The following is a 57,671-nucleotide window of genomic DNA, read 5'->3' as shown; positions in this document are numbered from 1 at the left end:
CAAAAGCCCGGTCAGCGCGACCATCATTAGTGTGAAAGCGATCAAGGTCTCGGGCAGGCCTAGGCCGCGCTGCTGCCACACGAGCAATACTTGTGAGCGCTGAGCACGGGCATGCGTCATAGCCACCTCCATGCGTTCTCTGCGAGCCAATCAATAGGCGTGCAAAGGCCTTGTGTGGGCGATGCCGCACGCTATTTAAGCTGCGCAGCACCTACCTCATAAGGGTGGCAAAGATTTAAGCGTTTACTAGGGCGCCTGCGAAAAAAATCACACGGCTTTGACGGGAATGCGCAGTTCTTTTGGCATCGAGAACACGACATTTTCTGGGCGGCCATCAAGCTCGACCGGCACTGCACCGCCCCATTCACCTAAGCGATCAATGACTTGGCGAATCAGCACTTCAGGCGCCGAGGCCCCAGCGGTCACACCCACGGCGGCAACGCCATCGAGCCATGACTTATCGATTTGCTCGGCGTTATCAACCAGATAAGCCCGCGCACCGATACGCTCAGCTAGTTCGCGCAGGCGGTTTGAGTTCGAGGAGTTGGGCGAGCCCACTACCAATACCACTTGGCATTGTTCGGCCAAAGTTTTTACCGCGTCTTGGCGGTTTTGTGTGGCATAGCAAATATCATCTTTGCGTGGGCCTTGAATATGCGGAAAGTGCTGGCGCAGGGCATCGATGACGCGCGCAGTGTCATCCACCGATAGCGTGGTTTGTGTGACAAAAGCCAAGTTTTCAGGGTTTTTCACCTGCAACTTAGCGACATCGGCCTCATCTTCGACCAGATAAATATCGCCGCCATTACGCTTGTCGTACTGGCCCATGGTGCCTTCGACTTCAGGATGCCCAGCATGGCCGATCAAAATCGCCTCGGTGCCGGTACGCGCATATCGCGCTACTTCCATATGCACTTTAGTCACCAAAGGACAGGTAGCGTCAAAGACTTTTAAGCCGCGCGAGCTAGCCTCTTGTTGGACTTTTTTTGACACGCCATGGGCGGAAAAAATCACGATGGCATCATCAGGCACTTGCTCAAGCTCATCGACAAAGACCGCGCCGCGATCGCGCAGGTCATCGACGACAAATTTGTTATGCACGACTTCATGACGTACATAAATTGGTCGGCCAAACACTTCTAAAGCACGATTAACAATCTCAATAGCGCGATCAACTCCGGCGCAAAAACCACGCGGATTAGCAAGTTTTATGTCCATGACAGCGCTCCTAAGGGCGTTAATTCAGCGTCACTGGTCGTGCATCGGCATCGGTGACGCGCAGCACATCAACTTCAAATACCAGCTCACGACCCGCCAATGGGTGGTTGAAATCAACTTCAACGGCATTGTCTGGCAAGGCTTTAATTACGCCCGGCAACTCGGCTCCACTGGCATCGGCAAACTGCATAACCATGCCCGGCTCCAGCAGCTGCTCACCGAACTGATGACGCGGAAAATGCTGCACATTGTCTTCCTGCCAGATACCAAAACCATCCTCAGCCGAAATACTAAAGCGGCCTTGCTCGCCTGCTTGCATGCCTTCGATGGCCTTCTCGAAGCCGGGCAGCAAATTGCCATCGCCAAATTCAAACGTTGGCGGATCGCTACGATCATGCGTGCTGTCGAGCACTTCACCCGAGCTTAATGACACCGTGAAATGCATGCTGACGCGCGTACCTGGGCCAATTTTGCTCATGTTTTCGGCTCCTGAGACGTTGCTTCAGATTTTGCCAGACGCTCGCGGCGCGACTCTAAAAATACGCTATCGATGATCAACATAATAGCGCCCACAGTGATGCCACAATCGGCAATATTGAAGGCGGGAAAGCTCATACCGGCCCAATGGAAATGTATAAAGTCGACGACATAGCCTTGCACGATGCGGTCATGCAGATTGCCGATAGCGCCGCCCAAAAGCAGTGCCAATGACAATGGCAGCCAACGCGAACCGCGCGGCAGACGCGCCATCCAGATGATAAGCGCAATGCTCACCACCACCGCGATGCCGACAAAAAACCAGCGCTGCCAGCCACCGGCATCATGCAGAAAGCTAAAGGCCGCACCTGAGTTATGTGCCAGCGTCCAATTCAAAAATGGCAGTAGCTCGATGGACTGGCCATAGTGCAGGCTCGTCGACGCCCAAGCCTTGGTGTAGAAATCGGCGACATAAATTAACACCGCCAGCCAGAGCCAATTCAGTGGACGGTCGAGAATCGCGCGCATGCCGACAGCGTTTGCAGAAGGCATTTTATTAAGCCCAGTTTTAAGCCCCGATTTAAGCATAGCGACGCTCCTCGCCCTGACCACAGACATTGCTAACGCAGCGCGCACAAATCTCCGGATGCGCAGCGTCCGTGCCAATATCATCGCGGTAATGCCAGCAACGCACACACTTGATACCAGCAGACGGCGTCACCAACACGCGCAAGCCATCAAGCTCACTGGCCTCACCACTATCTCCCGACAACGGCAGCACCGTGGCGCTAGAAGTGATCAGCACAAAACGCAGCTCATCGCCCAAAGCAGTGAGCACCGGCAGTAACTCATCGTTGGCGAACAAGGCAACATCGGCAGATAAACCTGAGCCGATCTCTTTGCGATTACGTGCGGCTTCGATGTGTTTATTAACCGCTGATTTCATTGCCAAAACTTGCTGCCAATAAGCCTGCGTCAGCATCGGCTCAGTGCCGGGCAAACGTGCGAGGCCCGTATACCATTCGCTCAAAAATACCGAGCCTTCGCGCTCACCGGGTAATGCCTCCCAAATTTCTTCGGCAGTAAAGCTCAGAATTGGTGCTGCCCAACGCACAAAGGCTTCGGCAATATGCCAGAGCGCAGTTTGCGTTGAGCGGCGCGCCAATGACTGCTCTTGCGTGGTGTATTGGCGATCTTTAATGATGTCGAGGTAGAACCCCCCCAGCTCATTGACGCAGAAGTTGTGCAGCTTGTGATAGATCTGGTGGAACTGAAAGTCGTCATAAGCCGCGATGACGTCATCCTGTAAGCTCGCTGCGGCATCGACTACCCAACGATCAAGCGCGAGCATGTCATCGGCGGCGACAGCATCACGCACAGGGTCGAAACCATTGAGGTTGGAGAGCAAAAAGCGCAGCGTATTTCGGATGCGACGATAGCTATCGGACATGCGCGAGAGGATTTCATCGCTCACGGTCATCTCGCCGCGATAATCCGTCGCTGATACCCAGAGGCGAATAATATCGGCACCCAAGGTCTGCATGATTTTTTGTGGCGCGACGACATTGCCCACCGATTTCGACATTTTTCGGCCTTGGCCATCGACGGTAAAACCATGAGTCAGCACCGTCTTAAATGGCGCTGAACCATTGGCGGCAACAGCAGTCAGTAGCGATGACTGGAACCAGCCACGATGCTGGTCTGAGCCTTCCAAATACAGGTCGGCGGGATAGCGCAAATCATCGACGCGATTGAGTACACAGCTATGCGTCACGCCGGAATCGAACCAAACATCGAGCGTGTCGGTGACTTTGTCGTAATGCACGGCGTCATCACCCAAAAGCTCGGCGGACTCCAAGGCAAACCACGCCTCAATGCCCTTAGCCTCAACTCGTAGCGCAACTGTCTCAATTAGCTCAGCTGTGCGCGGGTGCAGCTCGCCAGTTTCTTTGTGCACGAATAAAGTGATCGGCACACCCCAAGTACGTTGGCGCGAAATACACCAATCGGGCCGGCCCGAAACCATACCTTCGATGCGCGCCTGACCCCATTCTGGCAGCCACTCGACTTGCTTGATGGTTGCCATGGCGTCATCGCGCAGATTATTTTGCGTCATGCTGATAAACCACTGCGGCGTGGCGCGGAAAATAATCGGCGTTTTATGACGCCAGCAGTGCGGATAGCTGTGCTGGATTTTGACAAAGCTCAATAACGCCGAGCTACCATCGGCGCGAGGCTCGCGCAGCGCATCGCAAATTGGCTCATTGGCCTTGTTCACGTGCAGGCCAGCAAAGCGCGGCGTATTCGGCAAAAACACGCCGTTGCCATCGACGGGATTATCCACCGTTAAGCCATAAACCTTGCCAATGACAAAGTCATCTTGGCCATGACCCGGCGCTGTGTGCACAGCGCCCGTACCGGCGTCGGCAGTGACATGCTCGCCAACAATGACCGGCACCACGCGCTCATACAGCGGATGCTGCAGCTGCAAGCCTTCCAGTACCTGACCGCTCACCGTCGCCAGCACTTCAACATCGGTCGCTTCATAACGCGCACAGGCATCAGCCGCTAGCGTCTCGGCCAGCACCAAATGTCGCACTTGCCCCGCCACTGTCGCACGCACAACGGCGTAGCTCAGTTCAGGGTGCAGCGACACGGCTTGGTTGGCGGGCAATGTCCATGGCGTTGTGGTCCAAATCACCACTTCCGCCGAGACCAGAGTCAGTCCCGTGCGCTTGGCAAAATCAGCCATATCGACAGCGGCAAAACCAACATCAATCGCCGCCGAGGTCTTATCTTGATACTCAACTTCGGCCTCAGCCAAAGCCGAGGCGCAATCCATACACCAATGCACCGGCTTCATGCCTTTATGCAAATGGCCATTGCCAGCGATTTTGCCGAGCACGCGAATAATGTCGGCCTCTTGGCCAAAGTTCATCGTTAAGTAAGGCTTATCCCAGTCGCCAAGCACACCTAGGCGCTGAAAATCGACCGACTGGCGAGCAACTTGCGTGGCCGCATATTCACGGCATTTTTCACGAAACTCAGCAGCACTCAGCTTGACGCCGGGCTTACCAAATTTCTTCTCAACATTGAGCTCAATGGGCAGGCCGTGACAGTCCCAGCCAGGCACATAGGGCGCGTCAAAACCGCTCAGGCCCTTCGCCTTCACAATCATATCTTTAAGAATTTTATTCACCGCATGACCGATGTGAATATCGCCGTTAGCGTACGGCGGGCCATCATGCAGGATGTATTTCGGCGCACCCGCGCGCGCTTGGCGAATGCGTTGGTAAAGCGACTCAGACTGCCACGCCGCCACTCGTGCTGGCTCGCGCGTGGCAAGACTGGCCTTCATGGCAAAATCAGTTTCGGGTAGGTTCAGCGTGGTTTTATAGTCCATAGCCTGCAATCAATTCCCAGCGTGCTTTAGGGCAGTAGCGCCTTCAGCAGAAAAATAGTGGTGGCCGGCAATAACATCTGCCTCGATAGCCGATTTCAACGCCTCTAATGAGGCAAAGCGCTGCTCATCACGCAATTTATGCGCGAAACGCACACGCAGGCGACGACCATAAAGATCGCCGCGATAATCCAATAAATGCACTTCACAACGCGCTTGAATGCCCTGCACCGTTGGTCGCGTGCCAACATTAGCCACAGCCGGCAATGGCGTGTCGCCAATGCCATCGACCCAGACCGCAAAAACACCACGCAAAGGCAGCACTTGCCGTTTCATCAAAATATTGGCGGTGGGCAGACCTAATGTACGGCCTATTTTATCGCCATGAACAACATGGCCCGCGACAAAAAAGTCACGCCCGCTAAGTGCCCGCGCTAAGGCAAAGTCGGCAGCAGCGACGGCAGCGCGAAGGCGTGTACTGCTGACACGATCGCCGTCAGACTCGAAAGTAGCGAGTTCATCGACGGCAAAGTCGTGCTCGACTCCCGCGCGTTGCAATTGGCTGTAGTCGCCGCTGCGGTCGCAACCAAAGCGGAAATCATCGCCAGCTAAAATATATTTGGTCTGTAGCTTGGCCACGAGCAAATCGTCGATAAAGCCCGACGCCGTGTAGGCGCGAAAGCGCTCATCGAAGCGCACTAGCAGTACGCGATCGACACCATACTCAGCCAAGGTCTCGACTTTATCGCGCCACGTCATTAATCGGCCAGGAGCTTGCTCACCAGAGAAGAACTCCTGCGGCTGCGGCTCAAAGCACATCACCATAGCAGGCACACCGAGCCTATCGGCGGCTTCACGCAGCTGCGCGAGCATGGCTTGATGGCCAGCGTGCACGCCATCAAAATTACCAATGGTGAGCGCGTGCGGCCCTAAAGCGGGGCGCAAATTGTGTATGCCGCGTATCAGATGCATGACGAACTTATAGCCTTAGCTGATTCAGCGCGTGAGTATACCGAAAGCGCATCAGGGATGCCGCAGCTCGCGTGGTCTAAAGCCAACCGCCAATAATGCTGCGCCATAAGTCGCCGCACCAGCAGCGCAGATCAGTAGCACCCAACCCACGCGCGCCCAACCGTGGCCCGCTAGCCACCAATCGTTACTCGGCGTGATGAACCACAGCACTGCGAACATCGCCGCATTGGCCATGGCAAAGCGCAGAAGCAGCGGTACCCAACGCGCATCAAGACGATAAATGCCAGAGCGATGCAGGCCACGATAAAGCAAACCAGCATTGACGAAAGCCGCCAAGGTGCTCGCCAAAGACAGGCCAACATGGTCTAAATGCCACACCAGCATCAGGTTAAACACCATATTCGCGACCATCGCGATGATGCCGATGCGCACGGGCGTCTTCATGTCTTGGCGCGCGTAAAACGCCGGCGCAAAAACTTTAATCAGCATAAACGCCAAGATGCCGCCCGACAGCGCCTGCAATGCCATCGCCGACTTCACCACGTCTTCTGCGTCGAATGCGCCGTGATGAAACAAGGTCGCTAGCAAGGGCTGAGCCAAAAAGCCCATCGCCAATGATGCCGGCAGGCCAACCAAAACGATGACTTTTAAGGCCCAGTCGATGGTGGCGCGAAATTCGACATCGGACTTTTCTGCATGCTTGGTCGATAGTGTCGGCAAAATCACCGTGGCCACGGCAATGCCAATTAAGCCCAATGGCAGCTCAGTTAAACGCTCAGCGGTGTAGAGCCAAGACACCGAACCGCTGACCAAAAATGACGCCAGCACAGTATCGAGCAGTAGGTTTATTTGACTCACCGAAACGCCGAACATGGCCGGCACCATCAGCGTCAGAATGCGTTTAACCTCGGGGTCTTTAAAATTCGGCTTAAACCGCGGCATCAGATTGATGCGATGCAGCGGCCAAAATTGGAAGCCCAGTTGCACCACGCCAGCAATTAATACGCCCCACGCCAACGCCATAATCGGCGTCGATAACAACGGCGCAAGCCAGACCGCGCAGCCAATCATGGTGACGTTGAGCAGCACCGGCGTGAAGCTCGATACGCCAAAACGGCCATAGGTATTGAGAATGCCGCCAGCAAAAGCGGTCAGCGAAATCAGCAGTAAATAGGGGAAAGTCACGCGCAGCATGTCGGCGGCGAGATCGAACTTCAGCTCATCACCGCGAAAGCCGGGCGCAAACAGAAAGATAATGGCCGGCGAAAATACAATGGCAAACACGCTGATTGCGCCGATGACCAGCGTCAGTGAGCCCGCAACATGACTGATCAGCACGCGCACCGCGTCATCGCCGCGCTGGCTGCGCACTTCGGTGAGCACTGGCACAAAGGCCTGCGAAAATGCACCCTCGGCAAATAAGCGGCGTAAGAAATTAGGGATCTTGAACGCCACTAAAAATGCGTCCATGAGCCGGCTAGCGCCAAACAAATTCATAAATACCATGTCGCGCACTAAACCCGCGATGCGTGACAATAGCGTCATGGCACTGACAATAAAGGTCGATCGCCACAGGCTAGGGGCGCTAGCAGCGGGCTTTTTCGGCGGAATGACGGGGGTGGCTGACATGTGAGCTCCAAGATCGCAGGCGATAGTAGCGCAGCCATGCCCTGCTTCGCTAGCAATGCGGGTTGACTTCGTGCGATCTCGGCGGCATCATTGCGCGCCTGATTTTGGAACTCTTAAACACCTCGGTGTGGAGTCGTTTCAGAACACTTTAATAGACTGAATTTTATGGGAGCCGCCTGGTGGCCAACTCTGCACAAGCCAAAAAACGCGCACGTCAAAACGACAAGCAGCGTCTGCACAATGCGAGCCTGCGCTCCATGGTGCGTACATTTATCAAGAAAGTTGTGAATGCCATTGCTAGCGGCGACAAAGCCGTTGCGCAAGCTGCCTACACAGCAGCCGTGCCTGTCATCGACCGTATGGCCGACAAAGGCATCATCCACAAAAACAAGGCTGCTCGTCATAAGAGCCGTCTGAATGCACAGGTTAAAGCGCTGGCCTAAGCCATCGTTTTGCTGTGAAAAAAAGCCGGCTATCACGCCGGCTTTTTTACGTCTACGATTACACTCAAGATTAACTAACTCTGAGTTGGCCATGACCGCCTTCCGCCCCGCCGCAACCCGCTGCCTCGATTGCGGCTTACACAAGCTGTGTTTTCCACCGAGCTTCGACGAGCACGCATTAAATCGCATCAGCCAATTAGTCGCTCAGCCCAGCGCTTTTGCCAAAAATGAAACGGTATATCGCTTAGGCGACTCAATGACTGCGCTTTATGCCGTACGTTCAGGCGCGCTTAAAACCAGCGTTTTGCTGCCTTCAGGTGAAGAGCAAATCACTGGCTTTTATTTGCCAGGGGAAGTTATCGGTCTCGATAATATGGGCCAAAGCCATTGCGCCAGCACCGCCACGGCACTAGAGAAAACCACGCTGTGTGAGTTGCCAGTGAACGGCATTAGCCAGCTATCGCAGCAGCTGCCGGAGTTGCAGGGGCATTTGTTTCAGATCATGAGTACTGAGCTGCGCCAAGATTATCAGCGCATGCATTTGATGGCGCAGGCGAGCGCCGAGGTGCGGGTGGTGAGTTTTTTATTGGGCTTATCGGCGCGCCAACAGCAGCGGCATTTGGCAACAAATGAACTACGGCTATCGATGGGTCGGGCTGATCTTGCCAACCATTTAGGCTTAGCGCTAGAAACCGTCAGCCGCGCGCTGTCTCAGCTCGCAGATGACGGTTTAATAGAGGTCAGCGGCAAGAGCATTCGCATCATCCATGCCGAACAGCTCGCTGAGCGCGTGGCGGCAGACTGCCACTCAAGCTAACGACTGATTAATTTGCGTAGCGTTGATCATGCCATGCGGAGTGCCTAGCTTTCGCTTTTCCAGCAGGCTCATGAGCAATTTCAATCTGGCCTTTCACTTGGCGCATCAAAGCGATCGCTACAGCGCCGGGGATGCCAATAGCGCAGATCAAAATCACTGCAACCGACAGAAAGCCACTCCAAGTACCCAGTAAGTCCATCCACATGATCGTATCTCCACCTTGTTTTCGATGGATTCATTAGAGCGTAATTGCTCAATGCTTGATTTGATCTGCGTCAAGTTTTACTGCGACTCCAGTTGCCGCTATGTAACGCGGCACAAGGCCGTTTAGATCAGCACCATATTGTCGCGATGAATTAATTCTGGCGCATCGACATAGCCCAAAATCGCCTCAATGCGCTCAGATGCTTGGCCGGCAATACGGCGTGCTTCATCAGCGCAATAATTCACTAAGCCAAGGGCGATTTGCTCGCCCGACTCATCCACGCAGGCAATCACCTCACCGCGCTGAAAATTACCGCTCACTGCCGTGACACCGACTGGCAATAAGCTGCGATGGCCTTGGCGTAACGCTGCCACCGCTCCGGCATCGAGCTGAACTTGCCCCGCCACTTGTAGATGCCCTGCCAGCCACTGCTTGCGTGCAGCCAAGCGATCTTGCTCAGGCAGCAATAAAGTGCCCAAGACATCACCCTGCTTGAGGCGCTGTAGGATGTTTTCACCGCGACCACTGGCAATCACCGTGGCGCAACCTGAACGCGCCGCTAGGCGAGCCGCACGCACCTTGGTGATCATGCCGCCACGACCAAGTGCACCGCCGCCGCCAGCCATTTTCAGCAAGCGCGCATCCGTTGCCTGCACTTCAGGCAAAAGTACTGCCGTTGGGTCATGGCGCGGGTCGCGATCAAACATGCCATCTTGATCGGTCAAAATGATGAGTGCATCGGCTTCGACTAAGTTAGCCACCAGCGCTGCCAAAGTGTCGTTATCGCCGAAACGAATTTCGTCGGTGGCTACCGTGTCATTTTCATTGATGACCGCAATCACGCCCCAGTTCATTAAGGTGCGCAATGTGCTGCGGGCGTTTAAATAGCGTTTGCGATCGGAGAGATCGTCGTGAGTCAGCAGAACTTGCGCTGTGCGTACTTGATGCTGACGAAAATGCGTCTCGTAAGCTTGCACCAAGCCCATTTGGCCGATGGCGGCACAGGCTTGCAGCTCAGGCACGCTATCGGGGCGAGCGCGCAAACCCATGCGCACCATACCTTCCGCAACCGCGCCTGAAGACACCAAAATCAGCTCAATGCCTTGGGCCTTTAGGGCCACCATCTGCTCAACCCAAGCAGCCATAGCCGCTTGGTCTAGGCCCTGGCCATTATCGGTCAGTAACGCTGAACCAATTTTGACTACCCAGCGCTTGGCGCGCTGCAGGCGATGACGCTGGCTACTTACGGTTGTAGAGCCAGCGTTTATAGATGTGCTGTCGGCATGAGACATGGACGATTTACCAGCGGTCATTAGTAATAGGCAGTGATGCTGCCGTCATTGTGCGGCCTTGTCGATATCGCCTCAAGGTCGATAAATGATCTCGGGCGCATCTTCCGCGTCTTCATCCCAATCATCATCTTCGTCGCCATCGAGCTCGCTAGGATCAATGCCTAGGCGAATGGCACGACGCTCAGCCGAACGGCGCACTTCCAGCTCGCGAATACGATCACGGCCTTCCTGTACCAGACGCTCACGCTTCTCTTGCTCGGCTTCAGCCAATGCTGGGTCAGCATCTTCTGCTGCACGCTGCTCTTCGATTGCATCCATCAAGCGATAACATACCGCCATGGCACCATCGCGAGTTAGGCCTGATGTGCGGAAGATGGGGCCATCCCAATTCAAGCGCGCAACGATGTCATTGCAACGCTCATCGACTTCTTCAGCTGAAGGTAGCAAATCGATTTTATTCAAAATCAACCAGCGTGGCAGTGACGCCAGCGTTGGTGAAAACTTAGCTAGCTCAGCGGCAATAACATTCACGCCATGCACAGGATCGGTTTCGTCGTAAGGTGCGATGTCCACGATATGCAGCAAGAAGCGCGTGCGCGCCAAATGCTTGAGAAAGCGAATGCCAAGGCCCGCACCATCGGATGCACCTTCGATAAGGCCAGGAATATCGGCCATAACAAAGGAGCGATGGCGATCGACATCGACCACACCAAGGTTGGGCACCAACGTGGTGAATGGATAGTCAGCGACTTTTGGCTTGGCTGCAGATACGGCGCGAATGAAAGTTGATTTGCCAGCATTAGGCAGACCTAACAAACCGACATCAGCTAAGACTTTAAGCTCTAAACGCAGCTCATGAATTTCGCCTACAGCGCCATCGGTGGTTTTGCGAGGTGAGCGGTTGGTTGAGCTTTTATAGTTGATGTTGCCTAAGCCGCCCTGACCACCACGAGCCAGCAAAACACGCTGACCGCCCTCGGTTAAATCGCCGAAAACCTCACCGGTAACTTCGTTAAGCACCGTGGTGCCCACCGGCACTTTCAGCGTGATGTCGCTACCGCTACGGCCGGTGCAGTTAGCACCACGGCCATTTACACCGCGCTCGGCACGAAATGAACGCGTGTAACGATAGTCCACCAGCGTGTTAACGCCGACATCGGCCTCGGCCCAAACTGAGCCACCGTGGCCGCCATCACCGCCATCGGGGCCGCCGAAGGGGATGAACTTCTCACGACGGAAGCTCATGCAGCCGTTGCCGCCATCACCTGCCGCTATCTTGATCACTGCCTCATCGACGAACCGCATGACATCTCTCCGAAAACAAAAAAGCCCCGCGTAGGCGGGGCTCTTGCAACGCGTACGCCCTTAGGCGTTAGCTACGACAACCACGTATTTGCGGTTGAATTCGCCTTTAGTAACAAACTTTACCACGCCGTGCGCTTTCGCGAACAAGGTATGGTCACGGCCCATGCCGACGTTTTCGCCAGCCCAGAACTGTGTGCCGCGCTGACGGATGATAATGCCGCCTGCTTGGATTTGTTGGCCGCCGTAGACTTTAACGCCTAATCGTTTGGCTTCTGAGTCGCGACCGTTACGAGTGGAACCACCGGCTTTTTTATGTGCCATGTCTGTATCTCCTGCAGATCAGCGATTAAACGCTGATACCTGTAATTTTCAATTCGGTGTAGTACTGGCGATGACCGGCTTGACGACGGTAATGCTTACGACGACGGAATTTAACGATACGGATCTTATCATGGCGACCGTGGTCCAGCACTTCTGCTGTAACTTTAGCACCGGCAACGATAGGTGTACCGATTTGAATGCTGTCGCCATCCACAACCATCAGAACGTCATCGAACGTAATGGTCTGACCTGGCTCAACATTAAGTAATTCTACTTTCAGGCGTTCGCCTTCAATCACACGGTGTTGTTTACCACCGCTTTTAATAACTGCGTACATTTGCTTGGCTCCCACCAGTCAATCGAAACAGGTCGCGAACCGGTTAAGGCCGCCGTTTTGCTCTAGGGAATGAGCACCCGCATTCGAGAATTTCGCAAGGCGCGCAATCTTAGTGAAAACCCTGCGTAAGTGCAAGCCACCGTTGCCCTTATAACGCTGCGATAATAATTTAGATCCTTAGCTTATGGCCGCGCCGCGCCGCGACTGGTAGGATTCGCATCCTTATTGCGCCCACATAAAATTGCACCATGGATTTCAACGCTATCTTACATTTGGTCCGCGACGATTTTGCCTCCGTCGACGCCTGCATTCATGAGCAACTGAAATCGCGCGTGCCTTTGGTCAGCGAAGTGGGCCGCTATATTGTGCAAAGCGGCGGCAAGCGCTTACGGCCATTAGTGACGCTACTTGCTGCGCGCGCCTGCGGTTATCGTGATGGCAATGCTCATGTAGTAATGGCCGGCGTTATTGAAATGCTGCACACCGCCACCTTGTTGCACGACGACGTTGTCGATGAGTCTGGCCTGCGTCGCGGCCGCGCTACCGTCAATGCGCATTGGGGCAACTCAACAGCTGTGCTGGTCGGTGACTATCTCGTAGCGCGCGCCTTCCAAATGATCGCCAGTCTGAAAAGCCAAGATGTTTTCGACATCATGAGCGATAGCACCTGCGTCATTGCCGAAGGCGAAGTGCTACAGCTAATAAATCAGCACGATCCTGACACCACCGAAGAGCGCTACCTCGAAGTCATTCACGGCAAAACCGCGAAGATGTTTGAAGCTGCAGCCGAATGCGCCGCAGCACTATCGAACCCTGTACATCGTGAGGCTATGGCTACTTACGCCCGCCATCTAGGTGCCGCCTTCCAAATCATCGATGACGTGCTCGACTACACTAGCTCGGCAAAAGTCATGGGCAAAAACGTTGGTGATGATCTCGCCGAAGGCAAACCTACTCTGCCGCTGATTCAGGCCATGAAAATTGCCGCTCCCGCTGAAGCCAATATGGTTCGCGAGGCGATTCGCAGCGGTGGCTTAGAGCATCTGCAAGAAATCATCCAACTTGTGCAAGATTGCGGCGCACTCGACTACAGCCTGGCGCGTGCCAAGGCCGAGTCCGATGCTGCGATTGCTGCATTAAACACGCTCGAAGAATCTATTTGGCGTGATGCGTTAGTCGATTTAGCGCGTGAGGCATTAGCACGCAACCATTAATGTACATTTTGTAACTTGCCTGCACCGAACCTTGCACTAGTGCAAGTGCTACACTTGTTGGATATGATTCGCTCTGTCAAATACGCATAGCAAGGATTCAGCATGTCCCGTCGCACCATATTACTAATCGAAGATGATGAGCTCATTGCAGGCTTAGTTCGCCTGATGGTTGAGCGCTTAGGTCATGAGTTAGTGTGGGCGCCGGATGGCGAGGCTGGCAAACAGATGCTTGAAACCGGCTCTGCCGATATCGTCATTTTAGATATTTTACTGCCCTACCTAAATGGCTTTGAAGTGCTTAAGTCGCTGCGTGCTAACCCAAGCACAGCAAAGCTCCCTGTGCTTGTACTAACAGGTAAAACAGCTCAGGCCGATATTGACCGAGTAGTAGAAGCTGGTGCTGACGACTTTCTCGCCAAACCCTTCCAGCCCAACGAGCTCAGCCAACGGCTTACTCGTTTGCTTCGCCGCCTAGGCTGAGGACGATTCATGGGTTTGTGGAATGGCTATTTCATCGCAAAATTAGGCCTGTTCTACGCAGACTATATTGACTTCAATGTCCTACTTAATCTTGCACTAGCTTTCGCAGTCATACTGCCATTGCGCCGTAAAATCTGGCGCATCGCACGATTACTCGTTGCCATCCCTGCGGCAATCGCCCTGCTCTATTACGACACCCGCCTTCCGCCTTTTTCTCGGCTATTAGCGCAGCAGCAAAATCTTGAACAATTTAGCCTTAGCTATGCCATCGAGCTCTTGGGGCGATTCATCAACCCGAGTGTCTTGCTTTATGGCCTTGGCCTGTTTTTTATTGCCTATATATTTGCTCGCAAACTTCGCTTAACGACCTTTGTCTTACTCGCTATTTGGCCAGCCATTCCGCTCTATAGCATGTGGCAAAATCAGCAAACTATCGTGCGTGCGCCTCAAAATACGGCCTTAGTGGCAGCAAGGGCTGAGCAAGCCAGCATCGCCCCGGCTGGCGCCACTGGCGAACCAAAAGACGCCAATATTGATGCCGCACTAACGCGCTTCTATGCAGAGCAAGCCAAACGCCAAGTAAGCTTTGCGCGCCCAGAGGCGACACCAGCGTTTGACATTTTAATCGTGCAGATTTGCTCATTAGCGTGGGATGACTTGCTGATGACTGAGCAAGCGCAAGCACCACTTCTGCAGCGCACGGACATCTTGCTTAAGCGCTTCAATACCGCCACCTCATACAGTGGACCTGCTGCAATTCGCCTGCTGCGCTCGGCCTGCGGCCAAACCTCGCACAAGTCTTTATATGAGCCAGCGGCAGCCAACTGCTATTTGTTCAATCAGTTTGAACAAGCCGGCTTCCGCAAACACATGCTGCTTAATCACGATGGTGTTTTCGGCAATATGCTGCAGGAAATTCAGCAGTATGGCGGCTTAAATGTTGCGCCAGATGCGAACTCGCCCGCCAGCACCGCTTGGCTAGGCTTTGATGGCTCTATCATTAAAGATGACTACGAAGTGCTCAATGGCTGGCTAACACGCCACCCGCATGATGCTAACGCGCCAGTCGCGCTCTACTACAACACCACTAGTTTGCATGATGGCAACCACCCGCCAGGCACTAGCTCATCGAATGGCTCTGCTAGCCAATATGGCACGCGCGTGAAGCGCTTATTGTCTGACTTGGACCGACTCATCACCACGCTAGAAACTCAGCAGCGACCAACTATGCTGGTGTTTATCCCTGAGCATGGTGCTGGCTCTCGTGGCGACCGCATGCAGATTCCCTTTATGCGTGAGAACCCAAGTCCGGCCATCACATTGGTGCCTGCTGCTGTGCGCTTTGTTGGCCTAGCTAAACAGCCCAGCCCCATCACGATTGATCAGCCCACCAGCTATATCGACCTTGCAGGCTTAATGCGCGATGCCATCGCGCAAGACCCATATCGCAATAATAGTGTGACGGCAGCCACGCTCGCCGCCAGCATCACCAGCACGCCTTATGTGTCCGGCAATGAAGCTGTGACCGTGGTGCGCTATAGCGATGATTATTATCTGCACTATCAGGGCGGCGCTTGGGCGAACTATCGCTACCAATAAGCGCCGCTAGCTGAACTGCCTTGCTCTAGGATCTAGAAGTCTGCGTAAGTTCTCAGCAAGCGTGGCGGATACTCAACCAAGCCGCGCTTAGGTTTTATTTCGTAGCGCAAATACAGCTGCAGCACATTGGGCGAGTAGAACTCCGCACGATCGATGCGAAAGCCTGTGCCAATAAACCAGTTCGGTGCCACGCGCTTTTCCAATGCACCTTGCAAGCTGTAACTCATGCTGACACCGCCGCCGCCACCAGCATAAATCGGGTTAGGCAAAATGGGATTCGCACTCGCATTAGCCACCGCTAGAGCCTGCAAAGCCGCATCGGTTGGGTGGTAGGGGCTGTCTTTCGATGTCGCCCAACTCAAACCAACACTAGGCTCGAGCAGATAAGCATAGTCCTTCCAACGCCCCGTCCAACGCACAGGAAAATCTAAGCTAAGGTATTGCTGCGGGCTGTAATAGCCGCCATGACCAAAGCTAAACTCACTCAGATCTTTAGTGAAATGCCAGTAGGTCAAACCTAAGCCGGCATTGACTTGAGTATCACGACGATCGATCACGTCATGACTCTGTGACACCGATAAGCGCAACTCTTCGTTGGTCGCCACCGATGTGCCTGTGAGGACTGCTGCGCGACCACCAATCGCTCGCGTGCGGCCATTGACACTATTGCTAAAGCGGAAGCTTGCACCAGTGCGCACCACCCCGCCCCACACACGTCCAGACGCCGGATCGCGCGTGCCGGCATAAGACAGCAGGCTGCTTTGCACAGGCCGGCGAAACAGCTCCATACTTTTATAATGCGTGGCATCGGCATCGCTATAGCGCAGACCGCCAACCCATGAAGTTACGGCAAAGCCTAGCGGCGTAGTGCCTAAGTCAAAGCGGTAATTATCTGTCTCAAAGCCGACGCCAAGCGCTATGCCATCGGCCGATTGGCTGACTGGCGTGATGCCCGTGGGGGACTTAGCTAAGACTTGGCCGAATTGCGCTTGATCACGTAAATTTGTCGGCAAAGTGCCGGCATCAATGCTGACCTGATCGATATGGCCAATGAAGTGGCCGCGATAACCAATAGGCCAGTAAATTTCCGTGGGAATTTCTGTCACTCGCGTGGTGGAAATACCGTCGGCACCAGATTTTTCACGATAGATGAGCCCGGTGTGAACATAGCCATCAAGGCGTTTTTGGTTGCGTGTGAGTGCGCGCTCGGTCGCGGTTTTGGCAAACTCAACCTCTACGCTTAAGGCATTGGGATTGCCGACCGGTTTGCCCTCAAACTCGCTTGCTTGAGCAAACCATTGGAAAGCCTGAGCATGATCGCCCGCGGCCTCGGCCATTTCGCCACGACCTAAAAACGAGTCGACTTGTAAGCCACCGAGTCGGCTATTTTGTGCGTTCGTTAAGCTTTGACGCGACTTTGTGTAAGGGGCAAGTGTGACCGTTGCTCCAGCTGGATCGTTGCCGGCAATTAGCACGTCGGCGAGTGCAAACTGCCAGTCGATGTTGCTAGCCTGCGGATCAGCGTTTGCTTGACGCTCACGCATCCACTCCACGCCGTTAGGCAGTTTTGCATCAGGGCGCTGGATAAGTATTTTGGCCACTTGGGCGCTGGCATCTGGATCGTCTTGGCTTAATCGCTCTGCCTGTACAAAAGCTGCTTGACGCTCACTCAGGCTTTTCGCATCTGCCAATATTTGCAGCTGGCGACGCAGGCGCAGCTCATCGGCATAACGCACGATGGACTCGTTGAGCTCAGACTCCGGTACAGCAGCGAGCGCTGCTTCGGCGTCATCAAAACGATCTTGTGAGCTAGCAAACAGCGCATAAGCATAGGCACTAGAGCCATCGTTCAAGTTCGCAAATGGTGCCATGACGGCATCACCTTCATCGCCACGCTGCTGACGCTGCAATACTTTCGCTAAATCAAAAGCAAGCCACGGGTCATTGGGGGCTTCATGCTGAGCTAAACGTAAGCGTTTTTCTGCTGCAGCAAAATCACCTTTCTCAACCAGTGCATCTGCCTCATCACGAAGCTGGCCTGCTTTCACTCGCGCCAATGTTTCACGCAGCTCTGGCCTATCACCGGCCTCAACCAATAACGCTCTGGCCTCAGCCACACGTCCTTCTTGTGCCAGCCAACTCAGATAATTACTTAAGCTGCCTTCATGGCCTGGCGTGAAGCGTAGCGCCTCTTTCCATGCAGCCTCAGCGCCAGCTTTATTACCTTGCTCCGCCAAAAGCTGGGCACGCAAATTTAAGGCATCGGCCTGATGCGGCTGCAATGCCAAAGCCTTCGAAGTAGCCTTTAAAGCCTCATCGAGGGATATCGTGTCACGCGTCTTTCTCGCGCTCGCCAAGCTAGCCCAAAATGTGGCTGTGCGTTTGAGGCTTTGCAGCTCACTACGAAGATCTGGGTTATTAGCCTTCAGAGCTTGTGAAAAAAGTTCTACCGCCTCGGCATGCCTGCCTTCCCGCATACGAATGCGACCAAGGCCGGCTAAAGTAGCTGCGTCATTGCCACGCTGCTTCTGCAAGGCCAGTAACGCCTTCTCAGCTCTACCTGTTTGGTCATTTTGCAAATCACGCAGCGCCGTCTCACGCGCAATAACAAAGGGGTCATTGCGCCGCTTTAGTTCGGCGGCCGCCTCGGCACGGCGCTCACCTTCTGGACTAGACAGCATGTCATTTAAGGCTTCTCGATAGCGCTGCTGACCAGGATTGTCTCGAACTAGCTGCGCTAAGCCATCGGTGGCAGTCGCCCAGTAAGCGGGCACGCTCGCTAGCAAACGGTAGTAACGCAGCGATAAGTCGCCGCCTGGCGGGCCTTTCGGAAAGACACGCCTAGCCATGACCACGGCAGCTTCACCGCGACCTGTGCGCGCCATAATTTCCGCTGTGGCAAAGTCGCGGCCATCGCCACTGCTTAGGCGGCGATAGGCTTGAGCTTGAGCTAACGCTGAAGAGTTTGGATGTGCTTTTACTAAGGTCGCAATCGCGGCATTAGCTTGGTTAGGCTGGTCAGCACTGTAAGCAAGCTGAACGCGCAGCAATAACGCCTGAGCATTTGTCGGCGCAATGAGCAGTGCTTTATCAAGCGCAAGCTCAGCTAAGTCGGGACGGTTTTTATCCAGCCATAACTGCACCGAAGCCAATTGCGTGTCGATCGGGGCTGCCAGAGCCAAGACACTGGCAGAACTAGTCGCAATGGCAAGTGCCAAAGATCGTAGGCGCATCACAAACACTCCGATGAGATCTGCACGCGGCCATCTCGCTGAAATTGAAAACGTTGGTCACGCCATAGCACGCTAAAGAGCGACAACACTTCGGTGTAATAGCCTTCGCGAGGCTGTTCGGCGCGCGCGCTTATGGCAGCTAAACCGGCCTTGTCGCTAAGCTCAGCTTGCGCCTGCAAATAGGGCAAAGCCGCTTGTGCAAAACCGATGGGGTGATGGTCCGAAATTACTTTTGCGCTTTGAGTCTGTACGCGATCTGAGATGAAACCCTGCTTCATTGCGCGAGTAGCCCATGGCGCAAAATGGCTGCGTAAACTGGCGCTCAAAGGGTCGTCAAACGGCATCATGCCCAGCCACAGATACACGCGGATGGCGTTGTAGGCGCTATCGCCATCTCTGTCGGGCCAGCTAATGCTGCCGGTAGCAATATTAAGCACAAACCAGTCTGGCGAAATGGCTTTCGGCGCACTCTCGCGCAAGAGCTTTTCGCTGCTTTGCACTAGCTCCTGCCAGACTGCATCTTCCGTCCACACAGCCAAGCCGCGCAGCACGCTGATCGGCCAGTAGCTTGGGTTTAAGCGCCATGTATCTTCAGTCGGATGAAACCCAGTCGGCCCAGGCAGCAAAACTCGGCCATAGCGCGGCAACACTACGGTTTCAGCTTCAATAATGCGTTTAGCCAAGGCTAGGCCGACCTCACGATAGCGTGTGTTTGGCCACAATTCGGCTGCGGCTAATAAGCTGTAGGCAATCCACACATCGGAGTCACTGGCAGCGTTGCGATCTAGCACACGCCATTGGCCATCATCGGCCTTGCCCCATGACCACGCAGGCAAATGTGTACGCAAGTCGCCAGCAGCGAGGTTGTTTTCTGTCCATTGCAGAAGCTGGTCGAAACGCGCCTGATCGCGATTCACTAGTGCAAAAAAAAGCGCGTAGCTTTGGCCTTCAGATGTAGTGATTTGCTCCGGCACGCTGGCATCAATCACTCTGCCATCGCTGCTGATAAAGTCACGTACAAAGCCAGTCCACGCTGGATGAATGGTGCAGACATCACTGGCGGCGATGGCGCTGCCAGCCGCGCTCGGCACCGTGCTTGGTGGCGAGCCGGCGCAGGCGCTAAGCGCGGCCATCAGCGAAAGTAGAAGTACGCGCCACATCAGGCGCTCACTTCACTAATCGGCGTTTGGCGAGATAGTTCAAGCCAAAGAACATCAGCATGGCAACAAACAAACCTAAAACGATGGAGGCGATTGCGAGCAAAATTGGCTGCCCCGAGAACACCAGCCACATCCGCGTCATGACTGGCAAATGGCCAACGTGATAAATCTTCTGGGTACGGAAGCTATCGACCTGCTCGCCATTAACCAAGGCCACATCGCCCTGCATACGCTCGGCGAGCTCATTTCTGTCCATGGCATCGAAGAGCTTTTGCAGGCTGTCATTGCTAGTCGCATGTAGCGCCACTAACGTATGACCTGGACTTTTTGGCGATTGATAACTGGTCAGCGCACTATGTTCGCCATTAGCAGAGAGCATCACGGTAATGTCGCGACGAGCAATCGGGTCGCCCTGCGCTGTTAGCCAACTCGACTCGGCATCTGTCTGCGCCTGCGAGCTTCTGAGCACGCGCATGACACGAGTCATATAAGACGGCAAACCAGGGATCCACTGCGTGCGTATTTCAATCGCCGCTGGGCTGCCAATAATCAGCAAGTCTTTATCGGCGACTTTATCGACCGTTGAGACCGTTGCCACGCTCAAGCGCACGCCAGGAAAACCAGTAGTGGCGCTAAATTTAGCCACACTATTGAGCATGGCGGTAATGTCGCCAGCACTAGGCTTATCCGATAGCACGACAGCGGTTTGTGCCAAATCAGCATAGCGCGTGAAAGGGAAGCCGGCCTGTGCAAACACGCTTAAATTAGGCATGGCGATATAGTGCGGATAGCGTGAAAAGTCGATGGTGGAATCTGGATCGATCGCTGCTACAAAGCTATCGCTGATCGGCGAACTACAGAGATTTTTCTTCGACACTTCGGGCTGATAGCGCAGTTGTAATTCGTTGCGCACACCAACATAAAATGGCGGTGCCGACAGCACTTTCTTGGCTTGGATGCTGGCTTCATCAAGCACGGGCAAGTTCAATTGCTTAGCATCCGTTTGCTGCCCAGGCAGCAATGGATATGCCGTCACTAGCTGGTTATTAAGATAGACACCCAAGAGCGAATTATCGTGACTAATAGGCGGTGTGTAGCGATAGCGCAAGTCGATATCGATGCCGCGCACGCGCCAGGTAAAGAGATCTGGTGGCAGACGTAGATTGAGGCGAATCGGGTCGCGATTGGCATAACTACGCTGCAGCTCGTAAGGCTCTTTAATCAACTCAGCAAAGCGAATCGGGCTGGTTGTCCGCACCCAATTAGGCGCGTCATTGGCTAGGCGTGCCTTACCTAAATCGACGGAGCGAATCTGTGCCTGCGAGCCACTCATCAAAACATTACCCAAAGCCAGCGCTTGAGCGGCCTTGCGCAAATCACCACCATCGCGGCCGCGAATAACTAAGTACTTCACTGCTGGGCGCTTGTACGCTGAAATAATATCAATCGTCGGCCCAGATACCGATGGCAAATTTAAGCCACGAATACGGTCACCATTTTTAGCAAAAATCACCGCATGGCCAGCAGGCAAACTATTGATCGTTGCCGGGAAGCGCGCGCTGCGATAATCGGCAGACTGACCAAACCACGACGCTGCAATGCCCGCAGCCGCAAGAGTGTCAGTGCTAGGTTGGGCACTAAAAACAAATGGCAGGTTCAGGCGCCTATTATCGCGTTTATCAAAAAATGGCGCCGGCAATAAAGCCAAGTCATTCGGTAATGTCACCGGAGAGACCTTCAACAATAAACGGCTATCCTTGCTGATATTGGCCCATAAACTAGTGTGTGCAGGGTCTTCGCAGCCCAAGGTGTAATGCCCGACCAAAGATAAACGCAGCTGGTTAAAGTCGCTGAAATAGCGAGGATCGATATTCAGTCGCTGCACAACCGGCTCGGGCGATGTTTGTTTTGGCAGAGGAATAATCCCAACCACTTCATTGTTTAGATAAACCTTGAAGTGCGACAAGCCTTCGAGCATGGCTGGCGAGTAGCTCATATTGAGCTCTAAAGTGGCCGACTCGACCACTTCGTCGGCGCGCACACCCACATTCAAGTAAGCATTATTATTGAGGCCGATGAGCTCGTAACTGCCCGCGCCCATCTCGCTAAAGCTTCTTGCGTAGCTGCGGGCAGTAGGAGTGAAGCCCTGCTCAGCTTGGGCCTCTTGCTCAGAAGCATCTGCCACAGATGCTGCCTGCACGCCGGTGGCGCAAAGCAGGACCGCCAGCAAAGCAGTCATGGACGTTGTTGATGAAACGAGGCGCGTAAGGTTCATGGGCGCTCCACAGCAGAAGTTATATGGCGCACTCGGCGCGAGCGCCAAAATGCAGGAATCAATTGAAACAGCTGGCCGTACGCGTGCCAGCACAATTTATTAATGCGTGTGAGACTTTGCCAAGCATTATCACCCACTACTGGTGAGGCATACCACGCACCAGGACGGGCAAATGTACAACGCACCAAATTCGCCTCATCGCGCAATGTTAGGTTTTCAAAACGCAGACCAACACGGCGGCCAGCGCGCCACATGACCTGTGCATTAAAGGCCATCTCATCTTCGTCAGAAGGTAGAAGTACTCGAATATGTTCGCCGTCATTTAGCTCAATGCCATCAGGCAAGATCACACCAAGGCCTGTCATTGAATAGTCTAAAGACTTCGCTCGAATGGCCTGATCACCAATGCGATAGAGCACTATCGACATCTCGCCATTGACCCGTGGCGACACACGTAGCTGCATGCTTTCGCGAGAAGCACCCATGGCAACGCCGAGCACGACTAAGTTGTAGAGTACCCAAAACACGTTTAGCAGCACCGTGCCGATCTCGCCGTTTTCTGGCGAAAGTATGCGTGCAATACCAAAAAATAAGCCGGCAACGTTAATCACAATCAGTAGCAAATAAGGCTTGGCGATACCCCAGTCATAAAAGCTCGAATCGACCAAGCTACCTTTCGAGGTAACGTTGAACTTGCCAAGCTTGGGGTTAATCAATGCCATTGTTGTTGGCACCGCGATATACCACGCCAGCACCGTCTCATAGACCTCAGACCAAAATGAGTGCCGATGCTGCCCCTGCGCACGCGAGTTGGCCAAGTTGGCATGTATGAGCTGAGGCAAAATATAAGCCAAGATGGCGGCGGCCGATGTGGCAATCAAATGCAGGCCAAAGAATAGATAGGCCATCGGTGCGAGCAGAAAAATAAGGCGCGGGATGCCATATAAAAAGTGCAGCATGGAGCTGGTATAGCAAAGCCGCTGCGCCCATGTCAGGCCGGGGCCACGCAAGGGGTTATCGGTGCGGAAAATTTGAATCATGCCGCGCGCCCAACGAATGCGCTGGCCGACATGACCAGCAATACTTTCCGTCGCCAAGCCCGCAGCCTGAGGCTTATTGATAAATGCTGTGTTATAGCCTAGGCGATGCAGCTTCAATGCCGTATGCGCATCTTCGGTTACCGTTTCTACCGCGATACCACCGACCTCAAGCAACGGCCCACGCTTAATGACTGCGCACGAACCGCAGAAAAAAGTCGCATTCCAAAAGTCATTACCATCCTGCAGCAAACCATGAAACAGCATGTCTTCCGCCGGCTCGCCGTCTTTCATGCCGAGGTTGCGGCGAAAGGGGTCAGGCGAGAAAAAATGGTGCGGCGTTTGCACTACGGCACACTTCGGGTCTTTCAAAAACCAGCCCATGGTTGAGCGTAAAAATGGCCGCGTAGGAATATGGTCGCAATCAAAAATAGCGATGTAGTCGCCCGTACTGTATTGCAGGGCGTGGTTTAAATTGCCGGCCTTGGCATGGAAGTTATTGGGCCGTATCAGGTAGTTAACGCCGGCCTCTTCGCAGAAGCGTCGAATATTGTCACGGCGACCATCATCCAATACCCATATCGATAATTTATCCGCCGGCCAATCCAGGCCCAAGGCCGCCAGCACAGTGGGGCGCAGCACTTTCAAGGGTTCGTTATAGGTAGGGATATAAATATCAACACTCGGCCATTCGCTGCGATCGGCCGGCAGCGGCGCTTCCTCACGATTCAATGGCCAAGCCGTTTGGAAGTAGCCCAGAAGTAAAATAGTGACCGCGTACAGCTCGGCAGCAAACAAGATAAGCGCGAAAAATAAATCGACGGGCTCGCCCACGGGCATGGTCGCAGTCACTCGCCACCAGAGGTAGCGCAGCGTGGCCACTAAAGACAAGGTGAGCAGAAACACGCGCGCCGTTTTACCCGGCATCTGTCGCGCAAACATAGCCAGACCGATCATTAAGATGGCGAACAAAGCTTGATCTAGAGGTTGCAGAGGTGTGCTGACAATTAGGCCGAGTAACGGCAAGCAAACGAAGGCAATTAACAGCCGCAAACTCAGCGTCATTGTTGGCAGCGTTAGCGCTAGGCCATCGAGACGCTTACCCAAAGCTGCGCGATCAACGCGAGCATCTAGCCACGATTGCATGGGTGCCCAGAGCTGTTGGCAGAGTCGCTTAAGGTGGCCTATACCTCGCGCCATAAACTGCAGCAGAGATTTCGTGTTTTGGTATTGATAAGCCTGTGGCAGCACGAATACGCGCCATAGCCATAAATGCATCGGCGCTGGCTGCTCAACACCTAGCTGCGACGCTACCCACGCGCGAAGTCGTAGCGCTAAACTATCAAGAATAGGGATGGCTTTGCGCTGATCTGCAGGCAGGACAAATAGCCACCACCACTTTAGGTTTGGCAGATTTCTCCAGTGATCAACCCAGCGCGGCGCCACAGCGCTATCTTGCTCACGCATCGTTGAGCCACTCACTACGCATCCAGTTTGCTAAGCCTAATAAGTCATGCGCTGCCTGACTGAAACTGGCAAACCAAACCACCGTTGTGCCCTCAAGCAGAGCATCAGAAACCAATTCGTCTTGATGTATTGGCAAAGGCAACAGCTCTTCACCAACGAGTTCGCGCCAGCTTTTAAGCAGCTCGCGCCGCGAGCTTTTACTGGCATTGATTTGGTTGAGGATATGACGATGCTGACAGCCGCTTGGCAGCACTCGAACATCGCTGCCCGTAAATGCTTTTTGCGAGGCGGCATCGCATAACCAAATCGATAATGCCGATGTCGCCACGCGCTCTGCGTGATCGCTGTAGGCATTAAAGCCACTCGGGGTATCGATAAATAAAACATCGACGCCATCAAAAACAGGCGACTGCAGCGCCTGCTCTAGCCAGTTTGGCTGCTCGTCCAAATGATGCTCAATGGCTTTACGCTGCGCTGCGGTGATTTTGCCAAAGGGGAAAACACGCAGGTTTTCACGTGGCGACCAATAGCTTTTATTGGTAATTGCAGAAGGCTCGCTAGCATCTAGCAGTGTGTGTGCCCAGCCTATTGTTTGCTCATTAAAGCCATCGAAGTGTTGCGAGACAGTATTTTGCGGATCAAGCTCTAAGACAGCGACCTTGAGACCCTGTTCAGACAAAATGGCAGCAAGATTAACCGCGAATACCGTGCGACCTACTCCGCCTTTTCGTGAAAACAACGACACGACTCGCATAAACAATCCTCAACACAACGTCGCTAATCCGACAACCGTAATAATATAGTTTCACTATATACTGGATATACGAGAGTTTTTTTGTCTTTTTGCAGGAGTTGTGATGGCCTTTGATATGTTCGGCTTATTCAGTAGCCGTGAGCAAAAAGCTGAACGCTCTATTCTTTCTACTTATGTGCCTTGCTCAATTGGTATTGAAGGCCTGCCTGCCGAAGCCGCAGAGATGCTGCAAGGCGGGCTCTATGCCGTCACGCTACCCAGCAGCCAAGCCACTACGCCATTGGCCATCGACACATTAACCAACGGTTTGCAGCAAGGCAGCCGGCTCGTGCTCTGCTCGCCGCATGCGCAATCGTTGGTTGCACCAATGTCGGCATTAGCTCGCGACCATGAGCAAGACTCTTCAGCCATCGCGCTCATGCAGATCGACTCACTAGTGCTAAGCCAGCCATCTCGTAATATTTGGGATTTCCTCGAAAGCCTAGAAGCTCAAAAGGCGCAGAGCGCTGACTGCATTATTTATCTTAATGCTGGTGGCCTGCTTGCTACCGAAGTGCGCAGCTCCAACTTGCGCCAACTCGGCATTTTGCGCGAATGGCATCGTCACCATCGTTGCACCGGCGTTTTTATCATGGCCGAAGAGACTCATATTTGGCCCGTGCTAGTGCGCCATAGCAAAGAGCTCGATGGCCTTGCCGGCCTCATGCGTGATGATAATCGCATGACCTGGCGCATCAATCATTGGCGCGCATCCAATACCGTTCTCGAGGATGCACGCTACGGCATGGGCTCTCGCCAAGATGGCAGGCTATTTACACTTGGCCTGCACCAGCAGCCCGAAAACAATCTGCGTGGCGCCGAAGATGCGCATCGAGTACTCAGCTGTTGGAACCCTGCGCGCTTTGGTCAAAGTACTCCAGTTAACTGGGAGATTTTTGATGATACCGCCGAGCTCATGGACGAAGTCACTAAGACTGCCATTGCCGCCACAGTCATCCTTGATCACTATGAAATGCAGGCATTTGAAGTGCTCGCGCGGCAAGTTCATAAGCTACGTATTGCCTGTGGCCGGCGCTTGAAAATCGTCATTCACGAAGTCGATGACACATTAAATTATCAGCAGGAAATGCAGCTTTACTATATGGGCGCCACACGCCTGCTGCGCCGCGACTTAGAAATATCCGAATGCTTTCGCGTAATTTCATCACTAAAAGGTCAGTGGTTTTGGCGCGTCATCGAGCCAGACTTCGATCAATTCTTTGCCAGTGCCCAGCCCACTGAAAGTGTTGGCTATCAAACGCCCATCGACTTCGCCATCACCGCCGAAGAGTTCATGCGCGTTAGCACCAACACCAATATCGATAGCGTTATCGTGCGACTCACCCTACGCTCGGACTGCCCGCATTTGACAGCTCTCGACGCCTTTAGGCCTGATCGCCCCGGCATCTTTATCACTAACGACAACCAGTATTTATACCTATTCCTGTTTGCCTGCCCGGCCTCAGACGTCGATACATTGATGGGCAAGCTGTTTAAAATGGAGGTCGGCTCCTTATTCGCCTTCTATGAAATCATCGTCTTAGCGAATGAGATTGGTCAAACACTAGAAAAAATTCGCTACAACGCTGAGTTTGTTGGCTACACTGATTACTCAGAACACTTATCCCAAGCACTGAACGCTCGCATCGACCCTACGACAGGATCTCTATTATGAGCTACGATTTCTTCCTGCTCTATTTGACTGCCTTTATTGGGTTCGGGCTGATACTGGGTTTTATCGTGCTCTTCCTGGCTTATAAAAATCGCATTGCGCTGCGCTCATTGCTCGCACCGATTCGCATTCGCCGCAGCCATTCACTGGTTAAATCCATTCCCTTAAGAGGGCCTTCCGCGCCCTCTTCTAAGGCATGAAACCCAATCATACTAATATGGGCTGTTAGCCATCTGATGGCCCCATGAGCGCCATCAGATGTTGACAGAGATTTTAGAAGAGATAACTCGCAACCCAGAAGTAGGCGTTTTTCGCCCATTGGGTCGACTGCTCAAACAGCTACGCCCAAGCAGCCCCGACAACCTTGATGACATCAATAAATCCTTTGGTGCTCTGCTCGAGCTGCTCAGTCGCCGCCCCGAATTACGCGCCGGCCTTCAGCGCTATATCGATACACTCTTGGCCGGTCGTCGCCAAATTAATCTTTATACCGACACCGGCATTCTGAGCAGCGAAGGCTTATCGGCGGGCTTTTGGCGGCGCATTGGCGAGCATATTTTGCCGCCCGTTAGCGACGACAAATATCTCGATGAGGCCTTCGCGCGCCTGATTCGTCGCGGTCGTGACGCCGACTGGATTGAAGCTGTGCCTGATGAGCTGTGGGCTAGCGTGTTTGAAATGCTGCTTTCTGGGTCACACCCGAAAACAGTGCTACGCCATACTCGTCTTGAGCAGCTTGATGCCTTACGCGTGCTCGCGCATCGAGTTTGCGCAATGGGTCTTGAGCCTGAACTTGTGCGTAAATATCCTGCCGTGGAGTCCTTTGAGTCGCCGTTTATGGCGCTCAGCAACGAAACCGAGCGCTTTGTTAGGCATCAGCGCGAGCTGCTACAAGAGCTTCGTGAGGACGGCATCGACCATCGCCAGATGCAAGTTTTGATGGATCAATGCCTTGAGCTCACACGCAAAGTTAAGCGCTTAACTGAACAAAATGGCGTCAGTATTAGCCTGACCTATCTTATCGTGCGCATGAAGCAAGCACTGGCTCGCATGGAGCTGCTATTAGATTTTATTGCCGGCGACACCGCATCACACCCGTTGCTCCTTGCTAAGTTTGTCAAACAAATGAGCCGCAGCGAGGCCGACAGCCACAGCCTACGAGCGCTGCTCTCGCGCAATACCGAACTGCTCGCGCGCAACGTCACCGAACACGCCAGCGAAACCGGCGACCACTACGTCACCTCTACGCGTGCAGGCTTTTTTGATATGTGGCGCTCAGCCGGTCGTGCCGGCGTGATTGTTGCGTTTATGGCGTTGCTGAAGATTTTTTCTACTCGCCTCGCTCTAGCGCCGCTAGGGCAAGCATTTATTTACAGTCTTAACTACTCGTTTGGCTTCATGCTTATTCATGTCTTGCACGGCACTATTGCTACCAAACAGCCGGCAATGACTGCTTCGCATCTGGCTTCAAGTGTTGAGCAAATCAGTACACACCGCCCAGAGAAACATCTCGGCGACCTCGCCAAACTCTGCATAGATGTGTTTCGTAGTCAGTTCATTGCCATTATTGGTAATGTCGGCGTCGCCTTTCCGATTGCGCTTGCCGTCGGCATGATGTGGCAATGGTTTGGCGACTTCCCCATCAGCCCAGCCAAAGCTGATCATTTGCTACATGACCTTAGCCCGATTGATAGCCTCGCTATTTTTCACGCAGCGATTGCCGGGTTTTTCCTATTTTTGTCGGGGATTATTTCCGGCTATTACGACAATAAAGCGGTCTACTCTCGCATCCCCGAACGCATTACGGCGCATCGTGCTTTGCGCTGGATGTCGCGACAGCGCCGCGAACGTATCACAAAGTATCTGCACCATAACCTAGGCGCTTTAGCCGGCAACTTCTACTTCGGCATCATGCTCGGCAGCATGGGCACCGTCGGCTTTTTATTCGGGCTACCCTTAGATATTCGCCATATCGCCTTCTCTACCGCCAACTTCGCCTACGCCTTAGTAGCTTTCGATTTCGCCTTGAGCTGGCAAGTAATAGTGGTTAGCAGTGTTGGCATTGCCATCATCGGCCTGGTGAACTTGGGCGTAAGCTTCAGCTTGGCGTTGATGTTGGCGCTGAAGTCTCGCGGCGTGAAGTTTCGCCTTTGGTGGCCTCTGCTAAAGGAGATTTTGCAGCAATTGAAGCAGCGGCCAATGACCTTGCTCTGGCCTGTTAAAGTCGTTGAAAACAACTAGTTTTTAAGCAGCAAAAAGCCCGCAGATGCGGGCTTTTTTCTTATCTACACCCTTTACCTACTCGGTAGTGAGGGCAAGCTAGGGATAGGAACAACAAGCGGAATCAATGGAATCCGTATGGTATTGGCATAGGCATCACCGACATTCTTCGGTTGCGCAGTCGGCACCATAATCTGCCATTGAGTGCCGTCTACTTCAGTTGTAGACAGTGGCAAGAAGGCGTTATCGCTGTCATGAGTGACGAAGTAATGAATGCCATTGGCACCATAAGCACCTTGGCGCTCATCGCATGTCACCTTGCCATCCCCATTTAAGTCTTTGTACGCATTCACCACACGTGGATCAGATGAATCCTCGCCGGGGAATGGACGTGCGACAGGATCATCGCCGGTGCCGTCATCAAGACAGGCATCATCACGATAAAATGGCACAACCAACGGATTGGCTAAGGACGTAGCCCCTGTCATCTGGAAGGTATAGACCATAGAGCCACTATCACCCTTGCCAGATATTTGCTCCCAGTTACTAAAGGCTAAAGGCAGATTAAATGTAGCATCGGCAACATCTAAAAATAGCGGGCAGCGACCATTGGCATTCGGCGGTTTAGGGCCATCAACCGTGATGCATTGGTTAACAAATGGTATCGGCGCGATAGCATCGATCTGACCGATATCATCGTTTATGCCATCAATAGGCACGCCTTGTGGGCGCAGCACCGTGTAGTAGCGACCAGCCTTCACGCCAGCTGCTCGCTCCGCCGCCGTTGGGATCATCGCACTACGATTGTAGTCCCAGCTAGTGTAGAGGCCATCGGGCGGAATCGGATGCACACGAATGAGGTAACGATAACTAATGGCATCACGATAAAACACTTCAGTTTTCGTTACGTTAGTACCTGAGTCAGCCCCCCAAACCTCACGCATACAGCGCACAGGCCCGCAACGCTCACCCAAGATCACGGAGTTAGCTTCCCAGTTCACTTGCTCATCTTCGAAGCCAACCAAAGAAATAGTTGAGTCCGGTGACTGCTGAAAAGCCCTACCTTTCCAACGATCGATAAGGTCAGGCCGTGAGTCTTTGATAGTCGTCCAGTCTGGCTTCGCTGTACCTGGCGCCTTGATACGGATATCGCGCACCATCCAACGCCCTGTAGCCTCCCAACGATAAGTATCGGTGGACACTACTACGCCATCACGAGCAAAACGGTCATCAGACTCTTTCGCCGTTTCTGGGCTGCCATTTGGGCAAACCTTACCTTTTAGGTTTTGGCCATAACTAGTATTGCTAACACCTAGAGCTTCAGGATCATCTCGATTAAAAAAGCTCTTATCGATCCACTGATCAGCATTTGCGTTGCGCTTGAACTTAACGTAATGCTGGCCCTTGAATGAAGACCCACCTTCTTTTTGCACAAGGTAAACCACACGCTCAGCAACAGGATCAGCAACATCCATCAGTCGCACCATCTGTGTCTTCTTCACGCCCGATGGCAGTGCACCTGGAGGTGCCATTTTGCCGGCATCGCTGGCCATAAAGACCACTTCATCATCCATGTCCAAACCAGGAACTGGGTCTTTTTTTGGATCTTCGTACACTGCGTTGCAGACGTTAGGATTGGTTTTTGTCGTGTTATTTTTCTCTTCACGATCATCCACAGGGTTCCAACGTTCAATATCCCAAGCATAGGTAAGCTCAGGGTCGGTGCCTGAGTAGACAGAGAATGTTGATCCCGAGTTTGCCAAGAAGAAGGTAAATTTCTCATCAACTTGTACTGGTATTTCTTCGAAACCTAAACCATTCCATTTGTAAGCAGCAATCTCTTCAACCGGCACTAATACAGGGACTTGCGCCTCTGGAATGATGGGATAAATAAACACGCCGTTATGTGCATCTCGGACCTCACCAATACGCAATGGATCGCGCAGAACATTGAGTGCCGACAATGCCTCTGTTTCTGCAGACTGCCCGGTAATATTTGCCCCTGATGGATAAGGAAAGCCTTGGCCAACGGCTGGCAATGTAGACCAACCGAGCAATTGAGCACCAGTCATCACCACCGCCTCTGTATGACGAGCTGGCTTTATGCTGGTTAGCGCCGTGATAGGGTCGTCCTGCAGACCAATAAAGCGGCCAACACCATCCATAAATCGATCGAAAATAGCGACTGGGTCGCTACCGGCACCGGCAGCGCTGCTGCCAGCGGCGATCAAGCTGTCATCGCCAGCCAACACACTAGCAAAGCTCTCTCCTAGACCCGTCATAGCGGCAATAAATTGCTCGCCTGCAGTCGCTGGATCTCCACTCAACAAAGCCATTAGCGCGTTGTTAAGAGAGGCAGTGAACTTAGCAATAGCACCGATAATACCGGTGCCGTAGTCAGGCTCGTAATCGCTTACAACAGGAGGCTCACCGCCATCTGAGCCCGGAACAAGCGCAGGTGCATCGCCAGTAAACGGTTGCTCTTGACCATCTGTCACCGGACAGTTCGCTGGCAGGCTCAGCAAATCGGTGTAAATAATACGGCCATCCGTACGCATGAATCGGGCCTTCTGGCAGCGCGCACTGATGCTGTTACGTGGGTACTCATGCGGATCCTCACCGGCAAACGGTGGCGTATTGTCAGCAGGTGGTGTCGGAGTTTTACCACCGTCATAGACAATCATGGCCGACCCCATGCCATCGCCATAGCCAGCTTTCGACGGCATGCTCAATGGCAAACCGAAGTATGGCTCGGTATCGGGGTAGCGATCAGCCAAGAAGGCATTGCGATCGATAACACAAAAGCTAACATCACCCGCAGCACACTTAGCTACGCGCTGATAATAAACATCAACGTTGTCGGCACCGATCGTTCGCGCCATGACCTCAGCAGTAGTCATGCTGACCTGATGATCACCAAATGCTGGGTGCAGCAAGACATTTTTGGGAGGCAATGGCTGACCATCAAGATCAGGCAGTGTGTGATTAGGCTCGCCCAAGGTAATGGGCTGACCATCGAGCATGACAGTACTCACGCCATCACCTAAATGCTGGGCGTAACCATTATTCTCAGCACGATCCCACAACATCTGCACCAGCCCTAAAGTCAGCTGCTGATCAATGGTGTTGGGATAGGATGGGTAATACACACGCGCATAGCCATCGAAGTCGACACTGCGCTGCAAGAGCGTGCTGTAGTTCATCCCCGGCACGCCGAGCGCGCCGCGATGGATATCAGGTGACACCGCCACAACTACGCCGCCATCGATACCACCTTGGCTATTACCATCGTAGAAAATATCGCGGTTATCGATTAATGGTCGGCCATCAGGTGCTTGGAAGGCCGAATCTGTGATCAAACCATTAGGATCTTTCAGTAAGCGTCCCATCGCGACAAAATGCAAAATGCCCTGCTGCACACGATCAGATAACGTCGGGAAATTCGACATATCTAGCAGCAGCGTGAGGGCATTGATGACATCTCCAGCACCGGACATGCCAACCCAATCAAGCGCGCAGAACGTGTAGTTATGCTCATTGCTGAAGCGTCTCAGCTGGCCTTGCCCAACTTCATTTTGACTGCCAAACAAGCCGTGACCATAGAGCGATACTCGTGAAGGCCGCACATCGTAGCTGGCATTGTCAGTGGCAGTCGTGCTGCCACTAAACGCCGCGCGCGGAATATGGCAGGTAAATGGCACATCCACAGTCGGCTGAAGCGGGAATGGCTTTGGCACGTCATATGGGCCGGGGAAGGGGTTTTCTATACCGTAATAGAAGCGCCCGCCAATTTGCCGGTCAAGCGTCCCAGAGCCTAAGTCACTAGTACTTAGCGGGCCCAAAGGTAGATCCGGCAAAGCACTTAACTGATCGGCTGGAAGTTGCGCCTTGTCGATAAAGTTAGGCACGGTAATTTTGCCTTTAATCACACGGGCAATGCAGTTATCCGTGTTGCCCGCCGTGGTGCAGTCATCTTTACCGGCATTAAAGGCATTATCTTGCACGCTATCGATAGCGAAGCTAGGCAGCTTACCTTTAAGGGTGGCATCACGTATCGCTAGCATACGTCCAGTTAGGCTACGCTCACTGGCCACTGTGAAGTCCCAAGCGCTATACAGCGTTTTACGCTCAATTGCTGCCTCGCTTTCAAGCTCAGCAAAAATAGCGTCAAGCTCACCGCAACGCTTACCCACAACAGGAATAGCACGAAGAGGGCTATCGCTAGTATCTCGGCAGAGAGAGAAGCCTGCTGTTGAAGCAATGACATCACCATTTGCGTCTCTTAAGTCACGCAGAGCCACTATGTAGCGGTGCCCTTCCTCAAAGTTAATGCCTGGGCGAATCATTAATGCTGGCCCTGGATCACTTGTTGGATCAACACCATCCACTAGTGACACTAGTGGTTTAGCCGCACCATTACAGCCATCGCGGAAGGTTTGAATTGCAGATGCCAACTCGGCAGAGTCTGCCAATTCAGCCACAGTCTGCACAGGCCCAGGCAAATCACAGGGCGTATAACGCGTACGATTATTATCTATTTCCGCCCAAACGAGATGACGTTTTTTAGCCGTCGCATCCCAAATAATGATTGCGGAGTTAGCACGCAGGCTATTTGACATCGCCTGTGCTGCAACACCAGAAGCCTGTCCTGCACCCGGCTTACCAAGGCGAGGTACTGGCCGCGCATTAGCAGTTTGATCCAAATCCAAGCCTGGCACGCGCAATATAATTGCTTGGCCTGGCGAGAAGCCGTCAGCTCGATTCTGATCACTGACATCAACAGGACGGCCAGCAATATTGCGCGGCGGCGCTAGTGGGTTGATATTGACCTGAATGCCGGTGTCGTTGCTCGCCACTGCCTTGGTGAAATGGTTGTTAGGGAATGGCAACAAGCAAGCGGCGGGATCAATAAAGTCACAGCCTGTCGCTTGAGCCTTTAAGATTTCCGGCAATAGCGTTAACTCTGCTGGCGCTGCCAATGAGGGAGCTGATGGATCGCCACCATCGCCAGGCACGCCTGGAAAAGCCGGAACATCTGGAATGACTGCAAACAGCTCAGCCAATCCATCAAAAACAATACACGCTGGGCTTAATGGGCCAGCCACTTCATGGCAGCCATCAGCAACGGTTTCTGCTAGATCACCAAAAGTACTAGAAAGGCCTAGCAGCTGCATGAATCGATCCAGACCAATACCGAGGATGCAAGAGCCGAAATCCCAAGCAATCGCACAATCTGTAAGCGCTGGAGGTAGGTTACGTGGATCGGTTGGAGCCACATCAAAGAGCGGGTTATAAGCTTGCAGGCGCAATAAAGGTGCTGTCAGTGGCCCTAAAGAAACAATTTCCTCATAGCCAACAACATCCCCCGTAGGGTCGACATAGCTAAACTCATCCTCAGGAATAATGTAGCCAAAACTATTTTGCGTCAGCCCCAGCAGCATGGTTTGCGTCTTCAGCGGCTCCCCGTCAGGAGAGTCCTCCGCCAAGCCACGAATATAACGACCAAAACTACCGGTCGCCTCACCAGGGATGGTGACAATCTCTAGGCGGTTCTGTAGTGGGTTAGCCGAATTTTTAGTACCCAGACTGACACGACTGACATAGGTACGAGCCATGGGTGCTGGCTGTGGCAGCTGGTTTTGCACACCCTCAAAGGCCTCAATAATCGCGGCTGGAATTTGATCTAGCCCCGGAATATCACTGAAAGGTAGTTGGCTAAATTGATAGTAACCGTTGAACTGACCTATCAGGCCTACGCCCAGAAACAAGGGGTTGGTGACAGGCAAGATGGCTTCAGCGCTACGCGCCTCCAGCACAGGGTCAATGGCAACAGCACTAGCAGCCAAATCATTAAGTGCTGCATCGACAAGGTTCTTGCCTCGAGCACGCACGCGATCATAAACGGTATCGCCAGTGGCACCATCAGTTGAGCCACTAGGTGAAGCGTCAGCAATTGGGCCATTAAAATATAGCGCCGTACCTTGGAAGCGCGCCTCTAACTCGCGCGTTGAACCCAACGGATAGTCTGGGTGCGGTAAACGCAGCACTTCTCCTTCGCCGCCAGGGATTTTATAGTCATTTGCACCGACACTAGTGGGGTGAGCCGAGTACTGCATCATGCTCGCCAATAGCCTACTGCTAGCCGGCTCCGCATCATCAGCCTTTGCCATCAACAAGGTGGCAATTTTGTCGGTCTGATGATGTTTGGCATCACGATATTGCGGACGACGATAGTTATTAAACTGCACTGTTTTACGCGACATAGACAGCTGCGCGGGCCGTGACTGCGCAATCGCCTCAATCGTTGAGGCAGCAGCACCGGCGAGCAACTTCTCATTAATCCACTCACGCGGCACACCACCCCACAAGCCCTGCAAGTCGGCACCGGCATGTGTATGAGTCTGACCAAACAAGACATTGCGCGGCAGAATGCAAGCACCTGCGTCACAGCTAGCTTTATTTACTGCCGCACGCATAGCATCTTGAATTAAGTTACCGGCACCAATGGCATCGACTGTGACAAAGGCCACACGCTCACTGGATTTTGGATCAAGAATAACCATGACTCGCACCGAGATTTCATCATCACAATGCAACTCGGTACGCTTCGCTGCGGTCAACTCATGACTAAAACAAGAGGCTCCCGCTGGCGCATTAGAAATGGACACTGGTGCATCACCAAAGGTGAGCTCAGGGAAAGGTCCGAAGCCTGGCACTAACTGGAATGGGCCAAAACCATAACCACCTAAATGGAAGCGCTGAAGACGCTCGCCACCTTGATAAGCCTCCATTTGACCTGCCACCTGCTCATCCGTCGGCGCTACTGAACGCGATGCTGCACCGACTTGCAGAAGCTTGGCCTCTTCATCATTTTTGATGGTAATAACTTGGCTGCTAGTGCCTAATCGCGCACCACTGACACTGTTCAAAACCACCGTCAGTGTCTCATCGCGCTCCTCATAGGCATCGCCGCGAATAGTGATTGGCAGCAAGCCTTGTGTTGCACCGGCAGGGATAGTCACTTGCGAGTTTTGCACTGGATCAAAGTCGCGGCGTTGGCCCTGGCTAGTGGCAGAGCCATCCTCAAGTGAGTACGTCAGCGTAATCGCTTGGGTACTGGCCTCACTCAGCTGTGCAATCACATTAACCACATTCAGCCCAGAGTCGCCTTCAGCTACTGGCTCTAGCGGCAGTAAACTCAGGCTTGGAAGCGCCGCATTGTCATCATCAATGATCGTGATGCGAGCTGCCGTTCGCGCCAGAGTGGCATTTGTTGGGCTACTGAGCAAAAGCGAAAATGTTTCATTCGCCTCCACAATGTCATCACCTAAAATACGCACAACAATGCTTTCGGAGCTAGCATTCGCAGGGAAATGCACGAGCTGATCTAACGCCACGTAATCAGAACCAGCTGTCGCCGTATCGTCGGCTCGTGACAACACACTCACTCGCACCGAACTAGGCAGCGATACATCACCACTACGCTGAAGCGTAAATGTTTCGTTACGCGCCGTGTCGCCCTCGGTAATCGAGCGATCAGTCAACGTAATAGTCGGTGCAACGGCTATTGGCGGCTGATCCAAAATACTAATAATTGCTTCACCAACAGCAATATCTGCATTGCTCGCCTCACTCAGACGTAGCGTAAATGTTTCCGTCGGCTCACTGATCGCATCGGCATTAATAGTGACGTTAAACGACTGCGTCAGGACACCTGCGGGGAAGCTTAATAGTTGATTGACCGCCAGATAGTCTGTGCCTGCCTCGGCGCTACCATTTTCACTTTTCACGCGCACGGTTACCGCACTATTGGCAGCACCAGAGCGAGTGACAGTCACTAGCAGAGGCGCAGTACCACTTTCGGGCTCTTGAATGCTGCCATCAGCAATACTCAATTGCGAACGACTTGTAGCCACATCATCATTGGCAATAGTCACTCGCACTGGCGAGCCGATAATTTGTGCTTGCGGGCTCACGCTGGTGATATCGATCAGGAAGGTTTCATCATTCTCAACGGCGTCATCGGCAACAATTTTCAGTGGCACTAAAATCGACGTGTCATTTGCGGGGATGATCACCTCGCGATTAATCGCCTCATAATCACTAGGGGCCAGCGCACTACCCTCATCGCGACTCACCAAACGAATGCTTACCGCTTGATCCAGTGCACCTTGGCGCTCAATCCGCAACATCGCCTGAGTAAAGCCTCCGCCACTGCCTTCATTGACCAGTAGGGGCTGCGCCGAAATACGCAAAGGTGTCGCCACCGTATCATCATCACGGAGAGTGACCCGTATTGAGTCACGAACCAGTGTTAAGCCCGTAGCTTGACTGAGCTTAACAGTGAAAAACTCATCATCCTCAGGAGCAATATCGCCCAAAATGGTGATGGCGAGTGTTTGATTACGTGTTCCTGCAGGAAACGTTATTACCCCTGCAGCATCAACAAAATCATCGCCCGCAGTAGCTGTTGCTGCTTGAGTCGTATAGGCGAATGACACAGGCACAGCCGAAGTGCTCGACAAGGTAAATGTCATGCTGATGACATGACTGCTATTACCCTCAAGAATACTGATATCGCTAGCCGATAAAGCAGGCGTATTACCGTCACAAATACCATCTGGTGTGCGGCCCTCAGCCACATCTTGCTCACTACAAGCCAAGTGCGCTTTAGCCACTTCGGCATCGACTAAAGCTCGGCCTTTCTCAGACAAATACGTAGTAATTGCAGGGTTATTAGCAGCAAAGCTATCCGGCTCTACAGCCAAATTTAGGGCAATATTTCGCTCGGCCAACGCCGCACTCGCTTCGCGAATATCCAAGCCATTCGCTGAGTTGCCATCGGCATCTAGCGACTGCAGTAAGCGTGAAAAGTTAACGACCCGATTGTCATTGCTCGATGCCAGTTCGGCCGTGGATGCGAAAATAAATCGCGGGTTCATTTGAGGCAGCGCTAGCGCCTCAGGCAAATCCACTCCAGCAAAAGAAAAGGTAATACGCTCGCCAGAACGATAAGTGAATATGCCGCCCGTATCAGTGATACCACTTTGGGTTGAGGTGCGGTAAGCAAGGCCTTCCACCGTACTGTCATACACCATGCCAGTTTGTATTTCAGAGCCGCTAGGAGGAGATGAAACGCTATTTGGTGCACTATCGCAGGCAGATAGCAGTGCTGTGACTGCCGAGAGAATAAGAAGCTGCCGAATGACCATAGCTATCACCTTTGGCGCCCTGGAAGGCCGCTCTATTTTTATTATGAGTATGAAACTTATTTCTTATATTCAAATACTGTCACTAAAGTTACACAACTGCAACAGATTATATCAGACATGTAAGCTTGCACATCTAGTACAAAATACAGGCAATAAAAAGCCCGCAGATGCGGGCTTTTTTAATCACTTCACGTTAGCGAATCAGTGCAACAGTTTATGACCACCACTGTCATCGCCAAGAAAGCTGATGCGATCATCGTCGAAAAGATTCATATCAGGCGCCAAAATACGAATATACCTATCAAAGTAAAGCATTTGCTTCAGCAACAGAGCGAAGGCACGAGGGAAGCGAATACCGTGGCGCTCACCAACAGCGACAATCTCCAGCATGAGCTTATTGATCTCGTTGTCATTAGCCATGGCACCGCCAATGCTTAAGGGGTCAACCGTGGTTGCGGCGCCGTAAATAGCCTCAAGGTCTAGCGCAAGTTGGGCGTTATCGACCTTGCGTTTGGTCATGCCAATCAATGCCATGCTCTCGGCCATTTTCTTAAAGTCGCCATCGCCTAATGACTCGATGAATGCCATCGTCGCCGTCCAGGTATCGGGCGCAATGCGACCCACGATGCCGAAGTCGATAAAGCCAAGGCGGCCATCGGTGAGCACCATGAGGTTGCCGGCGTGCAAGTCGGCGTGGAAACTTTCACAGAGCATCAGACTAGAAAACCACGTGTTGAGCGCAGCCACTAATGTGCCTGCTGGGTCACGCGTATATTTGCGAATGGTTTCAAGATCGGTCAATGGCACGCCATAGAAACGCTCCATAGTCAGCACGCGCAGGCTTGATGCCTCGGGATAAATCCGTGGCGCAGTCGCCTGCGTATTGCCCGTAGCCTCTAAGTAAGCGCGGAACTGCTCAACGTTGCGCGCCTCCTTATAAAAGTCGACCTCTTCCATCATGCAGCCTTGAATTTCACTGACGATACCCGACAGCGAAGCAAACTTCAGTTTTGGCAGCACGCGCTCTAATAGCAGCGCGGTGACGTATAAAAAGTTCAGGTCGGTGAGCAGAACCTGTTCAACACCGGGCTTCTGAATCTTGATCACCACCGACTCACCGGTAATCAATTTCGCGGCATGAACTTGGGCAATTGATGCCGATGCCAGCGGAATCTCATCGACTTCGCTGAAGACTTCGTGCATTGGGCGCTTGAGTTCGCGCTCTAACACATCACGCATAATCTCAAACGACAGCGGCTCAGTTTTATCTAAGCAATGCTGAAATTCAGTGACGTATTCGGCGGGAAACAATGACGGCGAGCTAGCAATAAACTGACCCAATTTCACGTAAGTTGCGCCCAGTCGCTCGAAGGTTAGGCGCAGCACACGCGGCGTAGGCAAGCGGTCACCGGTCGCCCAAGCAAATCCCGTTGCGGCAATAATCGAGGTCGTTTGACCAATTCGAAACACGCCTTTTAAGGCATGGCGCCAGCTCGCATAAGGGTTCATGTCACATCACTCCGAAAACAAATTACGTAGAAGAACACACGGGACAAGCCACATCACGCGGGATGCGCAGTGTGCGCATGTTCGCCTGATGGCCATCCCACAACAACAACTTACCGCAGAGATTGCTACCAACTCCTGCGATTAGCTTCAAAATTTCATTGGCTTGTAAGCTGCCCATTACCGCCACGGTGCTCGCCATAACGCCGACATCGTTGCAGGTCTGCTCGGCATCGAGGCTGTCTGGATAAAGACAGCGATAGCATGGCGACTTAGCATCGCGGGCATCAAACACGCTGAGCTGACCCTGCCAGGCAATGGCCGCTGCCGACACTACCGGCACTTGCGCCGCCCACGCGCTAGCGTTGATAAGATCTCGCGTACTGAAATTATCGCAGCAATCGGCCACCACTGCGACCTCCGGCATCCATCGTGCGAGCAGGGCGGCGTCGGCTCTCGCGGCCACAGTCACAATTTCTACCAATGGGTTTAACGCCTTTAGCGAGGCTGCGGCTGACTCGACTTTTAAGCGGCCAACATCGGCTTCACCGTGCAAGGGTTGGCGCTGCAAATTACTGATATCGACACGGTCGTCATCGAGCAAAATTAAACGACCAACGCCTGCAGCGGCAAGGTATTGCGCCACAGGGCAGCCAAGGCCGCCAAGGCCTAGCACCAATACGGTGGCGGCACGCAGCTTCTGTTGCGCGGCGATATCCCAGCTCGGCAATAGAATTTGCCGATGGTAGCGCAGCAGTTCGGCATCGCTTAGCTCATGCGTCATCATCTGATACTCCAGTCCAACGCCCGCCAGTCACGCGCTCATTACCGCCAAAATCCCGCGTCGAGCAAACATCGACAAAGCCTGCTTGCTGCAACAACTCGCGTACTGCTGCTGCTTGATCGTGGCCATGCTCGAGCAATAAATATCCATTCATGCTCAGATGCTTCGGCGCCTGCATGATGATTTCGCGTAAGTCGGCAAGGCCGAAATCGGCCGCCGCCAAGGCCTGTATTGGTTCGAACTTCAGCGCTGCCAAGTGCGGGTCATCCTCGGCAATATACGGTGGGTTACTAACAATGACATCGAAGCGATCACCAGCAAATGCGCTAAACCAATCACTCTCACGGCAACTCAGCGCCAAGCTCAATCGTGCGGCATTTGTCTGCGCCACAGCCACCGCCAAGGCACTGCGATCGGCCGCAAACACCTGCGCTTGCCGGCGCTCATGCGCAATGGCCAAAGCAATAGCGCCGGAACCAGTGCCCAGATCTAAGACACGCACAGCGCCAGCGCTAGCAATACGTAATAGCGCTTGCTCGACCAAACATTCGGTATCGGCACGCGGCACTAAAATGCCCGGTGCTACTTGAAGCGATAATGACCAAAACTCTTGCTCACCGCGCAAATAGGCCAAAGGTTCACCGGCGGCGCGCCTCGCCAACCACGCATCCGCCCGCGCTAGCTCATCAGTGCTCAAACAAGCATCAGGCCAAGTTAAAAGCCAAGCATGCGTCTTCCCGATGGCGGCCAGCAAGACCGAGCTGGCCTCGCGGCGAGCACTCACGGCATCGCCGCTAACTGGCTGCCACGCCAAGCTTTGTGCCAATGTCGCCGTCGCAGCTTTAAGCCATTGCTCGAGAGTTATAGTTGCTGCGCTATTGCTAGGCATTGCGTTGTGGAGATTCATCGACAGGTGGAAATGGCGGTAACTGAGTCAAGCCTACAATGAGTATCTTGCTCAATGATCGGATCACAAAGTCTCCGCCATCGCAGCCAACTGATCGGCTTGATGCTCAGTCGCCAATGCATTCAGCAGCTCAGTTAAATCGCCATTCATGATCTCATCGAGACGATATAGCGTGAGGTTGATGCGGTGATCGCTCATGCGGCCTTGCGGAAAATTATAGGTGCGAATGCGCTCAGAACGATCACCGCTGCCGACAAGATCACGGCGCATGGTCGACGAGGCCAACTGCGCCTCAGCCTGCTGCGCCGCATGCAGCTTTGCCGATAATAACGACAGTGCGCGGGCTTTATTTTTGTGCTGCGAGCGCTCATCTTGGCACTCAACCACCACACCCGTTGGAATGTGCGTTACGCGCACCGCCGAATCGGTTTTGTTGATGTGCTGCCCGCCAGCACCACTGGCGCGATAAGTATCGATGCGCAAGTCACCGGCATTAATCTCGATGGCTTCCAGCTCTGGCGCTTCCGGCATCACCGCCACGGTGCAAGCCGAAGTGTGCACGCGGCCTTGTGATTCAGTTGCAGGCACACGCTGCACGCGGTGCGCACCAGACTCAAACTTCAAAGAGGCATAAACGGACTCGCCAGAGACGCGCGAAATCACTTCTTTATAGCCGCCATGCTCGCCCTCGTTACTAGAGACAATCTCGATCCGCCAACCTTGGCGCTCGGCAAAGCGGCTATACATACGAAATAAGTCGCCGGCAAAAATCGCGGCCTCATCGCCACCGGTACCAGCGCGAACCTCGAGCCACACATTGCCATTGTCATTGGGATCGCGTGGCACCATCAGACGCTGTAAATCTTCGCTGATGCGGACTAATTCGGCATCCATATCGGCAATGTCCATTTCCGCTAATTCACGAAAATCTGGATCCGATAGTAATGCTTTGGCATCGGCGCGTTGCTGCTCGGCACGGCGATACGCTGCTAGTGCGGCCACCACGGGCTCAAGCTCAGCATGCTCGCGCGAGAGTTTACGAAACTGGTTTTGATCAGCAATGACACCAGCATCGGACAAGAGCGCATTCAGCTCTTCAAAGCGTTCGGCAAGCTGATCAAGACGGGAAAGTAGTGCTGCTTTCATGAGTTAGATGCAGTCTCTGACGAATTAACAGGAGTATCTTCAGGTTTCACGCCCATAGCCTGCGCTACTAGCTGCAAGCCCTCAGCGTTATTGCTAGCCGCAAGCTGGCGCAAGCTGACAGTCGGCGCGTGCAACCACTTATTCATTAGGTTGTGCTGCAAACGCGCCAATACGGCTTCAGGGTCGGCGCCTCGGCGCAGCTGCTCTAAAGCTTTTTGGCGCTCAATATCGGCCATATCGGCGGCGCGTCCGCGCACTTGGCGAATTAGCGCCACGGCTGCTTCAGCCACGCGTTGCTGCTCAGCAAACTGCTGTACATGCTGGTCAATCAAGCGCTCGGCATCGACTGCTGCCGCCTGCCGGTTACGCCAACCAGTATCGATGACCGATTGCAGGTCATCCACGGTATATAAAAAAACATCATCGAGCTCGGCCACCGATGGTTCGATATCACGCGGCACAGCGATGTCGATCAGCAGCATTGGTTGTTGGCGCCGCTCTTTCAACGCCTGCTTGACCATGGCGCGAGTAATAACCGCCTCGCTGCTACCGGTGCAGCTAATCACCACGCCAGCGCGCGCCAGAGCATCTTGTAGGCACGACCATGGCATGGCTTCGGCGTCAACGTCTTGCGCCACTACCTCGGCATTTGCCAAGGTACGATTAACAATCATCAGCTCTGCCACGCCCTGCTCGCGCAGATGCTTAGCGACTAATGAGTTCATTTCGCCAGCACCAACCAAGAGCGTGGGTGTTTGTGCCAATGACTCAAATACTTGGCGCGCTAAGGTGACAGCGGCAAAACCAATGGAAACAGGACTAGCACCAAGCGCGGTCTTACTTCGCACAGCTTTGGCGGCAGCGAATGTGCCTTGAAATAGCTTGTCTAGCGCGCCGCCAGCTGTACCAGCAGCAATCGCCTCGCTCCAGGCTGTTTTCATTTGGCCGAAAATTTGTGGCTCGCCGAGCACCATCGAGTCCAGCCCAGAGGCCACACGCATGGCGTGGCGCATCGCAGCCTCGCCCTCGTGGACATACCAAACGGCGTCAAGTTCAGCATCGCTAATGCCGCGCGACTCAGTCAGCCATTGCCGCACGGCTTGCATGCGCTCGGGATCAGCCGCGCCATAGAATTCAGTGCGATTACACGTCGACAAGATCGCGACCTCATCGAGGCCAGCGAATTGGCGGGCATCACGCAAGGCTTGACCCAACGCCTCCGGCGCAAACGCCGCGCGCTCACGTAGGGCGACCGATGCCGTCTTGTGATTAATGCCGAATGCCAACAGCGCCATGCCGAACCCTGAGCCGGATACCCCGGAAAATAGCCACAAATTGTGAGGGATAGCGCGTTTAAAGACAAATGTTACGGGCTCACCCGACGCAAAGCCTTTTTGCTACCATCGACGCCTACCTAAAGCCTTAGAGGCGTGCCGCAGATGATAGCTTTGAACTTTTCCCGCTCTGCACTATTTACGCTAATAGCGGCCGCCCTGCTTTCAGGTTGCGTTACTCGCGGCCCAGTCGTGGAGGCGCCAGAGGTAATAGAAGCAGCCGCTAGTGCCCGCGGCCTGACGCAATGGCAAGCAGAAGGCAAAGCCGGCGTGACATTTTTGGGCAATAGCATCACCGCGACATATAACTGGAAGCGCACCGGCAAAGACTTCGACGCCAGCGCCGCCGGACCGCTAAACCAGGGCTACACCACGCTCACCGGCCGCGATGGCAACTTAGTTTTAGATAATGGCTGGCTAGGCCGCCACGAATCCGATCGCCCCGACCTGCTAACGCAGGCAATTACCGGCGTACCGTTGCCAATCGATCTACTCAACGACTGGCTCAGCGGCTGGCCACAAGATCCTCTCACTACCATCACCACGCTTAGCGGCGAGGCTGGTGTGCGCGAGTTCCAAGAGCATGGCTGGAATATCCGCGTACTCAGCGAGCAAGTGCAAGATGGCTATCGCATCCCGCAACGATTGCTGCTGACTCAGGGCAAAAATCGTATTTTGCTATTTATTCAGCGCTGGCAGGCGAAAGCCTCAGCATGAGCGCGCACGAAATAACACTGCCTGCACCGGCGAAACTGAACCTATTTCTGCACATTACCGGCCGCCGTGATGATGGCTATCACACCTTACAAACAGCGTTTCAATTCATCGACAGTGCCGACATATTGCATTTTTCACTACGCCACGATGGCCAATTAACGCTATCTCCCGACATCGATGGTGTTTTAAGTGCCGATAATTTGATCATTCGCGCCGCCACTGCGCTGCGTGAAGCCACCAATTGCACCCTTGGCGCCAATATAAGGCTCGATAAACGCCTACCCATGGGCGGCGGCTTAGGTGGCGGCTCATCCGATGCAGCGACTACGCTATTGGCGCTAAACACACTTTGGGAAACTCAGCTCAACCTCAATGAATTAGCGGCTTTAGGCCTAAAACTTGGCGCCGACGTGCCAGTTTTTGTGCATGGTCATGCGGCCTGGGCAGAAGGTGTTGGCGAGCTACTCACGGCCATCGAGCCCGATGAACCGTGGTATGTCGTGCTCACGCCCGAGGCGCATGTATCAACAGCAGAAGCTTTTCGCCATCCCCTGTTGACTCGACATAGCGAGGCCATTAAACTGCGCGACCTCAACGCAGGGGTCACTCGAAACGACTTCGAAAAAGTTGTCAGAACCTTGGCTCCTGCTGTAGATGAAGCGTTACATTGGCTGACTCAGCATGGTGTGGCGAAAATGACAGGCACTGGTGCTTGTGTTTTCCTCGCCTGTTCCAGTCAAGGTCAGGCTGCTGATATACTCAGCGCCAGTCCAGTCAACGGCTTTATCTGCCGAGGCCAAAATCGATCGTCGGCGCATACAGCGCTCGATCATTGGCTTCGGATGCATCGAATATAGGGGCGTCGCCAAGCGGTAAGGCAGCGGGTTTTGATCCCGCCATGCGTTGGTTCGAATCCAGCCGCCCCTGCCATCTCTCTCAGGCTGAGTTGACTGGAATCATGCCCAATCTCGTCGTATTCACCGGCAACGCCAACCCTGAGCTTGCGCGTAAAGTCGTTAATCATCTGCATATCCCTCTGGGCCTCGCTCACGTTGGTACATTTTCCGATGGCGAAATCGCTGTTGAGATCAATGACAATGTTCGTGGCAAAGATGTGTTCATCTTGCAATCGACTTGCGCACCAACCAACGACAATCTGATGGAATTGATTGTCATGGCCGATGCTCTGCGTCGCGCCAGTGCCGGCCGCATCACCGCCGTCATCCCCTATTTCGGTTATGCCCGCCAAGATCGCCGCGTGCGTTCGGCGCGTGTACCCATCACAGCAAAAGTAGTTGCTGACATGCTCACCACTGTCGGTATCGACCGCGTGCTGACTGTCGACCTACACGCTGATCAAATTCAAGGCTTCTTCGATATCCCAGTCGACAATATCTACGGCTCACCCGTATTAGTCGCCGATATCGAACGCCAGAACTACAAAAACCTCGTCATCGTGTCTCCAGATGTTGGTGGTGTAGTTCGTGCTCGCGCCGTCGCCAAACAGCTCGACGATGCCGACTTAGCCATCATCGATAAGCGCCGCCCGAAAGCCAATGAGTCGCAAGTAATGCACATCATTGGCGAAGTTAAAGGCCGCGACTGCATAATTGTTGATGACATGGTCGACACCGCCGGCACATTGTGCAAAGCCGCTGCGGCTCTGAAAGAGAATGGCGCCAACCGCGTTGTTGCCTACAGCACCCATGCGATTTTGTCAGGCCCAGCCATCGACAATATCAATAAGTCGCAGCTAGATGAGCTAGTCGTCACCGACACCATCCCGCTGTCAGATGCTGCATTGGCTTGTGGCCGTATTCGTCAGTTGTCGTTATCCGCGCTGCTTGCAGAAACCCTGCGCCGCATCAATAACGAAGAATCCATTAGCGCCATGTTTGAGTTGTTTTAAGCACGGCAAACCCTATTTGTAGCGTGTTGCTACAAGCCCTGTGAGTTATCACAGGTTATTTGCATTGAGCTGGTCGCAAGCTCAGTGCCTTACGGAGTACAGAAAATGTCCGCAGCAACTTTTACGCTTGATGCGCAAAACCGGACTCTCGAAGGGAAAGGTGCGAGCCGCCGCCTTCGTCGTTTGGAAGCCCGCGTCCCCGCGGTTATTTATGGTGGCGAAGCTGCCGCTCAGTCGATCAGCATTGAGCTGCGTCAGCTAGTTAAAGCACTGGAAAACGAAGCGTTTTATTCGCACGTGCTAACCATCACTGTTGATGGCAAAGCCGAGAAAGTCGTGATTAAAGCTCTGCAACGCCACCCAGTGAAAAGCACACCGATGCACGCAGACTTCTTGCGCGTCGATGCGAAACAAAAACTGACCATGCGCGTTCCTCTGCACTTCACCAACCAAGATACATGCGTTGGCGTGAAGCAAGATGGTGGTGAAATCACTCACTACATCAACGACGTGGAAGTTAGCTGCTTACCAGGCAGCCTGCCTGAGTTCATCGAAGTCGATATGGCTGCCGTGGCTCTTGGTACAACTCTGCATTTGTCCAACTTGGTATTGCCAAAAGGCGTGGAAATTCTCGCTTTGGCATTGGGTCACGACCATGACCAACCAGTTGCCAACGTGCACGCGCCAAAAGTGGCTGCCGCCTCAGAAGATGACGCTGCACCTGAAGCTGCGCCCGAAGCCGAGTAATCTTTCTCCGGCTGTGATAGAAAAGCGGGGCTTTATGCCCCGTTTTTCTTTTATTGCCCTAAAGATGCTGAAACATGACTGCCTTACGCCTATTAGTTGGCCTCGCCAACCCCGGTGCACAATACGCACAAACTCGCCACAATGCTGGCGCGTGGTTTATTGAGCGTTTAGCCGAGCAACACCGCACATCATTAAGCCCCGATGCCAAAGCATTTGGGCTAACTGCGCGCGTGAGCATTGCTGGCGAAGATGTACGGCTACTCATCCCCACCACTTTCATGAATCGCTCGGGCCAAGCTGTTGCTGCGCTCGCGAATTTTTACAAACTCACGCCAGCCGAAATCTTAATCGCCCACGATGAGCTCGATATCGCTCCAGGGCAGATACGCCTGAAAACTGGCGGTGGTCATGGCGGTCACAACGGCCTGCGCGATAGCATTGCCTCGCTGGGCAACCAAGCCGGCTTTCATCGCTTGCGCGTCGGCATTGGCCATCCTGGCAATAGCAGTCAAGTCACTGGCTTTGTTTTAGGCCGCGCACCGCAATCAGAACAATCACTCATCGATCAAGCCCTCGATGAGGCCTTACGCTGCACCGAATTGATGGTTACTGGCGACATCGCCAAGGCCATGAACCGAATAAACGGCTTTAAAATCGACACTAATTGAATTGACGCGCGAGTGCGCAGAGGAAGCATCATGGGATTTAATTGCGGCATTGTTGGTCTACCCAATGTGGGCAAATCTACCCTTTTCAACGCGCTAACTAAGGCCGGCATTGCCGCGGAAAACTTTCCGTTTTGCACCATCGAGCCAAACACCGGCGTAGTGCCCATGCCCGACCCTCGCCTCGATGCCTTAGCGGAAATCGTTAAGCCTGAGCGCGTCATTCCAACTAGCATGGAGTTCGTCGACATCGCCGGCCTCGTTGCTGGCGCGTCCAAAGGTGAAGGCCTAGGCAACCAGTTTTTAGGCAATATCCGCAGCACCGATGCCATCGCTCACGTGGTGCGCTGCTTTATTGATGACAATGTCATTCACGTTTCTAACCGCGTCAGCCCTATCGATGACATCGAAGTGATTAACACCGAACTTGCTTTGGCCGACCTTGATGCTGTCGAAAAGGCCATGCTGCGTGTGACCAAGCAAGCCAAAAGCGGCGATAAAGAGTCGATTGCGCTGAAGGCCGTGCTAGAAAAAATCAAACCCGCGCTCGATGAGGGCCTGCCCGTGCGCAGCGTCGACCTCAGTGTGGAAGAGCTGTTAACCATTCGCTCATATGGCTTCTTAACGCTGAAGCCCACGATGTATATCGCCAACGTTAGCGAAGATGGTTTCGACAACAACCCCATGCTCGACCAGGTTCGCGAGTTAGCGGCTAAAGAAAATGCGGTGGTCGTGCCTATTTGCAACAAATTAGAATCCGAAATTGCCGAGCTAGACGAGGAAGATAAAATCGCTTTCTTGGCTGATTTAGGCATGGAAGAACCGGGCCTGAACCGCGTCATTCGTGCTGGTTATGGCCTGCTTAGCTTACAAACCTACTTCACCGCCGGCGTGAAAGAGGTTCGCGCGTGGACCATTCCGTTAAAATGCACGGCGCCGAAAGCCGCTAGCGCCATCCATACCGACTTCGAAAAAGGCTTTATTCGTGCCGAAGTTATTGGCTATGAAGACTTCATCGCCTATCGCGGCGAAGCTGGAGCAAAAGAGGCTGGCAAATGGCGTTTAGAAGGCAAAGAATATTTGGTTAAAGATGGCGATGTGATGCATTTCCGCTTCAACGTTTAAATGCTCTACAAGCCGTAGCAGTTCATGCGGCTCGCAATACAAAAAAGCCTCGGTTTTCACACCGAGGCTTTTTTGTTAGATCAGGCAAGCAAATACTTACTTGCTTGGTCGTGCCAACCATTCATGGCCTTTTAGCATCAAATTCCAATACACCATCGGCAGTATTGTCGCCTTCAAGAACCATTGACTGCGACGAGGCACTGCGGGATCCAATGGGAAGGTCGGCAATAGTTTTCCACCAAAACCAAACTCAGCCATCACCACTTTGCCTTTTTCCACGGTTAATGGGCAGGCGCCGTAGCCATCATAAAGTGTCGACAACGGCTTACCAGCGCGAAGAGCCAGTAGATTTTCGGCCACGATAACGATCTGCTTACGAACCGCCGCCATGGTTTTCGCGTTTGGTGCAGAGCAGGCATCACCAAGTGAGAATACGTTGGCAAATCGCTGGCTTTGCAGGGTGTGCTGATCCACTTCACACCAGCCAGCAGCATTGGCTAGAGGGCTGTTGCGCACAACATCGGGTGAGCGCTGTGGCGGCACGGCGTGGAGTATATCGAAGCGCTTCTCCACGCGTGTGACTTCGCCATCAGCCCCAGTCACATCAAACCATGCGGTTTTAGCCGGACCATCTACTTTCACTAGCTGATGATTAAATGCCAAGTCGATGCCATAGCGCTCAACATATTGCATCAAAGGCGGGACAAACGTAGCAACACCAAAAAGCACAGCGCCGGCATTACAAAACTCCACCTTGATATTCGCTAAGCGGCCTTGCTTGAGCCAATGGTCGCAGGACAAATACATGGCTTTTTGCGGAGCCCCCGCACACTTAATAGGCATCGATGGCTGGCTGAAGATCGCGGTACCGCCCTTCAACTCCTGCACCAACTCCCAAGTGTAGGGCGCTAAATCGAAGCGATAGTTTGAAGTCACACCATTAGCGCCTAGTGTTTCCTCCAGGCCTTCAATACCAGCCCAGTGCAGCTCTAGGCCTGGGCACACAACCAGCTGCTGATAGCTAACTTCGCGGCCATCCGCCAGCGCCACGCGATTGCAGTCTGGAATAAAGCGCGAGGCAGCGGCTTGTAACCACTGCACACCCTTCGGTATGACCGACGCCGTGGTGCGTTCAGTATCTGCACTGTCATATGCGCCGCCACCGACTAATGTCCATGCGGGCTGATAATAGTGTGATTCGCTAGGTTCAATAATCGCGATACTCAATGATGAGTCGCGCTTCAATAAGCTGGCGGCAACACCGATACCACCAGAGCCGCCACCGACGATGACCACATCAAAATCGGCTGAAATCGTGGCTTTTGGAGCGGCATCCGTGCTCGGCAATAGGCTTTGTGATTGCGCTAGCTGATACACCGTTTGCGAGCGATTACCTGTGCGGCAATAAGCCAATACAGGCCCCGGCATAGTGCTGATTAGCTGAGCAAATGCACGTGCTTCGTCGAGGCCAATTTGACCTGGAACTAGAGGCAAATAAGCGAATTGAAGGCCAACTGCTTGCGCTGCTTGCGCTATATCGTGCTGGCTAGGCTGGGCATCGCCACCTTCTGCATCTGGGCGATTACAAATAACGCTGCGAAAACCAGCGGCGTAAATTTCACTTAGCTCATGAGCGGCTAATTGCTCGGAAACTGCCATTTCTGCATTCAGCTGTGTCCACGTACTCATCACCTTATCTCCCTTGGCTAGGTCGCTGTTACTGGGTACCGTGCCGCTTCATATCAGCTAGCACGCGACCACAGTACAGGCTCGACATGGTGTTCATCACTAAAATAACTTCCGCGCTGGCTAGGCTATAAAAGATGTACTTACCTTCGCGGCGGGCGTTTACTAAACCCTCTTCGCGCAATACCGCGAGCTGTTGTGATAGCGTGGGTTGGCGTATGCCACATAAGGCTTCAAGCTCGCCGACATTACGCTCACCCTGCGTTAGTTGGCAGAGCAAGAGCAGGCGATCTTCATTTGCCATGACTTTGAGTAAATTGCAGGCCTTGGTGGCGGAGTCACGCAGCATCGTGAAAGCTTGCGGTGATAGATGAGTTTCCATAACAGCCTCATGAAGACACTTAACAAACACTTTATTGACAAGTAGATTGTTCGTCAATAGTATCGAAATTTGTAGAATTTAAGGAACTCAAGATGTCTACTCAAGTCGCCTCATTTTTTGATACTGCAACCAGCACCGTTAGCTACATCGTTCATGCTGGGGTAGGAAGCGCCTGCGCCATCATTGACTCCGTGCTTGACTATGATCCGAAGGCGGGTCGCACGCACACTGAATCTGCCGATAAACTTATCGCCTTCGTCCACGAGCACACATTAACGGTGCAATGGCTGCTCGAAACGCATGCTCATGCGGATCACCTGTCGGCAGCTCCGTATTTACAGACGCATCTTGGTGGCACCATCGCCATCGGGGAATCCATTCGCCAAGTGCAGGGCGTGTTTCAAAAGATTTTTAACTTAGATGCTGATTTTGCCTTAGATGGCTCACAATTTGGTCATTTATTTCATCCCGACGAAAACTTTATGATCGGCGATATTCCAGCGCAAGCCATTCATGTGCCCGGCCATACACCTGCAGACATGGCCTATGTTATTGACAATAAAATAGTTTTTGTTGGCGACACACTGTTTATGCCCGATGTTGGCTCGGCGCGTTGCGACTTCCCCGGCGGCAATGCAAAAACACTCTATAAATCAGCTCAGCGCATTCTCAGCATGCCCGACGACACCCTCCTCTATATGTGCCACGACTATCCGCCAGCATCACGCGAGGCAAGCTGGGAAACGACCGTAGCCGATCAGCGCGCGAGCAATATCCATCTTCACGATGGTGCCACCGAGGCCGAGTTTGTCGAAATGCGCAGCAAGCGCGACGCCACACTGGGCATGCCAACACTGATTTTGCCCGCCATCCAAATCAATATTCGTGCAGGTCATTTCCCACCCACTGAAAATAACGGCGTTGCCTACCTAAAACTGCCACTCAACGCACTCTAAGGCGGGCTCTATGCGCCTACTGCCAGGCTGGCTACAACACTATCGGCGCGCCGATCTACGCGATGACGCCCTCGCCGGCACCATCACGGCAATTTTGCTGGTGCCTCAAGCGCTAGCTTACGCCCTACTCGCCGGCCTACCGCCAGAAGTCGGCCTCTACGCTAGTGTGTTGCCGCCGCTAATTTATGCCCTAATGGGCAGTAGCCGCACGCTTGCTGTTGGCCCAGTCGCAGTCGCTGCGGTCATGGTCGCTAGCGCGCTACAACAATTTGCCGATGGCGATAGCAGCCGCGCGCTCGCCGGCGCGCTTTGGTTAGCGCTGCTGTCGGGCGGATTTTTGCTGCTCTTTGGTCTACTGCGCTTGGGCTGGCTGTCATACTTCGTTAGTCATCCAGTGCTTAGCGGCTTTAGTACGGCAGCAGCGATCACTATTATTGGCACGCAAATCCCCGCACTTACGGGCGTCTCCGGCGATCGTCACGCCGCCTTTTTCGGCTTTATGGTCGATATTTTCCCTCGCCTAACTGGCACAAGCGCAGTTGTCGCTATCGCGGCCTGCGCCACCCTCGGGCTCTTGCTGGTTGGGCGCTATCGCCTCAGCGCTTGGCTTAGCGCCTTAGGCCTGTCCGCCAGCCGCTCCACCTTGGCAGTACGCATGATGCCATTAGTCATCGTCGTGCTGGCCTTAGCCCTATCCGCTCATTTTGATGGCGCACAATATGTCGCCATCGTCGGTGATATCCCGCAAGGCCTGCCGCAACTATCTATCAGCTTTTTGTGGCTAGACGGCTGGACAGGATTGATCGGCTCGGCCTTGCTTATCGCCATCATTGGCTATGTTGAAAGCCTCTCTGTCGCGCGTATTTTAGCGATACGCCGGCGCGAACGTGTTGATCCTGATCAAGAGTTGCTGGCACTTGGCGCAACCAATATCGGTGCTTCGCTGTGCGGTGGCATGCCCGTTGCCGGTGGATTTTCACGCTCGATGGTCAACTTCGATGCCGGCGCACGCACTCAGCTCGCCGCCATCATCACCGCCGCTTGGGTCGCGCTCGCTGCCTTTGCCTTGACCGATGCCTTAGCGCCATTGCCGAAGCTCGTGCTCGCCGCCATCGTCGTGGTTGCCGTAACTCAGCTCATCGACTTCAAGAGTATATTCAGCACCTGGCGTTATGATCGCCGCGATGGCATTGCTCAGCTCGGCACCATCATCGGTGTATTAGCATTTGGCATCGAACCCGGCCTACTTATCGGCATGGCGCTGGCCATTGGCCTCTACCTACAAAGTACCAGCGACCCACACATTGCTGTAGTTGGGCAAGTGCCAGGCACGGAGCATTACCGCAATATTAAACGCCACCAAGTCAGTACTTGGCCTGCGTTACTGCTCATTCGCATTGATGAAAATATCTACTTTGCCAATGCGCCTGCGATCGAAAGCCACCTCATGGATTTGGTCGCTAATACCAATGAGCTGAGAAATGTTGTGCTTGTTTTATCGGGCGTGGCCAAAATCGATGCTAGCGGCCTAGAGATGCTAGAAAGTATTTCTCACGGCCTAAAGGATGCTGGTGTTGTGCTGCATTTAGCTGAAGTGAAAGGCCCCGTAATGGACCATTTAGCGACCACCTCACTACTCAAAACTTTGACGATGGCGCGGGTACATTTATCGACGCAAGCTGCAGTCGATGCCCTAACGCAGAAAAAACCAGCAAACGCGTAGTTTTTAGCCAATTGATGCGTGCAGCAGCTTGACAGCATGCACGCTGAATCCTAACATTCGCCGCCTATTTGGCTACATAGCTCAGCTGGTTAGAGCACAGCATTCATAATGCTGGGGTCGCTGGTTCAAGTCCAGCTGTAGCCACCATATCGCCGTCATGGCACGCTCAAAACCAGCCTTAGTGCTGGTTTTTTGCTTTCTGGGATTACTGTTTATGCACGCTCGTTGGCTGGCACTACTACTTCCGCTTTTGCTGACATTGCCAGCGTGTGGCGAAGCTAAGTCTACGTATAGCGCCGAAACGGCTGCTCAGCCCGCCGGTCGCGTCATCAAAGTAGCCGATGGCGATACGGTGACCATTCTCACTGCAGATACGCAAAAACAGCGCATACGCCTAGCTGAAATCGACACTCCTGAGCGCGGCCAGCCCTGGGGTAATAATGCCAAACGTGCTTTGTCTTCAATGGTTTATGGCCGCGATATTAGCTTGAAAGTACTCGACATTGATCGCTACGGCCGCGTAGTGGCCACGGTCTATGTCGATGGTTTAGATGTGAATGCCGAATTAGTGCGCCAAGGCCATGCTTGGGTGTATCGCCAATACTTGAAACGACCCGAACTAATACAGATCGAAGATGATGCCCGCGCCAATCATCGTGGCTTATGGGCATTGCCTGAGTCTGAGCGCATGCCGCCTTGGCAATGGCGCAAGCTCAAGCGAGAACAGCACAAGCAGTAAACACATAAAGTACGAAATAAAAAGCCCACGATGTGGGCTTTTTATTTCAACTAACTATGCCGAACAACTTACTCAACGTTATTGGCACACTCAGCAGCAGCAGCATCAAACTTGCAGCGAACCTTTTTCAATAAGTTCAACATCTTCTTATCGTAGAAGCCCTCTTTGGTCATTTGCACACGTGCCTCAGTCATCATCAACGTGTACTTGGCCTTGTCTTCAGCCGTGAGGTCTAGCCAATATTTTTCAGCAATACCGTCCTCAGCCTGCTTAATGGTGCGCTGCGCGGTATCAAGCTGCGTCAAAATATATTTACGTGACTTGGCACCAAAGCCAGCAGGGAAACGATCGGGGCGGATGATCAAGTTGCCAGTCAGCTGTACTAATGGGAAACGATAAATCGCACCTTTTGTGCCCAAGCCTTTGTACATTTCGAATGGTTTAAACGCGATACCTGGCGCCACCACGATATCAACCTGACCATTGTTAAATTTGGTGGTGAAGTTGGTGATGTCGGAAGCAACTGGCTGTGCGCCAAGTTGTTGCACCATGCGCGCTTGTGATTTATCGAAATCTAAAACGGCAATTTTCTTACCAGCAGCTTTTTCAATCGAATTGATCGCGCGGTCACGCACAAAAACATAGGCTGCGCCCAATGGGAAGATACCCACTACTTCATATTGGCCAACCACCATGGATTTTTCGCTAGCCGGTGAGGCTAGGACTTGCAGCACAGTGCGCAAGTGGTCGTATGAAGGCACGGCACCGATGGAGTCAATACTGCCGACATAGGCGTTGTATTGGCGGCCACGCAGGCCTGTAATGCCAACGCCGTCGCACTGACCAGCCTTGAAGTCTTCCGCGGCTACGCGCTCGTCGGTATATGCCTTCAGCTCAATTTTGGCACCCCATTGTTTCGCCGCTAAGGCGTAATCCTTAGCTAGTGCGTAAGCAGCGCCTTGCGCGCCAATAGGGTCATACATACATAAGGTCTGGGCTTGGGCCTGCGCAGCAGTACTAAGTGAAAGCGCAGCCACCGAGGCCAGCATTATTTTCTTCATAATAATCTTCCTGATTTTATTGTTATCAGCTCATCTCACGATTCGCATGGACTTAGCCTATTCCATAGACGAGCAAAACCCCATAGCCTTAGGCCTACCGATTGTCTGAATATAGGCGGATGTATGTATCAACTGTTTGGCATTGACGTGTCGCCCTACTCAGTAAAAGTGCGGGCACTACTTCGTTATAAAAACCTGCCGTATGAGTGGTTGGTGCGCAATAAAGACAATGAACCGGCCTTTCGCGAAAAAGCTAAGCTGCCGATCATTCCATTGCTAGTCACGCCAGCTGGCGACAGCCTGCAAGACTCCACGCCAATCATGAATTTTCTTGAGCAAGCGCATCCTAGCCCTAGCGCCCAACTTTCCGACCCAGCGCTGAATTTTCTTGCCTACGCGCTCGAAGAAGCCGCAGATGAATGGCTTATTAAGGCCATGTTTCATTACCGCTGGAATTATGAAGCCGATCGCATAGATGCATCACGTCGCATCGCGATTGCCAGCCTTGGGCCAGACCAAGACCCAACTGCCTATGCTGAAAAAATAGCGGATTTTTTGATGACGCGGCGCGAACCTTTGGGCTGCACTAGCGATAATGCTGAGGCCATTGAGGCTCAGTTAGATGAGACGGCGCTCCGACTTGACCAACATCTAGGCGAGCATCGCTTTATTTTTGGCGACGCGATCTCCTTTGCCGACTTCGGCCTTGCCTGCATTTTTTATGAGCTGCTCACTGATCCAACACCGCGTGCGCGCTTAGCTAAATTGAAAAATATTCATCGCTGGGTTGATTCGGTAATGGCTGGCGCAGATAACCATGTTGGCGATAACACGCCATGGTCGAAACTAACCTCAACTCTGACGCCGCTTTTAGATCACTTGCTGCTGCACACTTACTTGCCATGGGCTCGCGCTAATGCTGCTAACGGCGAGACCTTTACAACTCATATTCAAGGCCATGAGTTCACCCAGCCGGCACAGAAATATCCAGCCAAATCGTGGCAGGTACTTTTGCAACGCTGGCAGGCACTGAGCAATGAAGAACGCGCAAGCGCCAACAGTCATCTCAACGGTCTAGATGAGGCAATGGCTTAATTTTAGACAAAAAAAAGGGGCGACTTACGTCGCCCCAAAAAGGGTATTACCATTCAGAACACGCGGGCTTACGCAGCGCGCTTTTCACCTTTAGCAACTAACTCGTTGAACAGCTTTTGCACGTCGGCCAGCAGTTTGTCGAGTTCAGCTTTGGCATCAACAGAAGCCAACTTACCTTTCAATTCCAGTGCTTTAGCTTTCAGCTCTTCAGTTTTTGCTTTCACATCAACCGATTGCAGTTTGTCAGCTTCAGCTTTAACGTCGATAGCAACTAGCTTTTCTTTCACTTCTAGTGCTTTTGCTTTCAGCTCTTCAGCTTTAGCATTGAAGTCGATAGCTTGTAGCTTTTCGCCTTCGCTTTTCAGCACTTCGATTAAGCCCAAGCCGGCCATTGCGACTTGACGACCAGCA

45 protein-coding genes and 2 tRNA genes (2 of these 47 cut by a window edge) are annotated in these 57,671 nt (G+C 53.2%); 20 read left to right on the top strand and 27 right to left on the bottom strand.

Going from position 1 to position 57,671, the window contains the following annotated elements; all coding sequences use genetic code 11:
* The 7 genes from ACFQ0F_RS11620 to murJ form a co-directional block, all read right to left on the bottom strand.
* On the bottom strand, window positions 1–120 hold the beginning of the coding sequence (locus tag ACFQ0F_RS11620; protein ID WP_379072411.1) for a type IV pilus modification PilV family protein. 393 nt of this gene lie to the left of the window's left edge; 120 of the gene's 513 nt are visible here — the first part of the coding sequence; it begins with the start codon at window positions 118–120; its stop codon lies beyond the left edge, outside the window.
* 147 nt (window positions 121–267) lie between these two features.
* Complete coding sequence (gene ispH, locus ACFQ0F_RS11615; RefSeq protein WP_340675105.1) at window positions 268–1,218, bottom strand: 4-hydroxy-3-methylbut-2-enyl diphosphate reductase; 951 nt, start codon at window positions 1,216–1,218, stop codon at window positions 268–270.
* Window positions 1,219–1,237: 19 nt separating this feature from the next.
* On the bottom strand, window positions 1,238–1,696 hold the full coding sequence (locus tag ACFQ0F_RS11610) for an FKBP-type peptidyl-prolyl cis-trans isomerase (RefSeq protein ID WP_340675106.1): 459 nt from the start codon (window positions 1,694–1,696) through the stop codon (window positions 1,238–1,240).
* Complete coding sequence (lspA, locus tag ACFQ0F_RS11605; RefSeq protein ID WP_379072444.1) at window positions 1,693–2,247, bottom strand: signal peptidase II; 555 nt, start codon at window positions 2,245–2,247, stop codon at window positions 1,693–1,695. The genes ACFQ0F_RS11610 and lspA overlap by 4 nt, the downstream gene beginning before the upstream one ends.
* Window positions 2,248–2,275: 28 nt before the next feature.
* Window positions 2,276–5,098: an isoleucine--tRNA ligase gene (ileS, locus tag ACFQ0F_RS11600; RefSeq protein WP_379072407.1), complete on the bottom strand. Its 2,823-nt coding sequence runs from the start codon at window positions 5,096–5,098 to the stop codon at window positions 2,276–2,278.
* A 9-nt stretch (window positions 5,099–5,107) separates the two neighbouring features.
* On the bottom strand, window positions 5,108–6,067 hold the full coding sequence (gene ribF / locus ACFQ0F_RS11595; RefSeq protein ID WP_379072404.1) for a bifunctional riboflavin kinase/FAD synthetase: 960 nt from the start codon (window positions 6,065–6,067) through the stop codon (window positions 5,108–5,110).
* Window positions 6,068–6,118: 51 nt separating this feature from the next.
* Window positions 6,119–7,696 (bottom strand): murein biosynthesis integral membrane protein MurJ, encoded by a 1,578-nt coding sequence (gene murJ, locus ACFQ0F_RS11590; protein WP_340675109.1) that lies wholly within the window; start codon window positions 7,694–7,696, stop codon window positions 6,119–6,121.
* A gap of 179 nt (window positions 7,697–7,875) precedes the next feature.
* Between murJ and rpsT the strand changes: the two genes are divergently transcribed.
* The gene (gene rpsT, locus ACFQ0F_RS11585) at window positions 7,876–8,139 is read left to right on the top strand and encodes a 30S ribosomal protein S20 (protein ID WP_340675110.1); all 264 of its coding nucleotides are present in this window, start codon (window positions 7,876–7,878) and stop codon (window positions 8,137–8,139) included.
* 91 nt (window positions 8,140–8,230) lie between these two features.
* Window positions 8,231–8,956, top strand: a complete 726-nt coding sequence (locus ACFQ0F_RS11580; RefSeq protein WP_379072399.1) for a helix-turn-helix domain-containing protein — start codon at window positions 8,231–8,233, stop codon at window positions 8,954–8,956.
* Between the two features lie 7 nt (window positions 8,957–8,963).
* Here the strand turns inward: ACFQ0F_RS11580 and ACFQ0F_RS11575 are convergent, their stop codons facing one another.
* The 5 genes from ACFQ0F_RS11575 to rplU all read right to left on the bottom strand — a co-directional run bounded on the left by ACFQ0F_RS11575 (window position 8,964) and on the right by rplU (window position 12,416).
* A complete protein-coding gene (locus ACFQ0F_RS11575) occupies window positions 8,964–9,161 on the bottom strand; it encodes a DUF3149 domain-containing protein (protein WP_340675112.1) in 198 nt (65 codons plus the stop codon).
* Between the two features lie 122 nt (window positions 9,162–9,283).
* Window positions 9,284–10,453, bottom strand: a complete 1,170-nt coding sequence (gene proB, locus ACFQ0F_RS11570; RefSeq protein WP_340675113.1) for a glutamate 5-kinase — start codon at window positions 10,451–10,453, stop codon at window positions 9,284–9,286.
* Between the two features lie 72 nt (window positions 10,454–10,525).
* Entirely contained in the window at window positions 10,526–11,758 is a 1,233-nt protein-coding gene (gene cgtA / locus ACFQ0F_RS11565) for an Obg family GTPase CgtA (RefSeq protein ID WP_340675114.1), read from the bottom strand.
* Window positions 11,759–11,818: 60 nt separating this feature from the next.
* A complete protein-coding gene (gene rpmA / locus ACFQ0F_RS11560) occupies window positions 11,819–12,079 on the bottom strand; it encodes a 50S ribosomal protein L27 (RefSeq protein ID WP_340675115.1) in 261 nt (86 codons plus the stop codon).
* A gap of 25 nt (window positions 12,080–12,104) precedes the next feature.
* A complete protein-coding gene (rplU, locus tag ACFQ0F_RS11555; RefSeq protein WP_340675116.1) occupies window positions 12,105–12,416 on the bottom strand; it encodes a 50S ribosomal protein L21 in 312 nt (103 codons plus the stop codon).
* Window positions 12,417–12,664: 248 nt separating this feature from the next.
* Here rplU and ACFQ0F_RS11550 point away from each other — a divergent pair, with 248 nt between their 5' ends.
* The 3 genes from ACFQ0F_RS11550 (at window position 12,665) to bcsG (ending at window position 15,709) form a co-directional block, all read left to right on the top strand.
* On the top strand, window positions 12,665–13,630 hold the full coding sequence (locus ACFQ0F_RS11550; RefSeq protein WP_379072393.1) for a polyprenyl synthetase family protein: 966 nt from the start codon (window positions 12,665–12,667) through the stop codon (window positions 13,628–13,630).
* A 102-nt stretch (window positions 13,631–13,732) separates the two neighbouring features.
* Window positions 13,733–14,110, top strand: coding sequence for a response regulator transcription factor (locus ACFQ0F_RS11545; RefSeq protein ID WP_340675118.1), 378 nt, complete (start codon window positions 13,733–13,735; stop codon window positions 14,108–14,110).
* 9 nt (window positions 14,111–14,119) lie between these two features.
* Window positions 14,120–15,709, top strand: coding sequence for a cellulose biosynthesis protein BcsG (gene bcsG / locus ACFQ0F_RS11540; RefSeq protein ID WP_379072389.1), 1,590 nt, complete (start codon window positions 14,120–14,122; stop codon window positions 15,707–15,709).
* Between the two features lie 32 nt (window positions 15,710–15,741).
* On the opposite strand, the gene ACFQ0F_RS11535 is transcribed toward bcsG, so the two are convergent.
* From ACFQ0F_RS11535 to ACFQ0F_RS11515, 5 genes are read right to left on the bottom strand one after another with little or no spacing between them, the layout of a single operon-like run.
* Window positions 15,742–18,942: a cellulose synthase subunit BcsC-related outer membrane protein gene (locus ACFQ0F_RS11535; RefSeq protein ID WP_379072386.1), complete on the bottom strand. Its 3,201-nt coding sequence runs from the start codon at window positions 18,940–18,942 to the stop codon at window positions 15,742–15,744.
* Complete coding sequence (bcsZ, locus tag ACFQ0F_RS11530; RefSeq protein ID WP_379072383.1) at window positions 18,942–20,102, bottom strand: cellulose synthase complex periplasmic endoglucanase BcsZ; 1,161 nt, start codon at window positions 20,100–20,102, stop codon at window positions 18,942–18,944. Before bcsZ ends, ACFQ0F_RS11535 begins: the two co-directional genes overlap by 1 nt.
* A gap of 7 nt (window positions 20,103–20,109) precedes the next feature.
* Window positions 20,110–22,377, bottom strand: coding sequence for a cellulose biosynthesis cyclic di-GMP-binding regulatory protein BcsB (gene bcsB / locus ACFQ0F_RS11525; protein WP_379072380.1), 2,268 nt, complete (start codon window positions 22,375–22,377; stop codon window positions 20,110–20,112).
* Window positions 22,374–24,881, bottom strand: coding sequence for a UDP-forming cellulose synthase catalytic subunit (gene bcsA / locus ACFQ0F_RS11520; RefSeq protein ID WP_379072377.1), 2,508 nt, complete (start codon window positions 24,879–24,881; stop codon window positions 22,374–22,376). The genes bcsB and bcsA overlap by 4 nt, the downstream gene beginning before the upstream one ends.
* On the bottom strand, window positions 24,874–25,635 hold the full coding sequence (locus ACFQ0F_RS11515) for a cellulose synthase operon protein YhjQ/BcsQ (protein WP_379072374.1): 762 nt from the start codon (window positions 25,633–25,635) through the stop codon (window positions 24,874–24,876). The genes bcsA and ACFQ0F_RS11515 overlap by 8 nt, the downstream gene beginning before the upstream one ends.
* A 103-nt stretch (window positions 25,636–25,738) precedes the next feature.
* Between ACFQ0F_RS11515 and ACFQ0F_RS11510 the strand changes: the two genes are divergently transcribed.
* From ACFQ0F_RS11510 to ACFQ0F_RS11500, 3 genes are read left to right on the top strand one after another with little or no spacing between them, the layout of a single operon-like run.
* Window positions 25,739–27,349 carry a BcsE family c-di-GMP-binding protein gene (locus tag ACFQ0F_RS11510; RefSeq protein WP_379072371.1) on the top strand — a complete coding sequence of 537 codons (1,611 nt, stop codon included), beginning with the start codon at window positions 25,739–25,741 and terminating at the stop codon, window positions 27,347–27,349.
* Entirely contained in the window at window positions 27,346–27,546 is a 201-nt protein-coding gene (locus ACFQ0F_RS11505) for a hypothetical protein (protein ID WP_379072368.1), read from the top strand. Before ACFQ0F_RS11510 ends, ACFQ0F_RS11505 begins: the two co-directional genes overlap by 4 nt.
* Before the next feature lie 58 nt (window positions 27,547–27,604).
* On the top strand, window positions 27,605–29,587 hold the full coding sequence (locus tag ACFQ0F_RS11500; protein WP_379072365.1) for a site-specific recombinase: 1,983 nt from the start codon (window positions 27,605–27,607) through the stop codon (window positions 29,585–29,587).
* 53 nt (window positions 29,588–29,640) lie between these two features.
* Here the strand turns inward: ACFQ0F_RS11500 and ACFQ0F_RS11495 are convergent, their stop codons facing one another.
* From ACFQ0F_RS11495 to hemA, 6 genes are all read right to left on the bottom strand, one after another.
* Window positions 29,641–38,778, bottom strand: coding sequence for a Calx-beta domain-containing protein (locus ACFQ0F_RS11495; protein WP_379072362.1), 9,138 nt, complete (start codon window positions 38,776–38,778; stop codon window positions 29,641–29,643).
* Between the two features lie 201 nt (window positions 38,779–38,979).
* The gene (locus ACFQ0F_RS11490) at window positions 38,980–40,287 is read right to left on the bottom strand and encodes an ABC1 kinase family protein (protein ID WP_379072359.1); all 1,308 of its coding nucleotides are present in this window, start codon (window positions 40,285–40,287) and stop codon (window positions 38,980–38,982) included.
* 22 nt (window positions 40,288–40,309) lie between these two features.
* On the bottom strand, window positions 40,310–41,071 hold the full coding sequence (locus ACFQ0F_RS11485) for a HesA/MoeB/ThiF family protein (RefSeq protein WP_379072356.1): 762 nt from the start codon (window positions 41,069–41,071) through the stop codon (window positions 40,310–40,312).
* Window positions 41,058–41,975, bottom strand: a complete 918-nt coding sequence (gene prmC, locus ACFQ0F_RS11480; protein WP_379072353.1) for a peptide chain release factor N(5)-glutamine methyltransferase — start codon at window positions 41,973–41,975, stop codon at window positions 41,058–41,060. The genes ACFQ0F_RS11485 and prmC overlap by 14 nt, the downstream gene beginning before the upstream one ends.
* Before the next feature lie 63 nt (window positions 41,976–42,038).
* Window positions 42,039–43,121 carry a peptide chain release factor 1 gene (gene prfA / locus ACFQ0F_RS11475; protein WP_379072350.1) on the bottom strand — a complete coding sequence of 361 codons (1,083 nt, stop codon included), beginning with the start codon at window positions 43,119–43,121 and terminating at the stop codon, window positions 42,039–42,041.
* A complete protein-coding gene (hemA, locus tag ACFQ0F_RS11470) occupies window positions 43,118–44,416 on the bottom strand; it encodes a glutamyl-tRNA reductase (RefSeq protein ID WP_379072347.1) in 1,299 nt (432 codons plus the stop codon). The genes prfA and hemA overlap by 4 nt, the downstream gene beginning before the upstream one ends.
* Window positions 44,417–44,560: 144 nt before the next feature.
* Between hemA and lolB the strand changes: the two genes are divergently transcribed.
* From lolB to ychF, 7 genes are all read left to right on the top strand, one after another.
* Window positions 44,561–45,172: a lipoprotein insertase outer membrane protein LolB gene (gene lolB / locus ACFQ0F_RS11465; protein WP_379072344.1), complete on the top strand. Its 612-nt coding sequence runs from the start codon at window positions 44,561–44,563 to the stop codon at window positions 45,170–45,172.
* A complete protein-coding gene (gene ispE, locus ACFQ0F_RS11460; RefSeq protein WP_379072341.1) occupies window positions 45,169–46,029 on the top strand; it encodes a 4-(cytidine 5'-diphospho)-2-C-methyl-D-erythritol kinase in 861 nt (286 codons plus the stop codon). The genes lolB and ispE overlap by 4 nt, the downstream gene beginning before the upstream one ends.
* A tRNA-Gln gene (locus tag ACFQ0F_RS11455) sits at window positions 46,028–46,102 on the top strand. The genes ispE and ACFQ0F_RS11455 overlap by 2 nt, the downstream gene beginning before the upstream one ends.
* 28 nt (window positions 46,103–46,130) lie before the next feature.
* Window positions 46,131–47,081: a ribose-phosphate diphosphokinase gene (locus ACFQ0F_RS11450; RefSeq protein WP_379072441.1), complete on the top strand. Its 951-nt coding sequence runs from the start codon at window positions 46,131–46,133 to the stop codon at window positions 47,079–47,081.
* Between the two features lie 105 nt (window positions 47,082–47,186).
* On the top strand, window positions 47,187–47,828 hold the full coding sequence (locus ACFQ0F_RS11445; RefSeq protein ID WP_379072338.1) for a 50S ribosomal protein L25/general stress protein Ctc: 642 nt from the start codon (window positions 47,187–47,189) through the stop codon (window positions 47,826–47,828).
* 74 nt (window positions 47,829–47,902) lie between these two features.
* Window positions 47,903–48,496, top strand: coding sequence for an aminoacyl-tRNA hydrolase (gene pth / locus ACFQ0F_RS11440; RefSeq protein ID WP_379072335.1), 594 nt, complete (start codon window positions 47,903–47,905; stop codon window positions 48,494–48,496).
* A gap of 30 nt (window positions 48,497–48,526) precedes the next feature.
* A complete protein-coding gene (ychF, locus tag ACFQ0F_RS11435) occupies window positions 48,527–49,618 on the top strand; it encodes a redox-regulated ATPase YchF (RefSeq protein WP_379072332.1) in 1,092 nt (363 codons plus the stop codon).
* Between the two features lie 96 nt (window positions 49,619–49,714).
* On the opposite strand, the gene ACFQ0F_RS11430 is transcribed toward ychF, so the two are convergent.
* The gene (locus tag ACFQ0F_RS11430) at window positions 49,715–51,307 is read right to left on the bottom strand and encodes a TIGR01244 family sulfur transferase (RefSeq protein ID WP_379072329.1); all 1,593 of its coding nucleotides are present in this window, start codon (window positions 51,305–51,307) and stop codon (window positions 49,715–49,717) included.
* A gap of 28 nt (window positions 51,308–51,335) precedes the next feature.
* Complete coding sequence (locus ACFQ0F_RS11425) at window positions 51,336–51,686, bottom strand: ArsR/SmtB family transcription factor (protein WP_379072326.1); 351 nt, start codon at window positions 51,684–51,686, stop codon at window positions 51,336–51,338.
* 92 nt (window positions 51,687–51,778) lie between these two features.
* On the opposite strand from ACFQ0F_RS11425, the gene ACFQ0F_RS11420 reads away from it, so the two are divergent.
* The 4 genes from ACFQ0F_RS11420 to ACFQ0F_RS11405 all read left to right on the top strand — a co-directional run bounded on the left by ACFQ0F_RS11420 (window position 51,779) and on the right by ACFQ0F_RS11405 (window position 55,104).
* Entirely contained in the window at window positions 51,779–52,642 is an 864-nt protein-coding gene (locus ACFQ0F_RS11420) for an MBL fold metallo-hydrolase (RefSeq protein WP_379072323.1), read from the top strand.
* A gap of 10 nt (window positions 52,643–52,652) precedes the next feature.
* Window positions 52,653–54,365: a SulP family inorganic anion transporter gene (locus tag ACFQ0F_RS11415; protein WP_379072320.1), complete on the top strand. Its 1,713-nt coding sequence runs from the start codon at window positions 52,653–52,655 to the stop codon at window positions 54,363–54,365.
* 70 nt (window positions 54,366–54,435) lie between these two features.
* Window positions 54,436–54,512: transfer RNA gene (locus tag ACFQ0F_RS11410), tRNA-Met, on the top strand.
* Between the two features lie 67 nt (window positions 54,513–54,579).
* Window positions 54,580–55,104 (top strand): thermonuclease family protein, encoded by a 525-nt coding sequence (locus ACFQ0F_RS11405; RefSeq protein ID WP_379072317.1) that lies wholly within the window; start codon window positions 54,580–54,582, stop codon window positions 55,102–55,104.
* A gap of 68 nt (window positions 55,105–55,172) precedes the next feature.
* On the opposite strand, the gene ACFQ0F_RS11400 is transcribed toward ACFQ0F_RS11405, so the two are convergent.
* On the bottom strand, window positions 55,173–56,165 hold the full coding sequence (locus ACFQ0F_RS11400; protein ID WP_340674480.1) for a putative solute-binding protein: 993 nt from the start codon (window positions 56,163–56,165) through the stop codon (window positions 55,173–55,175).
* A gap of 123 nt (window positions 56,166–56,288) precedes the next feature.
* Here ACFQ0F_RS11400 and ACFQ0F_RS11395 point away from each other — a divergent pair, with 123 nt between their 5' ends.
* Window positions 56,289–57,260 (top strand): glutathione S-transferase family protein, encoded by a 972-nt coding sequence (locus tag ACFQ0F_RS11395; RefSeq protein ID WP_379072312.1) that lies wholly within the window; start codon window positions 56,289–56,291, stop codon window positions 57,258–57,260.
* 68 nt (window positions 57,261–57,328) lie between these two features.
* Here ACFQ0F_RS11395 and ACFQ0F_RS11390 read toward each other — a convergent pair whose 3' ends face one another.
* On the bottom strand, window positions 57,329–57,671 hold the 3' portion of the coding sequence (locus ACFQ0F_RS11390; protein ID WP_340674482.1) for a hypothetical protein. It continues 59 nt past the right edge of the window; only the last 343 of its 402 coding nucleotides appear in the window; its start codon lies off the right edge, out of view; it ends in the stop codon at window positions 57,329–57,331.

Origin of the sequence: Paraperlucidibaca wandonensis (assembly GCF_042677145.1) — a bacterium.
Lineage (GTDB): Bacteria > Pseudomonadota > Gammaproteobacteria > Pseudomonadales > Moraxellaceae > Perlucidibaca > Perlucidibaca wandonensis.
The sequence above is the reverse complement of the archived record's forward strand: the minus strand, read 5'-3'. Positions and strand labels throughout refer to the sequence as shown.

Bases quoted from the DNA above. Each gene is read 5' to 3' on its own strand.
- ispH (WP_340675105.1), bottom strand. From the start codon at position 1,218: ATGGACATAAAACTTGCTAATCCGCGTGGTTTTTGCGCCGGAGTTGAT.
- ACFQ0F_RS11610 (WP_340675106.1), bottom strand. From the start codon at position 1,696: ATGAGCAAAATTGGCCCAGGTACGCGCGTCAGCATGCATTTCACGGTG.
- lspA (WP_379072444.1), bottom strand. From the start codon at position 2,247: ATGCCTTCTGCAAACGCTGTCGGCATGCGCGCGATTCTCGACCGTCCA.
- ileS (WP_379072407.1), bottom strand. From the start codon at position 5,098: ATGGACTATAAAACCACGCTGAACCTACCCGAAACTGATTTTGCCATG.
- ribF (WP_379072404.1), bottom strand. From the start codon at position 6,067: ATGCATCTGATACGCGGCATACACAATTTGCGCCCCGCTTTAGGGCCG.
- murJ (WP_340675109.1), bottom strand. From the start codon at position 7,696: ATGTCAGCCACCCCCGTCATTCCGCCGAAAAAGCCCGCTGCTAGCGCC.
- ACFQ0F_RS11580 (WP_379072399.1), top strand. From the start codon at position 8,231: ATGACCGCCTTCCGCCCCGCCGCAACCCGCTGCCTCGATTGCGGCTTA.
- ACFQ0F_RS11575 (WP_340675112.1), bottom strand. From the start codon at position 9,161: ATGTGGATGGACTTACTGGGTACTTGGAGTGGCTTTCTGTCGGTTGCA.
- proB (WP_340675113.1), bottom strand. From the start codon at position 10,453: ATGTCTCATGCCGACAGCACATCTATAAACGCTGGCTCTACAACCGTA.
- cgtA (WP_340675114.1), bottom strand. From the start codon at position 11,758: ATGCGGTTCGTCGATGAGGCAGTGATCAAGATAGCGGCAGGTGATGGC.
- rpmA (WP_340675115.1), bottom strand. From the start codon at position 12,079: ATGGCACATAAAAAAGCCGGTGGTTCCACTCGTAACGGTCGCGACTCA.
- rplU (WP_340675116.1), bottom strand. From the start codon at position 12,416: ATGTACGCAGTTATTAAAAGCGGTGGTAAACAACACCGTGTGATTGAA.
- ACFQ0F_RS11550 (WP_379072393.1), top strand. From the start codon at position 12,665: ATGGATTTCAACGCTATCTTACATTTGGTCCGCGACGATTTTGCCTCC.
- ACFQ0F_RS11545 (WP_340675118.1), top strand. From the start codon at position 13,733: ATGTCCCGTCGCACCATATTACTAATCGAAGATGATGAGCTCATTGCA.
- bcsG (WP_379072389.1), top strand. From the start codon at position 14,120: ATGGGTTTGTGGAATGGCTATTTCATCGCAAAATTAGGCCTGTTCTAC.
- ACFQ0F_RS11535 (WP_379072386.1), bottom strand. From the start codon at position 18,942: ATGCGCCTACGATCTTTGGCACTTGCCATTGCGACTAGTTCTGCCAGT.
- bcsZ (WP_379072383.1), bottom strand. From the start codon at position 20,102: ATGTGGCGCGTACTTCTACTTTCGCTGATGGCCGCGCTTAGCGCCTGC.
- bcsB (WP_379072380.1), bottom strand. From the start codon at position 22,377: ATGAACCTTACGCGCCTCGTTTCATCAACAACGTCCATGACTGCTTTG.
- bcsA (WP_379072377.1), bottom strand. From the start codon at position 24,881: ATGCGTGAGCAAGATAGCGCTGTGGCGCCGCGCTGGGTTGATCACTGG.
- ACFQ0F_RS11515 (WP_379072374.1), bottom strand. From the start codon at position 25,635: ATGCGAGTCGTGTCGTTGTTTTCACGAAAAGGCGGAGTAGGTCGCACG.
- ACFQ0F_RS11510 (WP_379072371.1), top strand. From the start codon at position 25,739: ATGGCCTTTGATATGTTCGGCTTATTCAGTAGCCGTGAGCAAAAAGCT.
- ACFQ0F_RS11505 (WP_379072368.1), top strand. From the start codon at position 27,346: ATGAGCTACGATTTCTTCCTGCTCTATTTGACTGCCTTTATTGGGTTC.
- ACFQ0F_RS11500 (WP_379072365.1), top strand. From the start codon at position 27,605: ATGTTGACAGAGATTTTAGAAGAGATAACTCGCAACCCAGAAGTAGGC.
- ACFQ0F_RS11495 (WP_379072362.1), bottom strand. From the start codon at position 38,778: ATGGTCATTCGGCAGCTTCTTATTCTCTCGGCAGTCACAGCACTGCTA.
- ACFQ0F_RS11490 (WP_379072359.1), bottom strand. From the start codon at position 40,287: ATGAACCCTTATGCGAGCTGGCGCCATGCCTTAAAAGGCGTGTTTCGA.
- ACFQ0F_RS11485 (WP_379072356.1), bottom strand. From the start codon at position 41,071: ATGATGACGCATGAGCTAAGCGATGCCGAACTGCTGCGCTACCATCGG.
- prmC (WP_379072353.1), bottom strand. From the start codon at position 41,975: ATGAATCTCCACAACGCAATGCCTAGCAATAGCGCAGCAACTATAACT.
- prfA (WP_379072350.1), bottom strand. From the start codon at position 43,121: ATGAAAGCAGCACTACTTTCCCGTCTTGATCAGCTTGCCGAACGCTTT.
- hemA (WP_379072347.1), bottom strand. From the start codon at position 44,416: ATGGCGCTGTTGGCATTCGGCATTAATCACAAGACGGCATCGGTCGCC.
- lolB (WP_379072344.1), top strand. From the start codon at position 44,561: ATGATAGCTTTGAACTTTTCCCGCTCTGCACTATTTACGCTAATAGCG.
- ispE (WP_379072341.1), top strand. From the start codon at position 45,169: ATGAGCGCGCACGAAATAACACTGCCTGCACCGGCGAAACTGAACCTA.
- ACFQ0F_RS11450 (WP_379072441.1), top strand. From the start codon at position 46,131: ATGCCCAATCTCGTCGTATTCACCGGCAACGCCAACCCTGAGCTTGCG.
- ACFQ0F_RS11445 (WP_379072338.1), top strand. From the start codon at position 47,187: ATGTCCGCAGCAACTTTTACGCTTGATGCGCAAAACCGGACTCTCGAA.
- pth (WP_379072335.1), top strand. From the start codon at position 47,903: ATGACTGCCTTACGCCTATTAGTTGGCCTCGCCAACCCCGGTGCACAA.
- ychF (WP_379072332.1), top strand. From the start codon at position 48,527: ATGGGATTTAATTGCGGCATTGTTGGTCTACCCAATGTGGGCAAATCT.
- ACFQ0F_RS11430 (WP_379072329.1), bottom strand. From the start codon at position 51,307: ATGAGTACGTGGACACAGCTGAATGCAGAAATGGCAGTTTCCGAGCAA.
- ACFQ0F_RS11425 (WP_379072326.1), bottom strand. From the start codon at position 51,686: ATGGAAACTCATCTATCACCGCAAGCTTTCACGATGCTGCGTGACTCC.
- ACFQ0F_RS11420 (WP_379072323.1), top strand. From the start codon at position 51,779: ATGTCTACTCAAGTCGCCTCATTTTTTGATACTGCAACCAGCACCGTT.
- ACFQ0F_RS11415 (WP_379072320.1), top strand. From the start codon at position 52,653: ATGCGCCTACTGCCAGGCTGGCTACAACACTATCGGCGCGCCGATCTA.
- ACFQ0F_RS11405 (WP_379072317.1), top strand. From the start codon at position 54,580: ATGCACGCTCGTTGGCTGGCACTACTACTTCCGCTTTTGCTGACATTG.
- ACFQ0F_RS11400 (WP_340674480.1), bottom strand. From the start codon at position 56,165: ATGAAGAAAATAATGCTGGCCTCGGTGGCTGCGCTTTCACTTAGTACT.
- ACFQ0F_RS11395 (WP_379072312.1), top strand. From the start codon at position 56,289: ATGTATCAACTGTTTGGCATTGACGTGTCGCCCTACTCAGTAAAAGTG.